A 45,560-nucleotide genomic window follows, 5' to 3' on the forward strand; every position below is an offset into this window, starting at 1 on the left:
GCCGCGCCCGCGACGCAGGCGAGGAACACGGCGCCGGCCGCGGTGACCAGGCCCCGGTAGACGCTGCTGCTGGCCGCGGCGCCGACCGACGCCTCGGGGGCGGGCCCGGACGCGTCCGCGGTGGGCGTCGGGGGAGAGGAGGCTCAGTCGTGGGCGCCGAAGCCGTCCACGCGGCAGACCATGGTCGTCACGAAGGGGCGGAAGCCCTCCCGCTCCAGGAAGCTGATGTCCTCGGACGCGGTGGCCAGCGCGGAGAACTCGATGTCGCGGATGCCCATGGAGGCGAGCTGGCGGCGCACCTCCTCCAGCAGCTTCGACCCGACCCCGCTGGAGTCGTACTCCGGGTCGATCGCGAACGTCTGCACGACCGCGACCCGCGTCCCGCGGTCCCAGCTGCCCTGCGCGCTCTCGCGGATGGTGACCATCGCGTACCCTGCCAGGTCCTCGCCGCTCTCGGCGAGGATCGCCATGGTGTCGGGGTCCGACAGCCAGGCCAGGTACTGGGCGCGGCGGCGCCGCCAGGACTCGTCCAGGCTCGTGGCGCTGATGATGTCCGACAGGTGCGAGGCGCTCAGGGTGTGCTGCTGGTGGAGGGCGCCCCACAGGTCCGCGAGCTCCTCCACCTCGTGCGCGCCCAGGTAGCGGAAGCTGAGGAGACCGACGTCGGTCGTACGAGGTTTGGTCATCAGCGAAGTTTGCATGTTCTTCTCACCCGTTCCCACCAGCATTGGGTGCTGATCCCCCGGGGTCCCCAAGGTGGAGACCCATGGTTGAGCTGTGCTCCGACTGTACGTGCCGGTATCGACCCGAGCGGGCGTGACACGAAAAAAAGAGATGCACGAGATCGCACTATGAGAATTAGTTCGATTCTTTCCTTGGTAAACCCAGGATTCGCCCGGTGTTGGGCCACGCTTCGGCAGTGTGCACGGAATCACCTTCCGAGCTGGGGCAACGGGACGGAAACCACACGGAAACCTGTTCGTACTGTCATAAGTTGGATCGCATGATCGACGTTCGGCGGTTGCAGCTCCTCCAGGCACTCGAACACCACCGCACGGTGGCGGCGACGGCGGAGGCGCTCAACGTCACCCCGTCGGCGGTCTCCCAGCAGCTCGCCGTCCTGGCCAAGGAGGCCGGGGTCCCCCTCGTCGAACGCCAGGGCCGCCGCTTCCTGCTCACCGGCGCCGCGCGGGTGCTGCTCCGGCGCGCGCACGTCATCTTCGCGGAGATGGAGCGGGCCACCGCCGACCTCGCCGAGTACGCGCAGGGCGACCGCGGCGTCATCCGCGTCGGCTCCTTCTCCACGGGGATCAGCGACCTCGTGGCCCCGGCCCTCGCGCGCCTGCGCACCAGCCACCCGGAGTGGTCCTTCGAGGTCGTCCAGGCCGAGCCCGAGGAGAGCGCCGAGATGGTGCGCTCCGGGCGACTGGACGTGGCCCTGACCATGTCCACCCGGCACCTGCCCGCCTCGGGCGACCCCGACTTCCGGGTCGACCCCGTCATGGTGGAACTGCTCGACGCGATCCTGCCGTACCAGCACCCGCTGGCCGCCCGCACCAGCCTCCACCTGGCCGAGGACCTGTCCGACCAGGACTGGATCATGTCCGCGCCCGGCACGGCCTGGCACGAGTGCGTGTCCGGCGCGGCCAACCAGGCGGGCTTCCAGCCGCGCGTGGTGCACACCGTCGACGACTTCAGCGCCGTCTTCTCCCTGGTGCAGGCCGGCCTGGGCATCGCCCTGATGCCGCGGCTGGCCTGGACGGGGCTGCACGCGCCGCAGATCGTCGTGCGGGGCGTGCGCGAGACGGCGCGCCGGCACATCGTCGCCCTGTCCCGGGCCGGCTCGTCCCCCGAGCCCCTGCTCACCGCCGTCCGGGAGGCCGCCAGCAAGGTCCCGGTGCCGTCCGTGGGCCCCTTCGCCATCGCGGGCTGACCGGGGCGCTGCCCCGGGCGCCCCGGGCTCAGGCGGGCAGCGGCGGGACGTCGTCCAGGACCTCCCCGGCCGCCTCGTGCAGGTACCGCGCCACCAGCTGGATCGGCCGCCACGCCCACCCGCCGGTGCGGCCGGCCAGGAAGACCTCCCTGACCCCGCCCAGCTCTCCCAGGGGCGCGTGCGCCACGCCGCGGCGGGTCACCGCAGCCAGGCGCGGGACCACGCCGATGCCCAGCCCCGCCGCGACCAGCTCCTCGAACAGCTCCAGCGTGTCGACGCGGTGCGCGATGCGCGGCGTGAAGCCGGCGTCGGCGCACATCCGCTGCACCAGCGCCTCCTCGTCCCCCCGGTAGGGGCTGGCGATCCACGACGCCCCGGACAGCTCCCGCAGCCGCCGCCGGGTCAGGGTCCGGCTGTCCGCGCCCTCGGACGGCTGGGACAGGAGCAGCTCCTCGCCGCCGATCGGGCGCACCGTCAGGGTTCCCGGGAAATCCCGGGGGAGAAGGCTGTACTGGTAAACGACCCCCAGGTCGGCGCCCCCGGTCTGGAGGAGGGTGAGCGCCTGCTCCGACTCGTGCTCGGTCAGCTGGACCTCGATGCCCGGGTGGTCCTGCCGCAGGCGCCGCAGGGCGGGAAGCACCACGGGCGCGGCGCTCGTGTACATCACCAGGTCGACGCGGCCGACGGGTTCGCCCTCGCCCTCGAACTCGGCCCGGGCCGCCTCCACCCGCGCCAGGATGTCCACCGCGTGCTCCGCGAGCCGCCGCCCCGCCGGCGTGAGGCGCACGCGGCGGCCGTCGGGCGCCAGGAGGGGGACGCCGGCCTCCTTCTCCAGGACGGCGAAGTGTTTGGAGACCGCCGACGTGCTCATGCCTGTGACCTCGGACACTGCGGCCATCGTGCCCAGGCGCTCCAGTTCCACGAGCAGACCCAACCGGGTGAAATCCATCCACCGAAACTACACGGTCCATCAACCATCGGTCCGTGGACAGAAACGAACCTCTCGGATCCAATGGTCGGGTGATCCCCTCATTCGTGTCCTCGCTGCGCCGTGCCCGCTTCCAGGTCCCGGCGCCGGTCATGCTGCTCATCGGCATGTTCACCCTGCACACCGGCAGCGCCCTGGCCGTCACCGCGTTCGCGCACGCCAGTCCCGCCACCGTCACCTGGCTCAGGCTGACGTGGGCGGCGGTCCTGCTGCTGGCCCTCGGCGGTCGCTCCCTGTGGCGCGCCGTGCGCGCGGCGACGCCGCGCGAACTGGGGGCCGTGGTGATCCTGGGCACGGCGAGCGCGGGGATGATGCTGTTCTACTCCGAGGCGACGGCGCGGATCGAGCTCGGCGCCGCCACCTCGATCGAGTTCCTCGGCACCCTCGTCGTGGCCGTGGCCGCCATGCGCCGCCGGCGCGAACTCGTGTGGATCGCCGCGGCCGTGCTCGGCGTCCTCTGCCTCACCCGGCCCTGGCGGGGGGACCTCGACCTGGCCGGGGTCGGCTTCGCCCTGGCGGGAGCGGTCTGCGTGGTCGCCTACATCGTGCTGACCCAGAGGGTGGGCGCAGGCTTCGGGGCCGTCCACGGCCTGGCGCTGGCCATGACGGTGGGATCGCTGGTCAGCGCACCCTTCGGGGCGCCCGCCGTCTTCGCCGCCCCGGACGTGGACCTGATCCTGTTCACGCTGGTGATCGCGCTGCTCTTCCCGATGGTGCCGTTCCTGCTGGAGATGGTCGCGCTCCAGCGGATGGGCCGGACCGCCTACAGCACCTTCTCCAGCCTGGAGCCCGCGGTCAGCCTGGTGATGGGCCTGGTCGTCATCGGCCAGGCGCCCGTGGCCGTGCAGGTCGTGGGCATGGCGCTGGTGGTGGTCGCCGGAGTGGGTGCGGCCCGGGGAGACCGGAGCGACCGGCCCGCCGTGCCGGGCCCGGAGGCCGTGCGCCGGAGCCGGGCGGGTGAGGGCGTCCCCGGGCCGTCGGCGGGGCCTCCCGCCGAGGGCCGGGACGTGCCCGTGCTCCCGGCCGGTCGCGGGACCCCGGAGGCGGAGCAGGCGGAGGCGCCCGGGTCCCGCGAGTCCGACCGGGCCGCCTGAACCCCGGGAACGCCGTAGGGCCACCGCCCGTCCGGGCGGCGGCCCCCTGGGCCTGCCGTGCTCACCGATGGCCGCCGGTCCGCTCCTCCCGGAGTGCGAAGACGTCTCCGGCGCGGAAGAACCGCACACCGCGCGGGTTCCTCGCGCAGACGAGGTGTCCGCGGTCCGACCAGCGCCTGACCGTGGAGACCCCGACCCCCAGGGCCAGGGCGGCCTCCCCGGTGAACAGGTAGAAGTCGGGCCCGGTGGCGAGGATCTCCTCCAGGTCGTACCGGTGGTTCACCGCCGGCTGCGGGGCAGCGAACGCCGTGGCTTCTTTGTTCGACTTGCGTGCTTGTTCCATGCCTTCAAAGTGGCCTCTGCCGGTCAGGTTGCTCCACTGATCGACGAGTTTCGGGATACGCCGGACACACGGATGGAAGGCGTTGCACAATGATTCCTGTGAAGCCCCCTCACTTCCCCGATGTGCTCCGCCGCCACCTCCAGCTCAGCGGGATGACGCAGGCCGTGCTGTCCTCGCACTCGCGTGTCTCTCAGGCGTCCTTGTCCCGGTACCTCTCCGGAAAGACGAATCCGACGCGGGGGGCGGTGGACGCCCTGGATCAAGCCCTGGAGGCGAACGGCGCCGTCCTTGCGGCATGGAAGGAGGAGGTCAGGGATGACCTCCCTCCGTTCTTGAGGGACGGCAACCATTTGGAGGGAGCGGCGACCCGAATCGACCTGGTTTCCACCGTGGTCGTTCCCGGGTTGCTCTGGTGTCCGGCGTACGCGGAACTGATCTACCGTGCGGGCAGAAAGGTCAAGGACATCGAACGGCTCGCCCGGATCCGCTCGGAACGGTTGAGTCAGTTGTCCGCTGATGTCTGCGCGGTGTTTCCGACCATGGCCTTGACCGGTGTTCCCACTGCGGTTCGCGCAGATCAGATCGATCACCTGTTGTCGTTGCCGGAACACGTAAGGATCCACCTTCTTCCAGAAGGAACGCTTCTGCTCGGAATTCCTGGACCTTTCGCCCTTTTTCGGTTGGGAGACGGGCGGGAGGTGGCCATGTCCGATCACTTGGACGGCGATGCCGTCTACGGGGACGCCATTCTTCCCAGGGTGCGCGAGCTCGTCCGTGACGCCTACGCACTAGCATTGCCTCCTATGGCCAGCACGGAGAAGCTTCGGGGGTTGATGCCGTGACCGGCGACCAGTGGATCAAGTCGTCCTACAGCGGTGCATCCTCCAACTGTGTGGAGGCTCGTCTCTCCGGGATCGGGGCGGACGTCCGCGACACGCAGAACCGCGATGCGGGAACCCTCTCCTTCCCCTCCGACGAGTGGCGCGCGCTGCTGGCGGCCGAGGCCCGGTAGCCGCGGCCGCTACCCAGACGCCGTGTCCACCCGGTCGCCGGCCCGACCGACCGTCCGACCGGGCGGGAGTAAACGGTGGGTCCCATGGGAGGGAGCTCTCCGCGTTCGGAAACTGTGATCCGCAACACTTCTGAGGTGGGAAAGCGGTGGGATTCAGGCGGAAACCGGCGGGCGTCACGACGCCGTAGGGGGCCTGAGCAGGACATACCGTCACGTAGTGTATGGGAACCGGTCCTGAGCTGGGATTTCCCCTCGCGTATCGGACAGTCCGAATGCACTAGCTTGGTGCGATCATGGCCGCGAAATCTGATCTCGAACTCCTGCGCGCCCACGAACCCGTGCTCATGTGCACGAAGGGGGAACTCTTCTTCCCCACCGACGTGGACGCCTACGTACGCAACTGCAGCCTGTGGATCGAGGAGCCCGGCGGACGCGAACGCGTCCTGGTCCCCGCGGGTGAGCTGACTCTCGACCGTCTGTCCCAGGCCGAGGAGGAGTGGCCCGAGCGCCACAAGCACCTCCGCTTCGTCCAGGAGGAGACCCTGCGCGAGGAGGCCCGGCGCTACAAGGGCGTCGCCCGCTCGGTCATCCCCAAGAGCGGCCGCCTCGCCGCCGTCGGCGTCCTGGGCCGGGTCCTCGACATCCTCATGAAGCTCTCCCTGCTCATCCGGGGCGCCGTCCCCGGCGGCGTCACCTTCGCGGCGGTGACCCGGTACCGGGAGCGCGTCGACAACGGCGGCGCCACCTACTACGGCCGGGTGAGCCGCGAGGGCGGCTACATCATCCTCCAGTACTGGTTCTTCTACGCGATGAACGACTGGCGGACCATCTACGGCGGGGTCAACGACCACGAGGCCGACTGGGAGCGCGTCACCGTCTACGCCGTCGAGAACCCCGACGGCACCACGCGCCCCGTCTGGGTCGGCGCCTCCTCGCACGAGTACCACGGCGACGACCTGAGGCGCAGCTGGAACGACCCCGACCTGCACCGGGACGGCGACCACCCGATGGTCTACGTCGGCGCGGGATCGCACTCCCACCAGATGCTCCCCGGCGACTACCTCATCCAGGTGGACCCCTCCTTCCTGCGCGGCATCATCCGCGTCTGGCAGTGGATCGCGCACCGCGTCTTCCGCGCGGACAGCGCGATCAACCGCCACGGCATCGGCGTCCCCTTCGTCGACTACGCGCGCGGCGACGGCGAACGCCTCGGCCCCGGCGGCGACCGCGAGTGGTACGCCGTCCTGATCGACGACGACACCCCCTGGCTGAAGGGCTTCCGCGGCCTGTGGGGGCGCGACACCCGCGACTTCTTCGACGGGGAGCGCGCGCCCAGCGGCCCCCGCTACGAGCGCGACGGCACCATCCGCCGCTCGTGGGCGGACCCGCTGGCCTGGGTCGGCCTCCAGAAGGTGGCGCCTACCGAGGCCGCCGCCCGCGCCGAGCTCCGCTCCCACGTGGGCGTCCTGGACGAGCGCCTGCGCGAGATGGACGCCGACGTCCTGCGCCGCCGCCACGAGCTGCGCCAGCTCGACTCCGCCCGCATGGCCCTGTCCCGGGAGGCGCACTCCCGGCCGCGCGCCCGCGAGTACACCGAGCAGATCGAGGCCCTGGAGGAGGAGCTGGCCCAGGTCTACGAGAAGCGCGTGCTGACCGCGGACGAACGGGACACCCACCTCCGGGCCCTGGCCTCCGAGACGCCCCTGGTGCCCACGCCGACCGGGCACCTCAAGGCCCCGCACCTGCCGTACTCCTCCGGACAGCAGCGCACCACCCGCTTCCTGCACCTGTGGGTGGCCCTGAGCACCCCGCTCCTGCTGGTGTCCCTGGCCCTGCCCATGTTCCTGCTGGACGGGCAGTTCACGCTCTACGCGATGCTCGGGGTCGTGGTGGCCTTCGCCGCCGTCGACTCGGTCGCCCGCCGCAAGTTCATCCAGTACCTCACCGGTCTGGCGATCGCGGCCTTCGTGATCGGGATCGCCGTCGGGATCGTGGCCGCGTTCATCGCCGACTGGCGGATCGCGATCGCCGTCCCCATCGCGGTCATCGTGGTGCTCCTGCTCGTGGTCAACATCCGCGAACTCCTGCGCCGCTGACCCTCCCGTCCCCGCGGCCCCCCGCCGCGGGGGCGGGGCGCGGGTAGGTCGATGATCCACCGCCGTCGCCGTGCTGCGCTCCCCTCAGGGCGACTGTTCGACGTAGGTATCGCCGGCGAACCAGCGCAGGGCGGCCCGCAGCCGTTCGAGCCTCCCCTCACCGTGTCCACCGATGTGCTTGGCCTGGTACACGGAGACACCTCCCTGGACGTGCCTCCCGCGCAGGCCGAGGCCGGCCTCGGCCGGCCAGAGGACGATATCGGCTCTGGGCCCGTCGCCGATCACGCTGACCTGATCGATGTCCTCCCACCCGACCTTCTTCGCCTTGCCGTTGTCCGATGCAAGGGTCACACCCCGGGAGTCCAGGGTGAGGAGGACGTCGGGGGGAGTTCGAAGCCACGTGGCGATGCCGAGCCCCAGTCCGGCCGCTGCGGTCGGGAGAAGGACCCACGCGAGCGGCGGTGGCCATCCCGGCCTGTCGAACTGCCCGGTCAACTCGAGGGGCACCATCACGAGCAGCGCGACGATGCACGCCCCCATGAATGCCACTCCCAGGCCGGATGTGACCGCGTCCCATCCCCTCCGGCCGTGGAAGGACACGTGCTGGACAGGTTCGGGCACGGGTCCGCGCCCGTGGAAGACGTCGAAGAGCATCCTGGAGGTGGTTCCGATCCGCAAGTCGACCCGGCGCACGGCGCTCTCGTGACCGGCTGCCCGCACCTGGACCGAGTGCTGCCCCGCGGCCAGGGAGAAGCGGGCGCTTCCGCTCGGCGCGACCGAGCCCAGGACGGAGCCGTCTGCCAGGACCTCCAACGGCCCGGGACCCAGGTTCCCGATCACCAGGCCGCCCTTGTCCGGTTGTCCACCGCCCGGATCGGACCGGGACGGGAGGCGCCGCACCTGAGATCCGGCCAGGTCGGTCTCCGGATCCCTCGTCGTCGCGGCCAGGGTCGCAGCCGTGCCCGTGTGCCGGGTGATGATCTCGGTGAGGCCCTGGGGCAGCCATTCACCGCCGGTGCGGGGCCGGGCCGACGGCGTCTCCCCGGCCAGGGCACTCAGTACCTTCTCCAAGCCGGGGCGGGCCGAGGGGGACTTGGCCAGGCAGGAGGCCACCAACCCGCCCAGGGGGCCGTGAAGGCGGGACAGGTCCGGCTCCTCGTGCACGATGCGGTAGAGCACCGCGTGAACAGGCCCGGATCCGAAGGGATTGCGGCCGGTGGCGGCGAAGGCCAGTACGCAGCCCAGGGCGAACACGTCGCTGGGCGGGGCGACCTCGCTACCTCCGGCCTGTTCGGGAGACATGTACCCGACGGTGCCGATCACCGGCTGGGCCGCTGTGTAGGTGAGCGAATCCGTGGCACGGGCGATGCCGAAGTCGATCAGCCTCGGTCCGTCCCCCGCCAGGAGGACGTTGCCGGGTTTGAGGTCGCGGTGCACCAGCCTTTGGGCGTGGACCGCCATCAGCCCTTCGGCCAGGCCCGCACCGAGTACCGCCACCGACTCGGGCGGGAGCGGTCCGTGCTGGTCGACGGCCTGCTGCAGGGAGGGGCCGGCGATGTAGGCGGTAACCATCCAGGGCGGGTCGGCCCCGGTGTCGGCGTCCACGATGTGGGCGGTGTAGAACCCGCCCACCTTCCGGGCGGCCCGCACCTCGTCGGCGAAGCGGCGTCGGAAGTCCGGGTCCTGGGCCAGTTCGGGGCGCACGACCTTCACGGCGACCAGGCGGCTGCCCGGGGAACGTCCCAGGAACACCTGGCCCATGCCGCCGCCTCCGAGGCGTCCATGGATCCGGTAGGGGCCGATGCGGGTGGGATCACCGTGGTGGAGGGGGATGGCCATGGCACCGCTTCCTGGAGGGGGTAGGGCTGGACAGGAGCAGATGATTCCAAGGAAACCTCCTCGGCGACACCTCCTTGCCGGAACCGGCCACCAGCTGGGGAGAGTGTGCAGGCTCCTCCCGTGTCGGGACGGCCGCCCCGCCCCTCCGAGAGGCACACCGCCGGGCCCCCGGGAGAGGGCCGGGCGGCCGACCCGGGGTGAGCCGCGGTTGGCGCCGGGGCCCCGCGCGGGGACGATGGGGGTATGAGCGACGCGTTGTTCGGCTCCCCGCCGGTGGAGGTGGCCCCCGGCGCCGTGCACCTGCCCGGATGGCTGGACGGGGACGCCCAGGCCGACCTGGTCCGCCGCTGCCGCGACTGGGCCCGAGGCCCCGCCGGGATGCGCCGGCACCCGATGCCCCGCGGAGGGGTGATGAGCGTTCAGATGGTCGGGCTCGGATGGCACTGGCAGCCCTACTCCTACTCCCGCACCCTCCCCGACGGCACCCCCGTCCAGCCCTTCCCGGCGGTCCTCGCCGACCTGGCCGCCCGCGCGGTCGGGGCCGCCTACGGCGCCCCGCCCGGGCCCGGCGCCGACCCCTACGACGTGGCGCTGGTCAACTTCTACGACGCCGACGCCCGCATGGGCATGCACCAGGACAGGGACGAGCTCTCCCGCGAACCCGTCGTCTCCCTCAGCCTCGGCGACACCTGCGTCTTCCGCTTCGGCAACACCGAGACCCGCACCCGCCCCTACACCGACGTCGAACTGCGCAGCGGCGACCTCTTCGTCTTCGGCGGCCCCTCCCGCATGGCCTACCACGGCGTTCCGCGCACCCGGCCGGGAACCGCCCCGCCCTCTCTCGGGCTGACCGGACGGCTCAACATCACCGTCCGCGCCTCCGGCCTGGAGGGCTGACCGCTCCCGGTTCGCCCGGGCGTGGCGTGTCGGCGCGCCCCGGCCCCCGCGCCCCGCCAGGATCGGGCACAGTACCCACCGCCCGGGAGGGAAGCCCATGCACGACTCCTCGCCCGAACGCGTGATGGCCCTGGGCCACGAGGCCGCCCGGCTGCCGGCCCGGGACTCGCCCGGGGCCGTCCGCGCCGTCCTCTACCGCGACGGGCGCCGGGAGCGCGAGGCCGACTCCGTCGAGGAGGCCCGCCTGGCCCTCGCCCGCGACAGCGGGCTCATGGCCTGGATCAGCATGGACGAGCCCGACCAGGAGCAGCTCACCGACACCGCCCGGCACTTCTCCCTTCCCAGGCTCGCCCTGGAGGACGCCATCGTCGCCCACCAGCGGCCCAAGGTCGAGACCTACGGCGATGTCCTGTTCGTCGTGCTGCGACCGGCGCACTACGACCGGGAGCGGGAGGCCGTCCGGGTCGGCGAGCTCCACCTCTTCGGGGGCCGCGGCTTCGTCATCACCATCCGCCACCGGGGTCAGGTGGACGTCGAGGCCGTCCGGGGCCGACTGGAGGCCGAGCCTCGGGTCCTCGCCCACGGTTCCCTGGCCGTCGTCCTCGCGGTGCTCGACAGGGTCGTGGACGCCTACGCGCCCGTCGTCTTCGACATCCAGGACGACATCGACGAGGTCGAGACCCAGGTCCTCGACAGCGACCCGGAGGCCTCGCGCCGCACCTACCGGCTCGCCCGCCAGGTCATCGTCCTGCACCGCGCGGTCGACCCGCTCGACGTCGTCATGACCGACCTCATGACGCTCCTGGAGCGCCCCGAGGAGGCCGACCCGGGACCGCCCCACGCCCCCGCCGAGGCCCGGGGTACGCTGCACAACCTCCTCCGCGACGTCGCCGACCACGTCAGCGCCGTGCGCGAGCACGCCGAGGGGTTCCGCCAGATCCTCCAGAACATCATGTCCGTCAACAGCGCCCTCATCGACCAGGCCCAGAACGAGGCCATGAAGAAGGTCTCGTCCTGGGGCGGCATCCTGGTCGTGCCCACCCTCATCGCCTCCGCGTACGGCATGAACATCCCGCCCGGGTCCGGGTTCGAGTGGATGTTCAGCTGGCCTCTGTCCCTCCTTCTGATGGCGCTCTCCAGCCTCACCCTCTACGTTGTGTTCCGACGCAACGGCTGGCTGTGAGGAGGGAACACGGTGCGCGACGGGGAATCCGCCGAACGCGAGGTGATCCGGCTGATGACGGGGGCGTGGGTGTCCAGGGCGGTCGCCACCGCCGTCGAGCTGGGGGTCCTGGACCGCCTCGGCGAGGGCCCCGCCGACACCGGCTCCCTGGCCCAGGGGCTCGGCCTGCACCCGGACCGGCTGGACCGCCTGCTGCGGCTGCTGGCCGCCGTGGGCGTGGTCCGCGAGCGAGACGGTCGCCACGAGCCCACCCGGGTCGGCTCCCACCTGCGCCGGGGCCACCCCTCCGGGATGGCCGAACTCGCCCTGCTCTACGACAGCGACATGTTCGGCGATTCGTGGGAGCACCTGGCCGACGCCGTCCGCACGGGGCGGACTGCCTTCGGCGAGGCCCACGGCACCGACGTCTTCTCGTACCTGGAACGGCACCCCCGGGACGCGGAGCTCTACACCGCGGGCATGGCCGCGGGCGGCCGGTTCTCCACGCGGATCCCCGACGTGTACGACTTCGGCGGGGTGCGCACGGTCGTCGACCTCGGGGGAGGGGACGGCGAGCTCCTCGCCGCGGTCCTGGCCGCCGCCCCCGGCGCGCACGGCGTCCTGGTGGAGCGTCCGGCCGCGCTCGCCGCGGCCCGCGAGCGCCTCGGGGCGTTCGCGGACGCCGGACGGTGCGACCTGGTCGAGGCCGACTTCCGGGAAGGGGTCCCCGAGGGCGCCGACGTCTACCTGCTCAGCCGGGTGCTGCACAACTGGTCCGACGAGGACGCGCGCGGTCTGCTCCGCCACTGCCGCCGGTCCATGGCCCCCGGCGGCAGGGTGCTCGTCGCCGAACGCATCCTGCCCGACGAGGGCCGTCCCTGGCTGTCGCTGGTCCTGGACGTGCACATGATGGTGATGACCCCGGGGGCCGAGCGGACCGAGCGCGGCTACGAGGAACTGCTGTGCTCCGCCGGGCTCACCACGCGCGAGATCCTCGACCTGCCGCTGGAGATGCGGCTCCTCGTCGCCGGCCCCGTCACGCCGCCATGACCATGGGGCGGGCCCTCCGCCCTCGCCCGTCCCGTCACATTCTCCAGGGGAGGTTGAGCCACGGGCTCGCCGGATCACCGGCCAGGACCTTGTGCGCCGCCACCGAGTCCGTGTAGTAGGGGCCGAACGAGCCCTCGTCGAAGGCCATCGCCCGCCCCAGAACGAAGCCCGCCGACATCTCCTGCCACGAGCCGTGGTGGCGCATCGACTGCGCACCCGCCCGCAGGATGTGCCCGTGCGCGGCCCGCTCGTCGGCGTACCCGGCGTTGACGCCCCACCGGGCGAGGTTGACCGCGCGGCCGAAGTCGTAGGCGCGCACGGTCCGCACCGGCACGCCCCTGGGGAGGACCCCGTCCTCGACCATGCGCTCCTCGTACTCCCAGATCCGGGCGGCCTCCAGGACCATCTCCTCGTAGACCCGGTGGGCCGCGCCGCGGGCCCGGCACCAGTGGGCGATCAGGTCCGGCCACACGCCCGCGTCGAAGGGGTGCCCGGGCGCGCGGGCCATCGCCCGGTTGCGCAGGTCCAGCAGGACCGTCACGTCCGAGGCGGGGCGGTGGTCGTCGGTCAGGCGGCGCAGCGCGCCGTCCCACCCGGCGGTGTCGGTGATGCCCCAGGAGTCCCGGAGCTTGGCCCGCTCGTCCTCGGCGTCGCAGCAGGAGCACGACGAGTGGACGGCGTTCCACACCCCGCCCCCCGCCGTCGGCATGTGCGCCCCGGAGGCGAAGGCGTGCGCCAGCGGCCCCTGGAAGAACCCCGCGGGGTCGCTCCGGAGCCTGGCCCGCTTGGAGAACAGTCCCATGGCGCCCCTCCTCAGGGGTTCGGGAGGCGGCGGATCCCCTCCGCCTCGCGTCGGGCCCCGGCGGTGCTCCGCTCCGGGGCGGCGGAGCGCCGGGGGGCCGCCGCCCCGGAGCGGGCGGAGTCCGGTGTCTCCTCCGGCTCCCGGGTCCTGCGGTTGTGCGCGTGATCGGTCCAGCTGCTGCCCATGTCCCGGTTCCTTCCGTCGCGCGCCCGGAGACCGTGGGGCGCGCCGCGAGGTGTGACGCCTCCGTCGGGCCGCGGGTTCCGGATTTCTCCGATCGAGAGGAAGAGGAGTGGAAGGAGTGGTTTCCGTGCACTCCCGGTGTTCGCGGTGTGACGGAGAAGGTCTTGGTGTCAGGGGTCACATCACCTACGATGGGAGCGCTCCCAGAAAGGACTCCCCATGGATGCCCCGACACTGCCCGCACACCTCCAGTTCGGTACCGCCACAGCCGCCTACCAGGTCGAAGGGGGAGTCCACGAGGGCGGGCGCGGACCGTCCATCTGGGACACCTACTGCCGGACCCCCGGACGCGTCGCGCGCGGCGAGACGGGCGACATCGCCTGCGACCACTACCACCGCTACGGCGAGGACGTCGCCCTGCTGGCCGACCTCGGAGTGGACCTCTACCGCTTCTCCGTCGCCTGGCCGCGCGTCCAGCCCACGGGCAAGGGCCGCCCCAACCCCGAGGGCCTCGCCTTCTACGACCGGCTCGTCGACACCGTCCTCGGCGCCGGGATCGAACCCGTCCTCACCCTCTACCACTGGGACCTGCCCCAGGCCCTGGAGGACGAGGGCGGCTGGCGGGTGCGCGACACCGCCCACCGCTTCGCCGAGTACTCCCGCATCGTCGCCGACCGACTCGGCGACCGCGTCAACCGCTGGATCACCCTCAACGAGCCGTTCTGCTCGGCCTTCGTCGGCCACGCCGTCGGTCGGCACGCCCCCGGCACCCGCGAGGGGACCCCCGCGCTCGCCGCGGCCCACCACCTCCTCCTCGCCCACGGCATGGCCGCCGGAGAACTGCGCGCCGCCGCGGCGGGCGAGGTCGGCATCACCCTCAACCCCGACCACCTGCTGCCCGCGTCGGACTCCGACGCCGACCGCGCCGCCGTGGAACGCGCACGCACGCTCCACAACCGCGTGTGGTTCGACCCCATCTTCAAGGGCGCCTACCCCGACAACGAGGACGAGGTCTGGGGAGACATGGCCGACGGCTCGTACCGCGCCGACGGGGACCTGGAGATCATCGCCCAACCCCTGGACTTCCTCGGCGTCAACTACTACCGGCCGATCATGCTCCGCGATGCCCCGCACGCCGAGGCCGATATCTCCGCCCGCACGGCCGTGGACATCCGGACCGAGCAGGTGGACTTCGAGGGGGTACGGCACACCACCATGGGCTGGCCGGTGCTCCCCGACACCTTCGCCGACCTGCTCATCGACCTCGACCGCCGCTACCCGAACCTGCCGCCCATCCTCATCACCGAGAACGGCTCGGCCGAGGACGACCGGCCCGACGAGACCGGGCGCGTCCGCGACACCGGTCGCGTCGACTACCTGCGGGACCACCTGGCGGCCCTGGCGCGGGCCATCGAGGCCGGGGTCGACGTGCGCGGCTACTTCGTGTGGTCGCTGCTGGACAACTTCGAGTGGGCCTACGGCTACGACCGGCGCTTCGGCCTGGTCCGGGTCGACTACGAACGCCTGGAGCGCCACCCCAAGGACAGCTACCACTGGTACCGCGACTTCCTGACCTCCCACCGGGCCCGCAGGGCCGGCGAGGCCGTCCGACAGGGCTCGTAAGGGGCGGCTTCCGCCGCGCCCCGCGGACGGCGGGGCGCGGCGGTGCTCAGGCGTGCTGGCGCGCGACGCCGCCGAACGCCCCCACGACGGCGCCCAGGGCGAACATCGACGCCTCGTCCTCGTCCATGTGGACGATGCCGGCCGGAACGCGCACCCGGTAGGGCTTGGGCTCGGCGGGCAGGATCTCCAGCCCGTCGATGATCCCCTGTCCCTCCAACATCAACAGGGCCTCTTCGACCCTTCCTGTACGGTCACCGCGGGACCATATGGACATGCGTCAACCCTCACTACGGCCGGGGCCGGGTACAACCGAGCGGGAACGGCGCCACTGGGGCAGGGCGGTCCACTGTTTCCCGGGCCGGGTACCCAGCCCTGTCACGCTCCGGGGTCCGTTCCGGTGTGCGCGGGGAGCAATCCCAGTGATACCACCGGCGCGGCGGGGTGGGGGCGGCATCGGAGGCACGGCGCACTGGCCGGAACCGGCCACGCCCTGGGGATGTGGCCGGATCCCTGGTCCGGCGTGCGGCGGCACCGGTCGGCGGGGACGGTCAGCACTTCCCCCCGCGCGTACCGGTGGGTCGCCGCCCGGACGGGGTGGGGGAGGAGGCCGGGACCGGGTCGCCGCACGGGCTCGGGGGAGGCGGCGCGCCGCCGGGGTGGGCATCATGGCTCCTCGGGGTCGTTCCGGGCGAGCCTAGGGACGCTTCCGCCGACCCGCCCGGCGAACGCCGAAACCGGTCACCAATGCCCGGAAAGTCCTGCGCCACAGGCGTTCCGGACCCGGCGTCACCGCCTGTGGCTCCGCGCGGGAACGCTCGACGACGGACGCCCGGGGGTCAGGGGGCGGCCGGGCCGAAGGCCCTGAGGGTCGCGTCGACGAGTGCGTCGGCGTACGCGGGGGTCAGTGGGCCGCCGCGGTGCAGCCACCGCTGGAAGAGGGGGGCGTAGAGCACCTCCAGGACCAGGTCGAGGTCGGCGTCGGGATCGAGCTGGCCGGCCTCCTGGGCGCTGCGCAGACGCGCCTTCTTCGCCTCGTCCAGCGGCCGGGCCAGTTTCTCGCGGTACTCGGCCGCCAGCGCGGCGTCGTTGGCGATCTCGGTGTTGAGGGCGCGGAGCAGCCTGTCGAAGGACGGGTCGGCGAACTCCTCCGCCGTGGCCCGCATGACGAGCTTGAGGTCGGACTCCAGGTCGCCCGTGTCCGGCAGAGCGACGGACTGCCCGTCCGCGTCCTCGCTCAGGGCCAGGACGGCGGCGAAGACGACCGCGCTCCTGGACGGCCACCGCCGGTAGATCGTCTGCTTCCCGACGCCGGCGCGGGCGGCGATGGCCTCGACCGTGACCTTCTCGTAGGCCTGCTCCGCCACCAGGGAGCGGGCGGCCGAGAGGATCGCCTGCCGGGACCGTTCCTTGCGCCGGGAGTGGTCCGGCCCCTTCGCGTTGGACATGCGCCCAGCCTATCCGCAAAAGAAACGAGACGGCCCGTATTGCTAGGTTGGGTGGAGTGTCCTACACTCACAGGAAACGAGACGGACCGTTTCCTTTGTGAGAAAGAGGTGTCATGGCGGACGCACGAGTCTGGCTCATCACCGGGGCATCCCGCGGCCTGGGAAGAGCCTTCGCCGAGGCCGCACTGGCAGGCGGCGACCGGGTGGTGGCCGCCGCCCGCAACGTCGGGCCCCTGGAGGAGTTGGCCGGGAAGTACCCCGACCGCCTGGTCCCGCTCGCGTTGGACGTCGCCGACCGCCGAGGCGTGTTCGAGGGGGTGGAGCGGGCGGCAGCCGCGTTCGGCGGGCTGGACGTGGTCGTCAACAACGCCGGCGCCATGCTCTACGGCATGGTGGAGGAGGCCACGGAGGAGCAGATCCGGGCGCACATGGACGTGAACTTCTTCGGCGCCGTGTGGGTGGCCCAGGCGGTCCTGCCGCACCTGCGTGCCCGGGGCGGGGGACGGCTCCTGCAGGTCACCTCGATGGGCAGCGGCGGCGGCATGGCCACCGTGGGCCTCTACGGCGCGGGCAAGGCCGCCCTGGACTCGGTCAGCGAGGCGCTGGCGATGGAGGTCGAGGGGTTCGGCGTCAAGGTCACCGTCGTGCAGATGGGCGGCTACGAGACCGGCCTGTTCACCGCCGGCACCACGGCCACGGAACCCTTGGCGCGGTACCAACCCCTGCGCGCCGAGATGGAGGCGATGTGGGGCGACGCCGTCGCTCCGGAGCCGGACACCGCCGCTCCGACCCTCATGGAGCTGGTCGCACTGCCGGACCCGCCCCGGCGGCTCATCGTCGGCAGCCAGTCCTTCGACCACGTCCTGGAGATGGACCGGGCGCGAACGGAACTGTACCGGTCCTGGGAGCACCTCAGCCGGACGGCCCCGGGCTGACCGCGTCCCGCCTCGCCCCTGGAGGGCCATCACACGGCGGTCGGGCGGTCGGGGCCGTCCCCGCGTGCGCGGGGGGCAGACCGGTGTCCCGCCTGGTTCTTCGGAGCCCTGGCACGTATCGGCTGCGGCGGAGCCGGTGCCGCGCCGGGGGTCAGACGATGATCTCCCGGCAGACGTCGACGAAGGCCTGCACCCGCCGCACCGGTCTGCGGTCGGCAGGCTCGATGACCTCGATCCCGAGCCCCCCGGACTCGATGTCGAGCTCCCTGGTCACATAGGGCAGGTCCTCGTAACTGCGTTCGAGCGCGGTGCGCTGGGTGAGCAGAGCGCAGCCCAGCCCCCGGGCCACCAGGGCGCGGACCATCTCGAAGCTCGCGGTACGGAAGCGCACGTTCGGGACCAGGCCGGCCTTGGCGAACAGGCCGAGGAAGTAGTCGCCGGCGGGCGGCAGGTCGAACAGGATCAGCGGTTCCGAGGCCAGGGCGGCAAGGCTCAGCGGGCCCTCCGTGTCCCAAGCCCTGTCCGCGGGGACGAGCGCGTAGGGCGGGTCCGACCGGAGCGACTGCGCTGTCACCCCGCTCATGGCGCGCACGGAGTCGAGCTCGTAGTGGTAGGTGATCGCGAGGTCGATCCGGGTGTTGAGCAGGTCGTCCAACAGCGTCCCGTGTGCCGCCTCGACGAAGGAGAGCCGCACCTGCGGGTGCCGCCGCGAGAACTCGGCGATCACCTTCGGCAGGAGGATCGGCGCGATCGTCGCGTAGCAGCCGACGGTGAGGTCCCCCTCGACCTCCTCCCGCTCCCGGCTGGCCGTCTCCCGGAGCTGTTCGAGGTTGGCCCGCACGTTGTCGGCCACGGCCAGGGCGCGCTGCCCCGGCGCCGTGAGGAGCATCCCCTTCGGAGAACGGACGAAGAGGGTGACCCCCAGCGCCGACTCCAGGTCGGTCAACGCCGTCGACACCGTCGACTGCGACACGAACAGTTCCCGCGCCGCCGCCGTCACCGAGCCGAGCCTGGCGATGGCCCTCAGGTACTCCAGCTGCCGCAGGCTCACGTCACCCACCGGTTCGCCCCTCCCGTCGGAGCCATCGGTTTTTCCGAAGGCGTTCTTTGGATCTATGTGTTTTACAGATCCTAGCTTCCGCCTGGATAGTGGTGACCCATGACACAGGCAGGTCGGATGCCGACAGCACCGGGGGCTCTACCGCGCCCCCGCAAGGCGCTCGACTCCACACTCCCGCGAACGAGCGACCTCCTGATCATTCACCAGAGCGTTCCGGCGCGCTGGGGGCCACCGGCGCCTCCGGGGCTTCGGCGCGTGCGAGGACACGATCCCAGGAGGAGAAATGACGAGTGAGATCTCCGAGCAGGTAGACAAGAAGGACCTGCGGCGGAGTGTGTTCGCCGGAGCGGTGGGCGTCTTCGTCCACTGGTTCGACTGGGCCGTCTACGCGTACCTGGCCACCACCATGGCGCAGGTGTTCTTCCCCGAACAGGACGGCACCGCCGGCCTGCTGTCGGTCTTCGCGGTCTTCGCCGTGGCGTTCTTCGTGCGTCCGCTCGGCTCGGTGCTCTTCGGCCACCTCGGTGACCGGTTCGGCCGCAAGACCACACTGTCGATCGTCATCATCTCCATGGCGGCGGGCACGCTCATGCTCGGGCTGCTGCCCAGCTACGAGTCCGTCGGCATCCTCGCGCCGATCCTGCTCGTGGTCGCCCGCATCATCCAGGGGCTCGCCGCGGGCGGGGAGTTCGGCTCCGCCGCGGCCTTCCTCGCGGAGTTCTCGCCGCCCAAGCGCCGTGGATTCGGGTGCTCGTGGATCGAGTTCGGCTCGGTCGGCGGGTTCCTGTGCGCGTCGATCGCCGTCTGGGCCCTGCACGCGGCCTTCCCCGCGGAGGTCGTCCTCGACTGGGCCTGGCGGATCCCCTTCCTGCTGACGGTGCCCATGGCCGCGGTCGGCCTCTACATCCGCCTGCGTATCGAGGACACGCCCGAGTACCGCGCCCTCGAGGACATGAACAACGTCCCCAGCCAGCCGGTCGTCGAGGTGTTCCGCTCCAACGGCAGGCAGTTCCTCCAGACGGTCGGCATCGAGACCTTCATGAACTCGACCTTCTACATCGTCCTCGTGTACCTGATCACCTACCAGGAGGAGATCGTCGGGGTGCCCGCCGACCGGGCGGCCCTGCTCTCCGCGGCGGCCTCGGTCGTCGCCATGGGGATCATCCCGCTGTCGGGCAGGATGTCCGACCGCGTGGGCCGCAAGCCGGTGCTCTACACCGCCGCCGCCCTGCTGATCGTCGCCGCCGTGCCGTTGTTCCTGCTGATGCAGGTGAACACGTCCTGGGCGGCGTTCGCCGCGACCTTCGGCCTGGCCGCGATCCTGGCGATCATCCTGGGCACACACGCGTCCACGGTGGCGGAGCTCTTCCCGACACGGACCCGGCAGAGCGGCCTGTCGATGGCCTACAGCGTCGCGGGGGCCTTCTTCGCCGGAACCCTGCCGTACCTGATGACCTGGCTGATCTCGCTCACCGGAAGCACCATGGTCCCGGCGTTCACCATGATCGTGATCGGCGTCATCGGCGCGGTCACACTGCGCACCATGCCCGAGACCAGCGGTTCCGACCTGCTGCACGAGAGCGACCGGGCACCGCGCTGAGCAGTACGCGGGCCGGGGGCCGTCCGTGTGCGCTCCGCGCCCGGCCGGCGCCCCGGTCCGCCCGCCCGAGAACAGATCCATCCGCCCGGCGGACGGGCCCGTGGAGCGGCCCGGCCCGGCGGACTCCGCGGACACCGCCCCGGTGCGCCGGCCGGGTCCACGGAGAAAGCACGCAGAGCGCGTCCGCCGCCGCGGAACCACACGCGTTGACCGAGCCCTGGAGGTTTCGCATGTCAGTCCAAGAGATCGAGGTCGTCGTCGTCGGAGGGGGGCAGGCCGGGATCGCGGTGAGTGAGCACCTCAACGAACGCAAGGTGCCGCACGTCGTCCTGGAGAGGAACCGCGTCGCCGAGCGCTGGCGCTCGGAGCGGTGGGACTCGCTGGTCACGAACGGGCCCGTCTGGCACGACCGCTTCCCCGGGCTGGAGTTCACCGGCCTCGGCCCGGAGGACTTCGCCTCCAAGGAGCAGGTGGCCGACTACCTGGCCGCCTACGCGGAGAAGATCGGTGCGCCGATCCGCTGCGGTGTCGAGGTGACGTCCGTGCGCAGGCACACCGGCCGCAGGGGATTCCGGGTCCGGACCTCGGACGGGGACTTCGACGCCCGCTACGTGGTGGCCGCCACCGGTCCCTTCCAGCGCCCGGCCGTCCCGCCGATCATCCCCGAGGAGGCGGGCCTGGTCCAGATCCACTCCAGCGCCTACCGCAACCCCGCCCAACTGCCCGAGGGCGCCGTGCTCGTGGTCGGATCGGGCTCCTCGGGGGTCCAGATCGCCGACGAGCTCCGTGCCGCCGGCCGACGGGTCCACCTCTCCGTCGGACCGCACGACCGCCCCCCGCGCAGGTACCGCGGACACGACTTCGTCTGGTGGCTGGGCGTGCTCGGCAAGTGGGAGGCGTCCTCCCCTCCGCAGGGCGCCGAACACGTCACGATCGCGGTCAGCGGCGCGCACGGCGGCCGCACCGTGGACTTCCGGACGCTGGCCGACCGCGGCATCACCCTGGTCGGCCGGACCGAGTCCTTCGACGCCGGGACCCTCCGCTTCGCGCCCGACCTGCGGGACAACATCGCGCGGGGCGACGCCAACTACCTGTCCCTGCTGGACGAGGCCGACGCCTACGTCGAGCGCAACGGCCTCGACCTCCCAGAGGAGCCGGAGGCCAGGATCCTGGGCGAGGACCCGGAGTCGGTGACCGACCCCGTCCTCGAACTCGACCTCGCCGCCGCCGGGATCACGTCCGTCCTGTGGGCCACCGGTTTCACCGCCGACTACGGCTGGCTGCAGGTGGACGCCTTCGACGCGGACGGCAGACCCAGGCACCAGCGCGGGGTCTCCTCCGAGCCCGGTGTGTACTTCATGGGGCTTCCGTGGCAGTCCCGCCGCGGCTCCAGCTTCCTCTGGGGGGCCTGGCACGACGCGAAGTACGTCGCCGACCAGATCTCGATCCAGCGCGGCTACATGGAACACAACGACTCGAACCCGCGCCCGTCCCACGTCCGAGCCCGCATCCAGGAGTGACCACACCATGACCACGCACAAGCGCATCCGCCCGTTCAACACCAAGGACACCTACCCCGAGCAGAACCTCGACAACGACCTGTGCCAGGCGGTGGTGGCCGGCGGCGTCGTCTACCTGCGCGGCCAGATCGGCCAGGACCTGGACACCCGGGAATCCGTGGGCATCGGCGACGTCCGCGCGCAGACCGAGAAGGCCATGGCCAACATCGACCTGCTCCTCAAGGAGGCCGGGAGCGACCTCCGGGACATCGTCAAGGTGACGATCTACCTCGTCGACCCGCGCTACCGCGAGGAGGTCTACCGCGAGATCGGGCGCTGGCTCAAGGGCGTCCACCCGGTCTCCACCGGCATCGTCGTCCAGGCCCTGGCCCGTCCGGAGTGGCTCGTGGAGATCGACGCGACGGCCGTGATCTCGGGAGGCGGGGAATGACCTTCTCCATCGCCGCCCACCAGGACGGCCGGTTCGGCATCGCCGCCGCCTCGTCCTCCCCCGCGGTCGCGGCACGGGTCGTGCACCTGCGCGACTCCGTCGGCGCCGTCGCCTCGCAGAACATCACCGACCCGCGGCTGGGAGCGGCGCTGCTGGACGGGCTCGCCGCGGGCGCGGGTCCCCGGGAAGCGCTCGACTCCGTCGTCGACGGCGAGCCGGACATCGACTACCGGCAGCTCACCGTGGTGGACGCCTCCGGGGCGGCGGCGACCTACAGCGGCGCGCTCACCCTCGGCGTCCACGGGGAGGCCACCGGACCGCACTGCGCGGCCGCGGGGAACATGCTCTCCCGACCCGGCGTCCCCGAGGCCATGTGCGAGGCCTTCGGCTCCGCCGGGGGAGAGCTGGAGGAGCGTCTCCTCGCCGCGCTCGCGGCCGGGCTGGCCGCCGGCGGCGAGGCGGGACCGGTGTACTCCGCGGGTCTGTCCACCGTGTCCGCGAACGGCTGGCGCGACACGGACCTGCGCGTCGACTGGCAGGAGGACCCGATCGAGGCGCTGCGGGGGCTGCTCGGGGTCTGGCTCCCGCAGCGCGACGACTACGTCCGGCGCGGCCTGGAACCGGCGGCCTCGCCCGGATACGGGGTGCCCGGCGATGACCGTTGAACCCGGCGGGCAGCCCGGCGCCACGGAGCACCTGGAACGCCTGATCACCTACTCCGAGACCCTGCACGCCCACCCGGAGACCGCCTGGGAGGAGCACCGCGCGGCACGGTGGACGGCGGAGCTGCTCGAGGAGTTCGGTTTCGACGTCGAGACCGCCTACCTCGGCTTCCCCACCGCGGTGCGCGCCACCTACGGGACCGGCCGGCGCCGGGTCGGCTTCGTCGTCGAGTACGACGCGCTGCCGGGCCTGGGCCACGCCTGCGGGCACAACCTCATCGCCGCGATGTCGGCGGGCGCCGCGATCGCGCTCCGGGCGTGGGCGGACCCGCTCGACCTGCGCATCGACGTGATCGCCGCCCCGGCCGAGGAGGGCGGCGGGGGCAAGATCGAACTGCTCGACGCCGGAGCCTTCCGGGATCTGGACCTGGCGCTGATGGCCCACCCGGGCCCGGTCGACGCCCCGCGGGCCGAGCCCTACGCCGTCGCCCACGACCACGTCCGCTTCACCGGCCGGTCCGCCCACGCGGCCGCCTACCCGCACGAGGGCCGCAACGCCAACGACGCCTTCGTGATCGCCCAGGTGGCCCTCGGCCTGCTGCGCCAGCAGCTCCCGCCGGGCACCCGCGTCCACGGGATCCAGACGGTGGGCGGCCAGGCGCCCAACGCCATCCCCGGGACCACCGAGGGCCGCTGGTACACCAGGGCCGAGAGCCTGGCCCAGCTGGAGCCGCTGCGCCGCCGGGTGGAGCAGTGCTTCGAGGCGGGAGCGCTGGCCACGGACACCGCGGTGGAGTTCACACCGGAGTCCCGGCCCTACTCCGAGTTCCGCACGGACGAGCGCGCCCTGGAGATCTACACGCGTCACGCCCTCGCCATCGGGCGCAGGCTCGACGCGCCCGTGGAACACCGGACGATGAACCGCGCCTCGACCGACATGGGCAACGTCTCCCAGCACGTGCCCGCCATCCACCCCTACATCGGACTGGACTGCTTCCCGGTGAGCAACCACCAGCCGGAGTTCGCCGCCGTCTGCGTGGGGGAGGCGGCCAACCGGGTCATCAGGGACGGCGCCACGCTGCTCGCGCGTACGGCGCACGAGTACTTCGCGCGGGAACCCGGCCCCGCCGACGCCGGCCCGGCGGGGAGCGCGCCCGTCGCCGGACGACGGCCGGGAGGAGGGCCGGCATGAGCGCGGACGTCCCCGTGGAGAGGACGGAGGCCGACTCGCTCGGTGAGGTGTCGGTCCCGGCGGACGCGCTCTGGGGGATCAACACCGCACGCGCCAGGGCGAACTTCCCCGTCACCGGCCGCCCCTGCGGCGAACTGCGCGACCTCGTCTGGGCCTACGGGGCGGTCAAGCTCGCCGCCTGCCGCGCCAATGCCCGGCAGGGGCTGCTGGACCCCGCCCAGGAGCAGGCGATCGCCGAGGCCTGCCACGAGCTCATGCGGGGCGACCTCGACGGGGAGCTCCTCGTCGACCGGGTCCAGGGCGGGGCGGGGACCAGCACCAACATGAACGTGAACGAGGTGGTGGCCAACCGGGCACTGCAGATCCTCGGCCTCGCGCCGGGGACCCGCGCGGTGATCGACCCGCTCGATCACGTCAACCGCAGCCAGAGCACCAACGACACCTATCCCACCGCGGTCAGGATCGCGGTCCACCGCGGCATCGAGCGGCTCGTGCCCGCGCTCCTCCGGCTCGCCGCCGAGTTCGAGGCACGTTCGGCGGACTTCCGCGGCATCGTCAAGATCGGTCGCACACAGCTGCAGGACGCCGTGCCGATGACCCTGGGGCAGGAGTTCGCCGCCTTCGCGGAAACGATCCGGGAGGACGCAGCCCGACTGGAGGAGTTCCTGCCCCACCTTCGTGAGGTCAACCTCGGCGCCACGGCGATCGGGACCGGCATCACCGCCCCCGTCGGATACCGGCGGAGCGTGGTGGCCGAGCTCAGCGAGGTCACGGGGTATCCGCTGACCTCGGCGAACAACCTGATCGAGGCGACCTCCGACACCGGTGTGTTCGTCTCGGCCTCCGGGCTCCTGAAGCGCTGCGCGCTGAAGCTGTCGAAGATCTGCAACGATCTCAGGCTCCTCGCCTCCGGTCCGCAGGCAGGGCTGCGGGAGATCGTGCTCCCGGCCGTGCAGGCGGGATCGTCGATCATGCCGGGAAAGGTCAACCCGGTCATCCCGGAGACCGTGAACCAGGTGGCGTTCCTCGTCGTGGGGGCGGACACGACCGTGACCATGGCGGCCGAGGCCGGGCAGCTGCAGCTCAACGCCTTCGGGCCGGTCATCGCCTCCTCCCTCCTGGACTCGGCGGACCTCCTGACGAACGCCGCCGACCTGTTGACCGGGCGTTGCGTGAGCGGTATCCGCGCCGACGGCGAGGCCGTCTCCGCGCGGACCAGGGGAAGCCTCGCCGTCGCGACCGGACTGGTGCCGCTCCTCGGGTATGCGCCCACGGCGGCTCTCGTGAAGGAGGCGCTGAACGGGCCCCGCGCACTGGCCGAACTGGTCCTGGAACGGGGCCTGCTCGACGAGGAGCAGCTCGATGCCGTGATCGCGCCGGAGAAGCTGACCGGTGAGGGCACCGTCGTCCTCTAGCCACCCGCACGGCCGTGCCCGCGGTCACGCCTCAGGGGCGGCTCCGACGGTTCCGGCGTCGAAGCCGCCCCGTTCCACGGTCCTGGGCCGCGGTCGCGGCAGGGTCCTGCCCGGCCGGGGCCTCCTCCTGGAAGGCCGTTGCGGTCCGTCCGCCCGGGGCGCCGGCCGACGCCCTCCTGGAGCACCCGGGCCAGCACCCGGACGTGCGTGACATCGCCGCGGCCGCGCGGATCGGAGTGTCCCGCCTGCTACGTCGGCCCAAGGCTGACGGAAGTGACGCAAGAGGGGGTCGAGGAGGATTGCCACAGGATTTAGAACCCACATGAGGTGAGCTCCAAGCCGCCTCGACCGCGCCCAGCGATCCATCCGCTGGGCGCGTTCCCTCTGGCCAGCTTCGGACACGGACAACCGGGTGGGGTCATCGTGGCCCCGTGGGCGCCCAGGGTCACCCTTTCCGGCGCGATGATGGCATGCCTGGTGGTGGACGCCGACGCGAGGCGGGCGCAGGGGCGGTTCGTCGGCGGCGCCGATTTCATGAGCTTGCGCGACCAGCGAACCCGGCGAGGCGCTCCACCCGACCTCGACGCGGTCGCCGAGCGGACGTGGATCCTGGCGGGCGACGCACGCAACGTGGTGTTGGGCGGTGCCGGACCTCAGCTGGCGCTGATGAACCCCGGCATCGCCATGGGTTTCCAGCCCTTGCCCGGTCGAGGGCCGAGCTGTGTGTGGCTCTCGACCACGGACGGTCCCTCGTGGGCACGGCTGCACGTCGACGGCCGGATGGAGCAGGGCGGTCCGCGTCGGCTCGGCGAGCAGATCATCACCAGCCACGAATGGTGGCGGGCCCAGGGCAGCCCCGACCTCACCGAATACGGGCTGACCGTCACGACGGCGGGCGAGCACCGGGTATGGCTGCGCACCCCTTCCGGGCCGGGTTGGATCCAGAGCCCCGCCCAGGCATGAGCATCCTCCCCGCCCGCGCCCCGGCCGGGGTCGGTTCTACCCGCTTTCCTTACCGGGAGGGATGAGGGAGACGGCCGACGTACGCCCTGCCGGTCCTGATGCCTGACAAGGCAGCTCTCACTCCTGGTCGTCCCGTCCGTCCCGGGTAGGGAGTCCTCCTCGATCTCCCGCTTGCCTTCCACCCAGGACGCACGGGACGCGTCGACCGCATGCCGGCGCTTGGAAAGGTGTTTCCGGCTGCCTGTGGTGTTGTACCGGGCGTACGACTACACTTGAATCAAAGAAGAATTGAGTGATTCAGGCTGGTGGGGTGGTGGTCATGACAACGACAGGTATCGGTGAGAGGATCGAACGCGCACTCGCGGCGGCCCACCTGAGTCAGCGTGCCCTCGCCGACTCCACAGGTATCTCGCAGTCCACTCTTTCCCGGATCATCTCCGGTGACCGGGAGGCGAAGATGCCCGAGCTTGTGGCGATCGCATGGGAGACCGGGCACACGGTCGCCCGACTCACCGGAACCGGTGCGGTCACCGAGCGCGTGCAGTGCGCGGCCCGCGCCACCAACGGCTCCGACATGGGCGGTATGCGTCAGACCCTTCTGGACTTTCTGGAACTGGACGCCTACCTGGACGACCAGGCCATCCCCGCCACGGTCTGAAAGGGGATCGAACGACTGTGAGCGCCGAAGCCGAAGGCCGTGTCGCCGCCGAACGCTTCCGCAGGGAGCAACACCTGGGTGTGCAGCCGTTGGGCGACCTCGCGGCGATCATCGAGCAGTCCACAGGCATCGACGTGGCTGTGCTCGACGCCGAACAGGATCAGCACGGCATGATGATGCGGGACCCGCTACGCGATGCCGTGTTCATCGGGGTCGCGTGCACCCGCCGTCCGATGCGTCAGCGCAGCACGCTCGCCCATGAGCTCGGCCACGTCCTGTTCGAAGACGCGACGGACAGTGCGGCGGTCACTTGGAGTGACCGTTCTCCTGAAGAGGTCCGAGCCGACGCCTTCGCCCGACACCTGCTCATCCCGATCGACGGCCTGCGTGAATTCCTCGGAGAGCGTGGGCCGCTGACCCAGGCCGTTCTCTCCGAGGTCGTCCAGCGTTTCCTGGTCTCACCGCCGATCGCTGCGATCGCGCTGTGCCAGGCGGGGTACATCGATGCCACCGTCAAACAGGAGTGGTTGCCGCTCACCACGCCGCGGCTGGCCACGCGGTTCGGCTGGAGTGACCAGTACCGTGCCCTGCAGGAGGAATCCGACCGGCGCAGGCCACCGCAACGGTTGCTCGCCCGAGCCATCAGCGCCTACTCCGAAGGCGTGTTGTCCGTACAGGCCATCGCCACTCTTCGCGGCATCACCCGCCAGGAGGCCGAGGCGGAGCTGCGGGAAGCGGGTGTGGTTCCGGGCGAACGACGGGTCGCGTGGGCCGACCCCGCCGAGCTACCGGATGCGGACGTGGACCTCGCGGCACTGGACGAGGCTCTCGACATGCCTGCCCACGATGCTGAAACCCCTGACGTGACAGCGAGAGAGAACGGATGAACCACCGGCCGATCATCGATGCCGGTCCCGGCCTGAACTTCCTCTCGATCAACCAGGAGCGTCTCCTCATCCGTGTCCTGGGCAAGCTCAGTGCCCCGGAAACCGTGCAGAGCGAAGTGCTCAGCAAGTCCCGGCAGGATGAGCGCTTTCGCGCTGCCGCAGGCATCTGGCGGAAACTGACCCCCAACTGGATGCAGATCCTGTCAGATGACCAGACCCCCGAACTCGCGGCCGTCGTCCAGCGCATCACTCACCAGCCCATGGCCGAACGGCTGAGGCGTCCCAAGGACCTGGGCGAGCTCATGGTCATCGCGCACGCGGTGGTCGGCGCCGAAGCCGGCAGGGAGGTGACAGTGCTCATCGACGACGGTGAAGGGGCACGGACCGCCACGTCCGAGATCAACCGCCTTCAGCGGCTTCGGAGCAGTGGACGCGCGGTGGGGTCGATCACCCTGATCAGCACGCTGACCGTCCTGGAACGGGCGGCGCAGAAGCAGTACGTCGCGGACAGAGCCGAGATGCGCCGTCTCTACGGGAAGCTGCGCGAGCTTGATGACGGGATACCGCCCATCGAGACGACCGCACTCCTGTCGCCCACCCTCTGGCTCTGACGCCCACCTTCGCTGCAAGAGCGCGGCGCCTTGCTTCAACAGGGTGGGGGCGAAGGCCCGGACGCCGGCCCGCCCGCTCCGCCGACCCACCGTCCCGACCAGATCCCGGGCCTCCGGGAGGACCGGTGACGGCCGTCCGCCCGGGGCAGGGGCTGTCTCCCCCTGCCCCGGGCGGACGGAGCGGGCCGGCGGCCGCGGGCCCGTGGCGGCCCTGCGGCGTGCCGGCCCGGGACGGTCAGCCGTGGGCCCCGGCCTTCGGCCTGTCGGGGGAACCGGGGGCGTCGCCGCCCTCGGCGATGCCGCTCAGCACCTCGGAGGCGGCGAGTTCGTCGCGCGCGGCGAGCCGGTCGAAACCGGTGACCGGGGGGTAGACGTAGCGGCCCAGGGTCGCGATGAGGATCGCGCCGAGGACGAGGATGCCCATCAGGACGGGGATGACGGGGTCGTAGGAGCCCAGCAGGTCGTAGCCCAGCCCGAGGAGCAGCGGCCCGAAGGCGGTGCCCAGGAGGAACGCGGCCTGGACCACGCCCAGGATCCGGCCGAAGTAGCGCGTGCCCAGGTAGCGGCTGATGAGCAGGGCGAGCAGATCGCCCTCGATGCCGAAGGCGACGCCGATGAAGGCGACCGCGACGGCGGCGCTGCCGAACGGCGGGTACAGGAAGAACATGCCCGCGATGGGGGCGATCATCACGATCGGGCCGATGATCGTTCCGGGCACGCGGTCGACGATGAAGCCGCCGGCCACGCGTCCCACCAGCGAGGCGAGGCCGAAGACGACCAGCAGGGTGGCCGCCTGCTCGGCGCTCAGCCCGCGGTCGGTCATCATCGGCACGAGGTGGACCTGGAGGCCGTAGACGACGACTCCGACCAGGCCCAGCCCGACAGCGATGCCCCAGAACTGCCGGGTGCGGAACGCCTCGCGGACCGTCAGGCCGGGGAGCTGGAGGCTGACGTCGCGGCCCTGCACCTGCGTCTCCTGGACGAGCCGTCCGCGGACGTGCCGTTCCGCGCGGGCGCGCACGAACAGGGTGACCATCGTGACCGACACCAGGACCGAGATCAGCGCCATCACGCCGTACGTCATCCGCCATCCGACGTTCTCGATGAGCGCTCCGGCCAGCAGCGGGGCCAGGGCCGAGCCCAGCCCGATGATGCCCGTCACCACGCCGACGGCGAGGGCGCGGTTGTTGTCGAACCAGCTCACCACCGCCCTGGTGGCGGGTACCGCCGTTCCGGCCCCGAAGAACCCCACGAAGAAGCACGGGACGAAGTAGACCCACTCGACCGGCGGCACCAGCCCGACCAGCGCCATCGAGGCCGCGAACAGCACGAACCCCGGCACGAGGATGTAGCGCGCGGCGAAGCGGTCCACGAGCTGCGCGACGATGATCAGGCCGATCGCCATTCCGACCGCCGCGACCGAGAACGCCCCGGTCACGGTCGTGCGGCTGAAGCCGGTCTCCTCGACGATCGGCAGCACGAACAGGCCGATGGTGGCCAGGTACATCTGGGGGCCGACGGCGTTGGAGGTGCCACCGCCGATCACCACCCACCAGGGGCTTCTCGGTCTCGTTGCGCGGGGGGTGACAGTGCTCATGCGGACTCCGTGGGTAGTGGGGCGGTCGTGCGAACGGCGGTCAGGCGGCGAGGAAGGAGACCTCGGCCAGTTCCTCGGAGACCTGCCAGACGCGCGCCGCCTCCTCCGCGCTGCGCAGCGGCGGGTACAGCCGCTGCTCGGAGGGCGGGCCGCCCAGCCTTCCGAAGCCGCTGGGGCTGTAGAGCGCACCCGGCTTGGAACCGGGGTCGGTCGCGGCCATCAGCGCGGGCAGCTTCGCCGACTCGAGGGTGCCCAGCAGGATCCCGCGGGCCGACAGGGCCCGGATCCGGCGGATGTGCGGGGTGTCCTCGCTGCGGCCGAGCTCGGGGCGGGCGGCCAGGAGGCTCGTGGGGGCCACCCCGGGGTGGGAGAGGTTGCTGGTGATGCCCCACCCGTGAGCCTTGCTGCGGCGGTCCAGTTCGAGGCCGAACAGCCCGAACGCGATCTTGGACTGGCCGTACGCGCGCATCCCGTCGTAGGAGTGGTCCCAGTTGATGTCCTCCCAGTTGATGGAGCCACGGCGCGCGGCGACACTGATCTGCGAGGTCACCCGTGCCCGCCCGGCGCGCAGCAGCGGCAGGAGCCGGCCGACCAGGGCGAAGTGGCCGAGGTAGTTGGTGCCGAACTGCAGCTCGAACCCGTCGACCGTGGTCTGGTGGTTCGGGGGCCGCATCACGCCGGCGTTGTTGATGAGGATGTGGATCGGCCGGCCCTCTTCGCGGAGCGTGTCGCCCAGGGCGGCGACCGAGGCCAGCGAGGAGAGGTCGAGGCTGCGGGTCGACACCCGCGCGCCCGGGTGGGTGCGGCGGATCCTCTCGACCGCCTTCTCCCCCTTGGCGGGGTTGCGGACGGGCATGAGGACCTCCGCGCCGGCCGCGGCCAGCCGCTCGGCCATTCCCAGGCCCATGCCGTCGCTCGCGCCGGTCACGACCGCCAGCTTCCCGGTCAGGTCGGGCACGGTGATGTCGATGTTTCGACGTGGCATTGCTCTGCTCCTCGGATAGTCGATCTTTCACGCCGGTCGGGGGCGTGGAAGGCGTCCGGGTGTTCCCCTCCGCCGGGGGCAGGGGCGGGTAGGGGTCACCGGACCGCGCCGACCGGGAACGGGAGGGACCGGTCACCGACCCGTCCCGCTTCCGTTCCCGGTTCGCAAGAGCGATCCTCGGTCCTCGGCGGGGGAGTAACCACGGCCTCCCGATCCCAGGCTCGCGGGTCCACCCCTCGGGGCGGCGGCCGGAAGGGGGGATCGGCGGTCCGTGGCTACACTCGCGCGCGGACGGTAGACACAGAGCATGACCTTGGAAGGAATGCTGTGATCGATCGCACCGGGCTGGCGGAGTTCCTCCGCAACCGCAGGGGGGCGCTGCAACCCGAGGACGTCGGGCTCCCGCGCGGGCAGCGCCGCAGGACCATGGGCCTGCGACGCGAGGAGGTCGCGTCGCTGTGCCACATGTCGACCGACTACTACTCCCGGCTGGAACGGGAGCGCGGGCCGCAGCCCTCGCTCCAGATGCTCGCCTCGATCGCCCAGGGGCTGCACCTGTCGCTGGAGGAGAGGGACCACCTGTTCCGCCTCGCCGGACACAACCCGCCCGCACGCGGCGGGGTCGGAGACCACGTCGGCCCCGGCCTGCTGCGGATCCTCGACCGCCTGGACGACACCCCCGCGGAGATCGTCACCGAACTCGGCGAGACCCTCAGGCAGACCCCGATGGGCGTCGCCCTCACCGGCGACACGACCGGGTACACCGGGCCCGCGCGCAGCTCCGGGTACCGGTGGTTCACCGACCCCTCCGTGCGGGACTTCTACGCCCCCGAGGAGCATCCGTTCCTCACCCGCATGTACGCCTCGGGCCTGCGCCAGATCCTCACCCTGCGGGGCCCCGACTCACGGGCCGCGCACCTGGCCGAACTGCTCCTCGACCGGAGCGAGGAGTTCCGACGGGTGTGGGGCGACCACGAGATCGGTGTGCGCCCCCACGACGTCAAGCACTTCGTCCACCCCGAGGTGGGCCCCCTGACGCTGAACTGCCAGAGGCTGCTCGACCCGGGCCAGGCGCACTCGCTGCTCGTCTACACCGCCGACCCCGGGAGCGAGAGCCACGAGAAACTGCGCCTGCTCTCCGTCATCGGGGCCCAGTCGCTCCACTGAGGCCCCGACCGTCTCTGTCTCCGGCCGCTGCCGGGGTCCGGGGCCGCTCGCACGACGGTTCCGGTCCTGCCGGGCCCGCAGCGACGGGCCGCCGGGCCCCGGCGCACGCCGGCGGCGCTTCGGCCCGGCCGCCGGGGCCCTCCCGGGACGCTGGCCGCCGGTGCCGCCCGCGGGAAGGCCCTCATCCGATGCGGTCGGCCATGAGCTCGCCGACCATGATCACCGTGAGGTTGGTGTTGGCCCGGGGGACGGACGGGAGGATCGACGCGTCGACCACGCGCAGGCCTTCGACCCCCAGGACGCGGCCCTGCGGATCGACCACGGAGGTCGGGGCGTCGGGGGCGCCCATCCGGCAGGTCCCGACGGCGTGCTGGGCGTCGGCGGCCGTGGACAGCAGGTGGTCGTCGAGCCGGACGTCGTCGTCGAGGGCCCGGAACAGGTCCCGGTTGAGGCGCTCGACCGGCTCCGAGGCGATGCGCGCGACCTCGTCGCCGCGCGCCAGTTCCACCAGCTCCCGGATGCCCGAACGCAGGCGCGCGAGGTCCCGCGCGTCGGCGAGCATCCGCTCGTCCACGCGCGGGTGCACCGAGGGGTCGAGGGAGGTGAGGGCCAGGGACCCGCGGCTGTGGCACTGGTTGAGGACGACCCCGAACGCGCCCGCGCCGTGGGGCAGTGCGGCCCCGGCCATCGACAGGATGTCCTGGTTGAGCGCCACGTACATCAGGTCGTGGGCCCGGGCCGCCGGGTCGTCGGAGGTGAAGCGCACGCAGACGTTGGTGTGCCGGTGGTCGGGGGAGGGCAGGGCGGCCTCCGCGGAGAGCGGGATCGTCACGCCGACCATCGGGTGGTCCTGGAGGCCTTCGCCCACCGGCAGGTCCTGGCGCACCGCGAGTCCCAGGTCCCGCAGCTGACGCGCGGGCCCGATCCCCGACCGCAGGAGGATGGCGGGCGAGTGGATCGTCCCCGCGCTGAGGACGACGAGGTCGGCGTGCTCGCGCGCACGGACCCCGCCCGTGACCGCCTCCACGCCCATGGCGCGGTCGCCGTCGAAGAGCACCCGGTCGACCGTCGAGTCACCGCGGATGGTGAGGTTCCTCCGGCCGCGGGCGGGCTCCAGGTAGGCGTCGTTGGTGCAGACCCGTCGCCCTCCGCGGGAGTTGACGGGGTAGGGCGAGACGCCGCTCGCCCCGGGCGCGTTCACGTCGGCGCTCCAGACGTGGCCGGCCGCGAGGGAGGCCGCGCTCAGGGCGGCGTCGACCGAGCCCCAGTCCTCCTCGGGCGTGCGGTACACCGGGATCGGTCCGCCGCGGCCGTGGTAGGGCTCGTCGCCGAACCGCTCGTCGTCCTCCAGCCTGACGAAAAAGGGCAGCACGTCCCGGGGGGACCATCCGTCGCACCCCTGGCCGGCCCAGTCCTCGAAGTCGTCCATGGGCGGACGGATCGCGATCTGGCCGTTGACCGCGGAACTGCCGCCGACACCCCGCCCTCTCAGGAACGGGGTCGCCGGCTGTCTCTCGGTCCGGGCGGCGTTCAGGCCCGACCACACCAGCTCTGCGCCGGCCACCGGGTCGAGCAGCGCGGGGACCGGGTTCGGCGATCGCCACACCTCGGGCATCCGGTCCGACGCGTAGTCGGGTCCGGCTTCGAGGAGCAGCACCCGCCTCCCCCGGGCGGACAGCCGGTCGGCGAGGACGGCACCGGCCGAACCGGCGCCGACCACGATGACGTCCCAGTCGTTCACGCTCATATCGAACCTCCTGGTGTGAGGGGGCGCCGGTCCCGGGGCGCGCCGGGCGGTCGGGGACGGCCGCCGTTCCGTGGACCGCCGCAGCCGTTCACGGCGCGCCTCCGACACGCGGGTCCCGGCCGCGGGGGATGTCCGCGGCGACCGATGAGAGGGTCCACGGTTCCTCCCGACACGCGGGTTCCGCGCCCGATCGCGGATGGGAACCAGTGAAGACCATGCCGTTGCGGCACACTCAACCCCGGACGCGTGCCATGTGACCGAGGACACGCCTGTGTCAGGAGCGGCCGGGTGTCCCGAGGGTCGGCCGCCGCGGGCCTCGGGCAGCGGGCGCCCGCGCGGGAGGGGCGCCGGTCATCGCCCGCCCCGACCGGGGACGCCCGCCCCCGCCGGCGCTCCGGGGGCGGCGGTTCGGCGGCACCGCCCGAAGCCTCCCCACAGGCGGGGCCGGGTGCCGGCGCCGGGGCCCGGAGCGGCCGGGCCCCGACGGTGCGGTCTGTCCTCCCGGTACCGGGAGGACCGGGCGGGGGCGCCCGTAGGACCGGAACGGGGCGGTCAGTTCCCGGGGAAGGCGATCTTGATCAACTCCTCCCGGGGCGGTCCGTACTCGCGGAAGACCCCCTCGAACACCGAGCAGGTCATGAGCGCGGGGGTGCGGATGCCCCGCATGGTCATGCACAGGTGCTCGCCGCGGCCGATGACGGCGACGTCGTCCGTCTCCGTCACCTTGGCGATGTCCTCGGCGATGTCGCGTACCAGGCGTTCCTGGACCTGGAGGCGGTGCGCGTGGCGGTGGGCGATCCGGGCGAACTTGGACAGCCCGAGCACGTGGTCCCCGGGCTTGTACGCGATGGTCAGGACGCACGAGAACGGCAGGAGGTGGTGTTCGCACAGCGACCACACGGTGATGTCCGAGATCATGACGATCTGCCCGTCCGTGCGCAGCGGGAAGTGCGTCTCGACCCGGCCGGCCTGATAGTTGCTGAACTCCCGCCACCACCGGGCGAACCGCCGCGGGGTGTCCTCCAGTCCGCTCCGGTCGGGGTCCTCGCCGATCTCGACGAGGAGTTGCCGTGCCACGCTCTCCAGCGGATCGCGCACGGTGGACTCCTGAGGAAGGTCTGCCAGCGTCATACGCCTCTCCGATCGCCCCACAACGTGATGTGCAGTCTGGTGGTCAGGTTCCAACCGCGTGCCAGGACGGGGTCCCGGATCTGGGCGAGGGACTGGTCCAGGGCGGCCTGGGTCCGTCCCTCGGGCATCACCCAGACCGAGCCGATGCCGTACCGCTCGACGACCGCCCCGACCTCGGCGAGGTCGGCCTCGGTGCGGCACACGAACTTGAACGCGGTCCCCGGTACCGCGGCCAGGGCCTCCAGGGCCCGTCCGACGATGCGCTTGCGCAGCGGGTCCCCCGAGTGGGCCAGCTTCGGCGACACGTTGAACCGCGCCAGCTCCGCCAGCCGGGCGTCCGGGGCGATCGTCCCGTTGGTCTCGATCTCGACGTCGTGCCCCGAGTCGCGCAGGTCCCGCACCAGCGGGTAGAGCCTGGTCTGCTGGTTCAGCGGTTCGCCGCCGGAGACGACGATCAGCGGAACCCCGTAGGCGACCAGGCGGTCGCGGACCTGCGTGTAGGGGATCTTCTTCAGTTCCTTCTTGGGGTCGTAGGCGATTCCTGTATCGCCCTTCCCGGTCCAGTCCCAGGTGTAGGGAGTGTCGCACCAGCTGCAGGACAGGTTGCACCCGCCCAGCCTGACGAAGGCGCAACGACGTCCCAGTGAAGGCCCTTCCCCCTGGAGGGTCTAGTGGGGCCGAAGATCTCGTTCACCACGAGATTCGGCGTGTCCATGGCCTCACCCCCTTCCGTGTTCGAGCGAGAAGCCGTGCTCATGGCCTGTACACCGCCCATGTCCTGACCGTCCCCGGGGCGCGTGCCGCGCCCGGTTCCGGATAGCGGGACGCCCACCGTCCGGACACCCGGCGGCGCGGGTCCCGCGCCGTGGGGCCGGGGGTGACGGCGTCGTTCGGATACCGGTGGTCCAGTTCCTGGCCCGCCCGGCGGGAGAACTCCAGGAGGCCGCCGCGGTCCCGTGCGGCCCCCGCGCCCGGTGCTTCCGCGCCGGCCGGGAGGGCCGGTCCCACGGCGTGGTCACGGCCGCGGGGGCGGGCGCGCGTCTGGTCCGGTCCCGGGCCGCCGGGTCGGCGGCCCGCCGGGGACGCGCGCCGTGTCGAGAAACCGAAGGGCATGGATGAACCTCCCTGACTCCGAGGATGGGCGCGACGCTCCCCAAGCGCATCACGGTCACCACCGAGAGATCTGCGGAGCGCCGACGAAGGATGGTCCGCGGCCGGCTCCGGCGTCCCCGTGGGCCGGTCCGCCCCGGGACCCGGGCGGGGAGCCCCCGGGCCCGCGCCCCTCCGCTTCCGGGCCGGGCGGGCCGAGGGCGTCCCGCGGACACGCGTCGGGGCCGTGGCACGGCGTGCCACGGCCCCGGACGCGCGGTCTCGCGCGGATCAGGCCCGGATCGGCCCGAGCGGGCCGGTCAGGAGGCCCCGGGCGGCGTCGCGGAGGGGAGGGGCTGGACGCCCGTCCCGGCGGCGGACCGCTCCGTGCGGGGGGGCGGTCAGGGCGCGGCGAAGCGCGCGTCGCCGTCCAGGTACTCGGTGGGGTCGGTGAGGCCCGCCTCCCGGAACGCCTCGGCCCGTTCGTAGCAGGTTCCGCACGTCCCGCAGTGGATGTCGCCCCCCTTGTAGCAGGACCAGCTGAGCCCCAGTGGCGCGCCGAGGCGCACGCCGTGCCGGGCGATGTCGGCCTTGGACCACGTCATGAAGGGGGTCTCGACGCGCGGTGCGGTGAACCCCTCGTTGGCGACCGCCACCAGGTTGCGCAGCGCGTCGACGAAGGCCGGGCGGCAGTCCGGGTACACGAAGTGGTCGCCGGCGTGCATCCCGAGCGCCACCGTGTCGGCCCGGCGGGCCACGGCCATCGACACGGCGAGGTTGGCGAGCACGGCGTTGCGGTTCGGGACGACCGTGGCGCGCATGGCCTCCTCCGCGTAGTGCCCGTCGGGGACGGTCACCCGGTCGTCGGTGAGGGCCGAACCCGTGAGCAGCGACCCCAGCCCCGACAGGTCCAGCACGTGGTGTTCCGCACCGTAGTGGCGGGCGATCTCCCGGGCCGAGTCGATCTCCTTCCGGTGCCGTTGCCCGTAGTCGACCGTGAGGGCCACCAACCTGAACCGCAGCGCCGCGAAGTGCGCCAGCAGTGTCGTGGAGTCCATCCCCCCGGACAACACCACGACCGCGGTGAAGGGGTCGCGCGCGGCATCGTCGTGGAACGCGTCCTGTGCTTCCATCGGCATCTCCATCCCCATGGGGCGGCTCGGCGCCGGGGCGGCGCCCGGGCCCCGGCGGCTGTCATGTGGTCACAGTGTCGTGCGGGCGCGACCGGGGCACATCACGGCCCGCGACCGAAATGTTCTCGCGCGGTACCGAAGTGGCGCCGGACCCGGTCAGGGGCCGCCGACCAGGATCTCCCACGTCCCGGGACCGCCGAGGACCTTGCCGAACTCGCCCCGGCCGGAGATGCCGAGCTTGCGGTAGGCGCTCGACAGGTGCAGCTCCACGGTGCGGCGGGTGATGTGCCGGTTGCCGGCGATCGTCTTGTTGGCCTGGCCCAGGAGCGCGTCGATCAGGATCTCCCGTTCGCGCGGCGTCAGGGCGAGGATGCCCCGCACCGATACGTCCTGCGGGGCGCGCCCCTCCAGGGCCACCAGCTGGAGGCGTACGCGGTCGGCGAGGTCGCGCGCCCCCCGGTCGACGGCCAGCCCCGCCGACCGGCTCAGCGCGGCCACCGCCTCCTTGTGCCGGCCCAGCCGCGCCAGCACCGTCCCCAGTTCGGCGGTGGTCCTCGCCGTCTCGAGGTCGTGCCCGGTCCCCTGGAGCAGGTCGACCGCCGAGTGCAGCAGCTCCAGCGCCGCGGGGCCCCCGGAGAGCGAGCCCCACACGCGCAGTGCCCGCGCGCGCTCCTGCGGCGAGCCGGTCCCCTCGGCGAACTCCAGCTGCCTGCGGGCGACCCGCAGCGCCTCGTCGCGTGCCCCCGTCTTGGACAGGAGCACGGCCCCCTCGCTCCGCCAGCAGAGCGTCCCCGGCCCCGCGGCCCCCGCCTCCTCGCGGCGGCGGACGATCCCCAGCAGCTCCTCGGCGCCCTCGGTCAGCTCACCGGCCCTAACGCGCAGCCTCGCCCGGGCGAGCGGGACGTCGGCGTCGTACCAGGCGGGCGGCACGTGGCCCTCGTGGTGGTGGCGGCGCAGCAGGGCCTCCGCCCCGGCGGGGTCGCCCAGGTCGAGCTGGACGTTGGCCAGCAGGCCGACGAGGCGGGTCCGGAACCTGCCGTAGCCGTGGCCCGCGTGGGTCGGCAGGTCCGACAGCCGCTCGGTGAGCACGTGCCGTGCCGCCTGGAGGTCGCCCGCGGCGTAGTGCCCGGCGGCCTCGGCGAGCTCGACCTCCGCACGCACCCAGCGGGGGAGGCGGTCCAGGTCCTCGACGAGCGCGCGCCGGCGCGCGAACGCCTCGGCCTGGTGGCCGCAGCCGACGAGCACCGACAGCGCGGCGGGGAGCGCCGCCGGGTGCAGCAGGAGGTCGTCCAGGTCGTGGTCCAGGGCCTCGCGCGCCTCGGCGAGCGCGACCGCGGGCGCCCCGTCCAGCTGGTGGGAGGACAGCGCCCCCATGGCCGTGGCGGCGGGAGGGCGCGCCGCGCCGCCGGCGCCGCGGGCGCCCTCCGCGGGGGCCGTCGGCACGGGCGCCATGGACCGGCCGTAGGCCAGGAAGGACCGCGGCCAGTCCTCGCGCTCCGTGCCGGCGACCACGTCCCGCACCGCGTCCAGGACGGCGCGCTCGTCGTCGCGGCGGTCGTCCTCGCACAGCGTCGCGCCGATCAGGCCGAGCAGCCGGCGGCGGACCGACGCGTCGGCGGTGCGGCCGAGTATCTCCACCGCGGCGCGCAGCCCCGTCCTCCGGTCGAGCGCGATCCGGGCGGACGCGAGTTCGGGCGCGACGCGGGCCCAGGCGTCCTCGGTCCCGGCCTGGGCGGCGTACTCCAGGTAGCGGACCCGGTCCCGGGCGGAGGTGTCGGGGGCCCGGGCGGCCGTGATCATGGCGGTCGCCGACCAGGGGGTGTCCAGGGGGACCGTCGACGCCGCCAGGTGCCGGGCCGGCCGCTGCCCGGCGTCGCGGCGCCGGTGCAGGAAGGTGGCGGCGGCCAGGTGGGCGGCGTTGCAGCTCATCACGGTCATCGAGCCGAGCAGCGCGGTGCCCAGCAGCGGGTGGCGGAGCGCCACCGCGTGGTCGTCGGTGACGAGGCGCATCCGCACCAGGAGGTCGAGTGTGGCCAGCGTGTCCTCGAGGGGGGTGCCGCTGAGGCGCGCCACGAGCGCCGGGTCGGCCTCGCCGGAGGTGGACGCCACGACGATCGCCTCGGCCACCCGCCGGGCCCGGTGGTCGACGCGGTTGGCCCGTCCGACGACCGCCTCGGCGACGGAGGGGATCACGGCCTCGCGCAGCGCGGCCGCCGTGCGTGGAGGGACCGCCTGGGCCCGTATCCACTCGCCCACGGCGCCGACCATGAACGGGTTGCCGGCGGTGATCCGGTGGCACGTGTCGACCAGGCCGGCGTCGGGGCGGCGGCCGAGCCGCTCGTGCAGCAGCGCGCCGGTCTCCCGCACGGACAGGCCGGTCAGGGTGGCGGTGCGGGCGCCGAGCAGCAGGTCCGCTAGCTCGGAGGGCGCCACGGGGGGCTCGCCGCTCCTGGTCGAGGCGACGAGGGTCACCGGCAGGTGCGCGACGTCCCGCAGGGCGTCCCGGAGCCGGACGAGCGAGGCCGGGCCCGCCAGGTCGACGTCGTCCAGCGCGATCAGCAGGGGGGCGTCCCGGGTCAGCGACTCCACCAGTTCCCGGAACCCGGCCGGTACGCCGTCCGCGGCGGGTTCCCGCGCGGGCGCGCCACCCGGGTCGACGCGGGCCCGCGGGCGCGCGGCGGCGTCCTCCGGCCCCTGCGGCTCCGCGGGGCCGTGGTCGGCGGCCAGCCGGAGCAGGTCGTCCGCGAGCGCGGCGACCAGCCGGTTCGCGTGCCGGGAGCACGCGATGAACGCCGCGCGGCCGTCGTGGCCCGGTGCGGGACGGCACACCGAGGCGAGAAGACTGGTCCGTCCCACCTTGGGCTCCCCCGTGACCACGTGGGAGGTGAGCCCCGTGCGCCTGCTGTGGTGGTGGGCCGACCGCAGTCTCGCGACCAGCTCGGCCCTGCCCGCGATCTCACCGTGCCGTGTCGGCGTGTCCAGCATCGTCGTCCTCGTGATCGGAGAAACCGAACCGATGGAGCCCCCGTCGGGGCCGTGGTCCGGGGCGGACGGAGGCGTCCGTGCCGCCCCGGCACGGCTGTCGGGGGTCAGGAACCGGGACGGGCGACCAGGACCGCGCCCTGGTCGCCGATCCCGTGGGGGCGGGCGGCGAAGTGGCGCTCCAGGGCCGGTTCCAGGGCGGCCCTGACCTCGTCGGCCCCGGGGTGGAGCTGGTACCAGAAGTCGGTCAGCACGGTCGCCGCCGCCGCGGCGCGCTTCGCCGGCTCCTCCTCGGCGAAGCGGACCGAGGCCTCCGTGCGGTGCAGCGAGAACTCCCCGAAGCCCCGTTCGGCGAGGAGGCGGGCGGCCGTCGCCAGCAGGTAGCCGTGGTGGTCGCGGAGGTCGCCGGAGACCGGGGCGCAGACGTCGTTGAACAGCCCCAGGACCTCGCTGTCGGCTCCGCCGACGATCAGCACGATCTTCGCCTCCGGGGCGCCCGGGTCGCAGACCCGGACCATCTCCGTGACGGCCTTCTCGACGTCGTCGACGAAGGGGAGGACCCACGCGCCGTAGACGGCGTCGAAGGAGGCGTCGGGGAAGGGGAGGTCCTCGGCGGTTCCCGCGAAGACGCTCACCCCGGCCTCGGCGGCCTCGTCCCGCATCGACTCCACCAGTTGCGCGTGCGGCTCGACGGTGGTGCAGTGCCCGATCCGGGCGGCGACGGCGCGGGAGAGCTCCCCGATGCCGCCGCCGACGTCGAGCACGTGACGGTTGGCGGCCATGAGGCTCTGGACGAGGGAGAGCTCCTCACCGCGTTCGAGCCTGGTCGCGAACCCCACCCATCCGTCGCCGGTCACCCTCCGCGGGCCGCGGAACCGGGCGGGCAGCAGGTCGCGGGGCCCCAGCGCGGGGTGCTCCAGGACCTGGGCGAGGGTGAGCCGTGTGCCCCCGGGTTCTCGGGGGGTGCTGCCGTGTGCCGGTGCATCCGCTCGTGCTTCGGTCATGCTCTGCGCACCTCTCTTAGCCGTGGGGGAGGGGGCCGTGTCCGGGGAAGTGCGGCCCTCTCCGCGGTCCCGTGTCGCCTGCGGCGCCGACCGCGGGCGGGAGCCCCGTCCTCGAACGTCCCGGAACGGACCGTGCCGCCGTGGTTCGCCGGTCCCGGCGCCGACCGCATGGGGAGGTATCCCCGTGAGGTGGAGGGGAAAACCGCGGGGTGGTGGAATTCCCCGTCCGGTTTTCCCGCTCCCGACCCGGAGTCCGCCGGAAAGGGATTTCCCCCGGTGGCAATGGCGGTCGGGAGATGTGTTTCCCGAGCGTGCGCGCGGAGGGTCGGAAACCGGGGTCGGCGCGGCCTCGCGCCGACCCCGCACGGGAGCCCGTGTGGCAAGGACTGTCGCAGGTGGCGCCTGGGGTGATGGCCCTGTTTGAGGCGGTCCGGGGGTCCCCTTTCCGGCTTCGCCGGAATTCCCTTGTGCGGGAATCCCGGAGCGGACCCGCCTGTCGAACGGGGGACTCCGGTAAGCGGTGCGGTCCCCCGAAAGAGCGAAAATTTCGGGCTGCCCGTTGTTTTTCCCGGGGCCGCCTCAAGAGCAAATCGGTCTTCTTGTGTATATTGCCGGTCGAATTAAGCGGTGCATGGCAAGAAGGAAACCCGCGGGGGGTCAGTCCCGCTCGCCCATGAGGGAGATCTGCTCGCTGACCGCCCGGAAGCCCTGTTCGAGGGCGCGCAGGTCCTCCATGCTCAGGCCCATGAGGATGTCCCTGCGGAACGGGCGTGCCACGGCCAGGCGCCGTACGACCGAGGTGCCGAGGGGTGTGGCGTGGACGCGGCGGACACGGTGGTCGTGGGGATCGGTCGAACGCGTGGCGACGCCCTGGCCCACGAGCCGGTCGAGAAGGCCGGACATCGACGCCATGGAGACGCCGAACGAGGCGGACAGGCTTCTCCCCGTCGCCCCCTCCTCGGTGGTGACCAGGATCATCAGCACTTTGAGCTGTTGGATCGTGAGGTCCATCGAGAGCAGGTTCTGGAGGAGGGCGGTCAGTACGGCCTCCTCCATGGATCCGTTCAGGGTCTGGATCTCGTTCACGATGCGTTCGCGTTCGTGTTCGCCCTGTTCAGTCACCTCTCGTGGCATACCGCCATGATAGATCGCCGCGCGCGGGCCACCCCCCGACTCCAATACTTAGGACGATGCTAACCTTTTTGAGCACGGTTCACAGACACCTCCGTCGCAGCGCGTGACGAACGCCCCGATCCCCCGCGGAGCCCCGTCGGGCGGCGCCGCCGCCCCCGAGAGGACCTCCGGCCCCGCGCCCGCCGCCCCGCTGCGACACGTCGGCAACGAAGTGAGGACGGCACATGACCACAGCCTCCGGCGCGACCTCGAACATCGACGACCAGATCGAAGAGGTGGACCTCGAAGCGCTACGGGCCAGATACGCCCGGGAGCGCGACCGCCGCATCCGCCCCGACGGAGCGAGCCAGTACCGCACGGCCGCCGGCGAGTTCGGCTACTACGCGAAGGACCCGTACACCCCGCGGACCGAGCGGGAGGCGCTGACGGACACCGTGGAGGTGCTCGTCATCGGCGGCGGGTTCGGCGGGCTCACCACCGGGGCGCGGCTGCGGCAGGCGGGCGTCGAGTCCCTCCGGATGATGGACGAGGCGGGCGACTTCGGCGGGACCTGGTACTGGAACCGCTACCCGGGCATCCACTGCGACATCGAGTCGTACTCCTACATGCCCCTGCTGGAGGAGGTCGGCTACGTGCCCAAGTGGCGCTACGCCCCCGGGGAGGAGATCCGGCAGCACGCGGTGGCGATCGCCGAGACCTTCGGCCTGTACCGCGACGCGCTGTTCCACACGCGGGTCACCGGCCTGGAGTGGGACGAGCAGGCGGACGAGTGGGTGGTCGAGACCGACCGCGGCGACCGCATGCGCGCCCGGTTCGTCATCACCTCCTCGGGCACGCTCACCCAGCCGAAGCTGCCCGGCATCCCCGGCATCGAGACCTTCCGGGGCCACACCTTCCACACGAGCCGGTGGGACTACGGCTACACGGGCGGCGACCAGGAGGGCGGGCTCGACGGCCTCGCGGACAAGAGGGTCGCGGTCGTGGGCACCGGGGCCACGGGCGTCCAGGTCATCCCGCACCTGGGCCGCGACGCGCAGCACCTGTACGTGTTCCAGAGGACCCCCTCCTCGGTGGACGTGCGCGACAACCGGCCCACCGACCCGGAGTGGGCGGCGTCCCTGCGCCCGGGCTGGCAGCGCGAGCGCATGGAGAACTTCCTCGCGATCGTCTCCGGCGAACAGGTCGGGACCGACCTGACCCGGGACGGCTGGACGTCGACGGCGCGGCTCCAGCGCAAGATGATCACCGGCGCGCTGGACACCAACCTCCCCCCGGAGGAGCGCGAGAGGATCGACGAACTCGTCGACGCGCGGAAGATGAACCAGATCCGGGCCCGCGTGGACGAGGTCGTCGACGACCCGGCCACGGCCGAACTGCTCAAGCCCTGGTACCGCTACATGTGCAAGCGGCCCTGCTTCAGCGACCACTACCTCCAGACCTTCAACCGGCCCGACGTCACCCTCGTCGACACCGCCGACCACGGCGGCATCACGCGCATGACCGAGGACTCGATCGTCGTCGGGGACACCGAGTACCCCGTCGACTGCGTCGTCTTCGCCACCGGGTTCGACGTGGGCCGCTCCGGGGTCATGTCCGGCACGCTGCCGGTGCGCGGGCGCGGCGGTCGGGGACTGCTGGAGTCGTGGAGCCGCGGGCCCAGCACGCTGCACGGCTTCTACAGCAACGGGTTCCCCAACCTCTTCCACCTGGGGGCACTGCAGAACGCGAACTCCGTGAACTTCGCGCACATCCTGCTGGAGCAGGCCGAGCACATCGCCGCCGTCGTCGCCGAGGCCCGCAAGAGCGGCGTTCCCGTGGTCGAGCCCTCGCAGGAGGCGGCCGACGAGTGGGGCCGGACCGTACGGGAGACGGCGCACGACAACTCCGCGTTCCAGGCCGAGTGCACGCCCGGCTACTACAACCGCGAGGGGGCCGGCGTCCACGGCGGTTCCTCCTACAGCCCCGGCCCCGTCGCCTTCCACCGGCTGCTCGGCGACTGGCGCAGGAGCAGCATCGGCGACGTCCTGGGCGCGAAGCCGTGACCCGTCCGCCCCGACCGAAGGAAAACCGTATGGAACCGCACCGCCGCACCACGCGACGCACGGTGATCGCCCGCGCGCTTCCGGCACTCGTCCTCGCGGTCGCGGCTACGGGCTGCGCCGACGCCGCCGCCAACAGCACGGACGGCGAGGGGGACCGGACGGCCGAGCTGCTCGTCCAGGTCACCTCCGTCCACGAGGAGACGGGGATGACCCTCCTGGAGGGGCCGACCTTCGCCCCCGACGGAGGCCTCCTGGTCGTCGACGTCACCGCACCCGCCGGGGAGCCCAAGGTGCTCAGGGTGGACACCGGCTCCGCCGAGGTGGAACCGGTCTTCACGCACGGGGACGGCGCGTACACGTCGGCCCAGTTCAGCCCGCTCGACGACCGGCTGTACCTGACGGACTTCGCCGGGGGGAGGATCGACAGCATCACCCCGGAGGGGGAGGACCACACCACGTTCTTCTCCGGGGACGTCGACGGGACGCCCATGCAGCCGGACGACCTGGCCTTCGACGAGGCGGGGAACATGTACGTCAGCGACTCGACCGGGTTCGGCGATCCGGCCTGGGAGCCCCGGGGCCGGGTCGTCAGGATCGACGGGGAGACGGCCGAGGCGACCGTCCTGGCGGACGAGCTCCCGGCGCCGAACGGCATCTCGTTCAGGGAGGACTTCGGGGGCCTCTGGGTCGGCCAGTACGCCGCGAACCGCGTCGACCACTACGAGCTCGACGAGGACGGGACCTCGGTGGTGACCTCCCACGCCGCCATCCACTTCGACGGCGGCACGAGCCGGATCGACTCCATCGCCGTCGACGCCGAGGGCAACCTCTACCAGGCGGTCCACGGTCAGCCGAGCATCTTCGTGTACAGCTCGACGGGTGAGCACCTGGCGACGGTGAGCGTGCCGTCCGACGACGCCGGGGGCCTGGAGTCGGCGACCAACGTCGCCATCGCGCCGGGCACGACCGACGCGTACATGACCGTGAGCGGGGAGGACGGCGGGTTCGTCTACTCGTTCGAGGCCCTGGGAGAGGGGATCCGCCAGTCCAACGGGGGCTGACCACGGCAGGGGCGGGCAACCGCCCCGCCGACTCCGGGGGGGGCGGGGCCGGCCCGGGGCGCGGCCGCCCCCCCCACCCCGGGGGGCG

The 45,560-nt window shown here is 72.4% G+C and carries 41 protein-coding genes; 23 read left to right on the forward strand and 18 right to left on the reverse strand.

Annotation, left to right across the window (positions count from 1 at the left end; all coding sequences use genetic code 11):
* Positions 1-143: 143 nt before the first annotated feature.
* Positions 144-686: a GNAT family N-acetyltransferase gene (locus ABZ234_RS26335; protein WP_267949456.1), complete on the reverse strand. Its 543-nt coding sequence runs from the start codon at positions 684-686 to the stop codon at positions 144-146.
* A gap of 317 nt (positions 687-1,003) precedes the next feature.
* Here ABZ234_RS26335 and ABZ234_RS26340 point away from each other — a divergent pair, with 317 nt between their 5' ends.
* Positions 1,004-1,933: a LysR family transcriptional regulator gene (locus ABZ234_RS26340; RefSeq protein WP_267949457.1), complete on the forward strand. Its 930-nt coding sequence runs from the start codon at positions 1,004-1,006 to the stop codon at positions 1,931-1,933.
* A gap of 28 nt (positions 1,934-1,961) precedes the next feature.
* On the opposite strand, the gene ABZ234_RS26345 is transcribed toward ABZ234_RS26340, so the two are convergent.
* Complete coding sequence (locus ABZ234_RS26345) at positions 1,962-2,882, reverse strand: LysR family transcriptional regulator (RefSeq protein WP_330158001.1); 921 nt, start codon at positions 2,880-2,882, stop codon at positions 1,962-1,964.
* Positions 2,883-2,953: 71 nt separating this feature from the next.
* Here ABZ234_RS26345 and ABZ234_RS26350 point away from each other — a divergent pair, with 71 nt between their 5' ends.
* On the forward strand, positions 2,954-4,015 hold the full coding sequence (locus ABZ234_RS26350) for an EamA family transporter (RefSeq protein ID WP_355013807.1): 1,062 nt from the start codon (positions 2,954-2,956) through the stop codon (positions 4,013-4,015).
* A gap of 61 nt (positions 4,016-4,076) precedes the next feature.
* Here the strand turns inward: ABZ234_RS26350 and ABZ234_RS26355 are convergent, their stop codons facing one another.
* Complete coding sequence (locus ABZ234_RS26355; protein WP_355013808.1) at positions 4,077-4,358, reverse strand: helix-turn-helix domain-containing protein; 282 nt, start codon at positions 4,356-4,358, stop codon at positions 4,077-4,079.
* Between the two features lie 98 nt (positions 4,359-4,456).
* Between ABZ234_RS26355 and ABZ234_RS26360 the strand changes: the two genes are divergently transcribed.
* The 3 genes from ABZ234_RS26360 (at position 4,457) to ABZ234_RS26370 (ending at position 7,466) form a co-directional block, all read left to right on the forward strand.
* On the forward strand, positions 4,457-5,200 hold the full coding sequence (locus ABZ234_RS26360) for a helix-turn-helix transcriptional regulator (RefSeq protein WP_355013809.1): 744 nt from the start codon (positions 4,457-4,459) through the stop codon (positions 5,198-5,200).
* The gene (locus ABZ234_RS26365; RefSeq protein WP_355013810.1) at positions 5,197-5,370 is read left to right on the forward strand and encodes a DUF397 domain-containing protein; all 174 of its coding nucleotides are present in this window, start codon (positions 5,197-5,199) and stop codon (positions 5,368-5,370) included. Before ABZ234_RS26360 ends, ABZ234_RS26365 begins: the two co-directional genes overlap by 4 nt.
* Before the next feature lie 293 nt (positions 5,371-5,663).
* Positions 5,664-7,466, forward strand: coding sequence for a hypothetical protein (locus tag ABZ234_RS26370; RefSeq protein WP_344178652.1), 1,803 nt, complete (start codon positions 5,664-5,666; stop codon positions 7,464-7,466).
* 84 nt (positions 7,467-7,550) lie between these two features.
* On the opposite strand, the gene ABZ234_RS26375 is transcribed toward ABZ234_RS26370, so the two are convergent.
* The gene (locus tag ABZ234_RS26375; protein ID WP_355013811.1) at positions 7,551-9,305 is read right to left on the reverse strand and encodes a serine/threonine-protein kinase; all 1,755 of its coding nucleotides are present in this window, start codon (positions 9,303-9,305) and stop codon (positions 7,551-7,553) included.
* Positions 9,306-9,548: 243 nt separating this feature from the next.
* Here ABZ234_RS26375 and ABZ234_RS26380 point away from each other — a divergent pair, with 243 nt between their 5' ends.
* The 3 genes from ABZ234_RS26380 to ABZ234_RS26390 all read left to right on the forward strand — a co-directional run bounded on the left by ABZ234_RS26380 (position 9,549) and on the right by ABZ234_RS26390 (position 12,414).
* The gene (locus ABZ234_RS26380; protein WP_355013812.1) at positions 9,549-10,202 is read left to right on the forward strand and encodes an alpha-ketoglutarate-dependent dioxygenase AlkB; all 654 of its coding nucleotides are present in this window, start codon (positions 9,549-9,551) and stop codon (positions 10,200-10,202) included.
* A 97-nt stretch (positions 10,203-10,299) separates the two neighbouring features.
* A complete protein-coding gene (locus ABZ234_RS26385; RefSeq protein ID WP_355013813.1) occupies positions 10,300-11,385 on the forward strand; it encodes a magnesium and cobalt transport protein CorA in 1,086 nt (361 codons plus the stop codon).
* Positions 11,386-11,439: 54 nt separating this feature from the next.
* Entirely contained in the window at positions 11,440-12,414 is a 975-nt protein-coding gene (locus ABZ234_RS26390; protein ID WP_355013836.1) for a methyltransferase, read from the forward strand.
* A gap of 34 nt (positions 12,415-12,448) precedes the next feature.
* Here ABZ234_RS26390 and ABZ234_RS26395 read toward each other — a convergent pair whose 3' ends face one another.
* Both ABZ234_RS26395 and ABZ234_RS26400 read right to left on the reverse strand, forming a co-directional pair.
* Positions 12,449-13,216 (reverse strand): DUF1266 domain-containing protein, encoded by a 768-nt coding sequence (locus tag ABZ234_RS26395; protein ID WP_267949466.1) that lies wholly within the window; start codon positions 13,214-13,216, stop codon positions 12,449-12,451.
* Positions 13,217-13,227: 11 nt separating this feature from the next.
* On the reverse strand, positions 13,228-13,401 hold the full coding sequence (locus ABZ234_RS26400) for a hypothetical protein (protein WP_355013814.1): 174 nt from the start codon (positions 13,399-13,401) through the stop codon (positions 13,228-13,230).
* Between the two features lie 217 nt (positions 13,402-13,618).
* Between ABZ234_RS26400 and ABZ234_RS26405 the strand changes: the two genes are divergently transcribed.
* Entirely contained in the window at positions 13,619-15,022 is a 1,404-nt protein-coding gene (locus ABZ234_RS26405; protein WP_355013815.1) for a GH1 family beta-glucosidase, read from the forward strand.
* 46 nt (positions 15,023-15,068) lie between these two features.
* Here ABZ234_RS26405 and ABZ234_RS26410 read toward each other — a convergent pair whose 3' ends face one another.
* Positions 15,069-15,242, reverse strand: a complete 174-nt coding sequence (locus tag ABZ234_RS26410; RefSeq protein ID WP_267949469.1) for a hypothetical protein — start codon at positions 15,240-15,242, stop codon at positions 15,069-15,071.
* A 616-nt stretch (positions 15,243-15,858) separates the two neighbouring features.
* A complete protein-coding gene (locus ABZ234_RS26415) occupies positions 15,859-16,467 on the reverse strand; it encodes a TetR/AcrR family transcriptional regulator (protein ID WP_355013816.1) in 609 nt (202 codons plus the stop codon).
* Between the two features lie 113 nt (positions 16,468-16,580).
* On the opposite strand from ABZ234_RS26415, the gene ABZ234_RS26420 reads away from it, so the two are divergent.
* A complete protein-coding gene (locus ABZ234_RS26420; protein ID WP_355013817.1) occupies positions 16,581-17,402 on the forward strand; it encodes an SDR family NAD(P)-dependent oxidoreductase in 822 nt (273 codons plus the stop codon).
* A 151-nt stretch (positions 17,403-17,553) separates the two neighbouring features.
* Here ABZ234_RS26420 and ABZ234_RS26425 read toward each other — a convergent pair whose 3' ends face one another.
* Positions 17,554-18,462, reverse strand: a complete 909-nt coding sequence (locus tag ABZ234_RS26425; RefSeq protein ID WP_355013818.1) for a LysR family transcriptional regulator — start codon at positions 18,460-18,462, stop codon at positions 17,554-17,556.
* Between the two features lie 283 nt (positions 18,463-18,745).
* Here ABZ234_RS26425 and ABZ234_RS26430 point away from each other — a divergent pair, with 283 nt between their 5' ends.
* From ABZ234_RS26430 to ABZ234_RS26475, 10 genes are all read left to right on the forward strand, one after another.
* Positions 18,746-20,062 carry an MFS transporter gene (locus ABZ234_RS26430; protein WP_267949473.1) on the forward strand — a complete coding sequence of 439 codons (1,317 nt, stop codon included), beginning with the start codon at positions 18,746-18,748 and terminating at the stop codon, positions 20,060-20,062.
* Between the two features lie 230 nt (positions 20,063-20,292).
* Positions 20,293-21,582 carry an NAD(P)/FAD-dependent oxidoreductase gene (locus ABZ234_RS26435; RefSeq protein WP_355013819.1) on the forward strand — a complete coding sequence of 430 codons (1,290 nt, stop codon included), beginning with the start codon at positions 20,293-20,295 and terminating at the stop codon, positions 21,580-21,582.
* A gap of 7 nt (positions 21,583-21,589) precedes the next feature.
* Complete coding sequence (locus ABZ234_RS26440; protein WP_267949475.1) at positions 21,590-22,012, forward strand: RidA family protein; 423 nt, start codon at positions 21,590-21,592, stop codon at positions 22,010-22,012.
* Positions 22,009-22,677, forward strand: coding sequence for a DUF1028 domain-containing protein (locus ABZ234_RS26445; RefSeq protein WP_355013820.1), 669 nt, complete (start codon positions 22,009-22,011; stop codon positions 22,675-22,677). The genes ABZ234_RS26440 and ABZ234_RS26445 overlap by 4 nt, the downstream gene beginning before the upstream one ends.
* A complete protein-coding gene (locus ABZ234_RS26450; protein ID WP_355013821.1) occupies positions 22,667-23,866 on the forward strand; it encodes a M20 family metallopeptidase in 1,200 nt (399 codons plus the stop codon). Before ABZ234_RS26445 ends, ABZ234_RS26450 begins: the two co-directional genes overlap by 11 nt.
* Positions 23,863-25,281, forward strand: a complete 1,419-nt coding sequence (locus ABZ234_RS26455; protein WP_355013822.1) for an aspartate ammonia-lyase — start codon at positions 23,863-23,865, stop codon at positions 25,279-25,281. Before ABZ234_RS26450 ends, ABZ234_RS26455 begins: the two co-directional genes overlap by 4 nt.
* 462 nt (positions 25,282-25,743) lie before the next feature.
* Positions 25,744-26,244, forward strand: a complete 501-nt coding sequence (locus tag ABZ234_RS26460) for a hypothetical protein (protein ID WP_355013823.1) — start codon at positions 25,744-25,746, stop codon at positions 26,242-26,244.
* 319 nt (positions 26,245-26,563) lie between these two features.
* On the forward strand, positions 26,564-26,902 hold the full coding sequence (locus ABZ234_RS26465; RefSeq protein ID WP_355013824.1) for a helix-turn-helix transcriptional regulator: 339 nt from the start codon (positions 26,564-26,566) through the stop codon (positions 26,900-26,902).
* 17 nt (positions 26,903-26,919) lie between these two features.
* Positions 26,920-27,789, forward strand: coding sequence for an ImmA/IrrE family metallo-endopeptidase (locus ABZ234_RS26470; protein ID WP_355013825.1), 870 nt, complete (start codon positions 26,920-26,922; stop codon positions 27,787-27,789).
* Positions 27,786-28,400 (forward strand): hypothetical protein, encoded by a 615-nt coding sequence (locus tag ABZ234_RS26475; RefSeq protein WP_355013826.1) that lies wholly within the window; start codon positions 27,786-27,788, stop codon positions 28,398-28,400. Before ABZ234_RS26470 ends, ABZ234_RS26475 begins: the two co-directional genes overlap by 4 nt.
* A 235-nt stretch (positions 28,401-28,635) precedes the next feature.
* On the opposite strand, the gene ABZ234_RS26480 is transcribed toward ABZ234_RS26475, so the two are convergent.
* Together ABZ234_RS26480 and ABZ234_RS26485 are read right to left on the reverse strand one after the other, a co-directional pair.
* The gene (locus tag ABZ234_RS26480; RefSeq protein ID WP_355013827.1) at positions 28,636-29,997 is read right to left on the reverse strand and encodes an MFS transporter; all 1,362 of its coding nucleotides are present in this window, start codon (positions 29,995-29,997) and stop codon (positions 28,636-28,638) included.
* Positions 29,998-30,037: 40 nt separating this feature from the next.
* Complete coding sequence (locus ABZ234_RS26485) at positions 30,038-30,982, reverse strand: SDR family oxidoreductase (RefSeq protein ID WP_355013828.1); 945 nt, start codon at positions 30,980-30,982, stop codon at positions 30,038-30,040.
* 327 nt (positions 30,983-31,309) lie between these two features.
* Here ABZ234_RS26485 and ABZ234_RS26490 point away from each other — a divergent pair, with 327 nt between their 5' ends.
* Positions 31,310-32,149 carry a helix-turn-helix transcriptional regulator gene (locus ABZ234_RS26490; protein WP_355013829.1) on the forward strand — a complete coding sequence of 280 codons (840 nt, stop codon included), beginning with the start codon at positions 31,310-31,312 and terminating at the stop codon, positions 32,147-32,149.
* A 181-nt stretch (positions 32,150-32,330) separates the two neighbouring features.
* On the opposite strand, the gene ABZ234_RS26495 is transcribed toward ABZ234_RS26490, so the two are convergent.
* From ABZ234_RS26495 to ABZ234_RS26525, 7 genes are all read right to left on the reverse strand, one after another.
* Positions 32,331-33,896, reverse strand: a complete 1,566-nt coding sequence (locus ABZ234_RS26495) for a GMC family oxidoreductase N-terminal domain-containing protein (protein WP_355013830.1) — start codon at positions 33,894-33,896, stop codon at positions 32,331-32,333.
* A gap of 552 nt (positions 33,897-34,448) precedes the next feature.
* Entirely contained in the window at positions 34,449-35,027 is a 579-nt protein-coding gene (folE, locus tag ABZ234_RS26500; protein WP_330158019.1) for a GTP cyclohydrolase I FolE, read from the reverse strand.
* Positions 35,024-35,671 (reverse strand): 7-carboxy-7-deazaguanine synthase QueE, encoded by a 648-nt coding sequence (locus ABZ234_RS26505; protein ID WP_355013837.1) that lies wholly within the window; start codon positions 35,669-35,671, stop codon positions 35,024-35,026. Before ABZ234_RS26505 ends, folE begins: the two co-directional genes overlap by 4 nt.
* 846 nt (positions 35,672-36,517) lie before the next feature.
* Entirely contained in the window at positions 36,518-37,249 is a 732-nt protein-coding gene (gene queC / locus ABZ234_RS26510) for a 7-cyano-7-deazaguanine synthase QueC (protein ID WP_267949485.1), read from the reverse strand.
* A gap of 156 nt (positions 37,250-37,405) precedes the next feature.
* Positions 37,406-40,234 carry an AAA family ATPase gene (locus ABZ234_RS26515; protein ID WP_355013831.1) on the reverse strand — a complete coding sequence of 943 codons (2,829 nt, stop codon included), beginning with the start codon at positions 40,232-40,234 and terminating at the stop codon, positions 37,406-37,408.
* Positions 40,235-40,338: 104 nt separating this feature from the next.
* Positions 40,339-41,235, reverse strand: a complete 897-nt coding sequence (locus ABZ234_RS26520) for a class I SAM-dependent methyltransferase (protein WP_355013832.1) — start codon at positions 41,233-41,235, stop codon at positions 40,339-40,341.
* A 657-nt stretch (positions 41,236-41,892) separates the two neighbouring features.
* Positions 41,893-42,369, reverse strand: a complete 477-nt coding sequence (locus ABZ234_RS26525) for a MarR family transcriptional regulator (protein ID WP_355013833.1) — start codon at positions 42,367-42,369, stop codon at positions 41,893-41,895.
* Between the two features lie 224 nt (positions 42,370-42,593).
* Between ABZ234_RS26525 and ABZ234_RS26530 the strand changes: the two genes are divergently transcribed.
* Together ABZ234_RS26530 and ABZ234_RS26535 are read left to right on the forward strand one after the other, a co-directional pair.
* Complete coding sequence (locus tag ABZ234_RS26530) at positions 42,594-44,411, forward strand: NAD(P)/FAD-dependent oxidoreductase (protein WP_355013834.1); 1,818 nt, start codon at positions 42,594-42,596, stop codon at positions 44,409-44,411.
* Between the two features lie 29 nt (positions 44,412-44,440).
* A complete protein-coding gene (locus ABZ234_RS26535; RefSeq protein ID WP_355013835.1) occupies positions 44,441-45,472 on the forward strand; it encodes an SMP-30/gluconolactonase/LRE family protein in 1,032 nt (343 codons plus the stop codon).
* Positions 45,473-45,560 lie beyond the last annotated feature (88 nt).

Source organism: Nocardiopsis sp. NPDC006198 (assembly GCF_040613895.1).
Taxonomy (GTDB): domain Bacteria; phylum Actinomycetota; class Actinomycetes; order Streptosporangiales; family Streptosporangiaceae; genus Nocardiopsis; species Nocardiopsis tropica.

Coding starts and splice junctions, on each gene's coding strand:
- ABZ234_RS26450 (WP_355013821.1), top strand. CDS start 22,667: ATGACCGTTGAACCCGGCGGGCAGCCCGGCGCCACGGAGCACCTGGAA.
- queC (WP_267949485.1), bottom strand. CDS start 37,249: ATGGAAGCACAGGACGCGTTCCACGACGATGCCGCGCGCGACCCCTTC.
- ABZ234_RS26460 (WP_355013823.1), top strand. CDS start 25,744: ATGATGGCATGCCTGGTGGTGGACGCCGACGCGAGGCGGGCGCAGGGG.
- ABZ234_RS26475 (WP_355013826.1), top strand. CDS start 27,786: ATGAACCACCGGCCGATCATCGATGCCGGTCCCGGCCTGAACTTCCTC.
- ABZ234_RS26380 (WP_355013812.1), top strand. CDS start 9,549: ATGAGCGACGCGTTGTTCGGCTCCCCGCCGGTGGAGGTGGCCCCCGGC.
- ABZ234_RS26390 (WP_355013836.1), top strand. CDS start 11,440: ATGACGGGGGCGTGGGTGTCCAGGGCGGTCGCCACCGCCGTCGAGCTG.
- ABZ234_RS26420 (WP_355013817.1), top strand. CDS start 16,581: ATGGCGGACGCACGAGTCTGGCTCATCACCGGGGCATCCCGCGGCCTG.
- ABZ234_RS26535 (WP_355013835.1), top strand. CDS start 44,441: ATGGAACCGCACCGCCGCACCACGCGACGCACGGTGATCGCCCGCGCG.
- ABZ234_RS26335 (WP_267949456.1), bottom strand. CDS start 686: ATGACCAAACCTCGTACGACCGACGTCGGTCTCCTCAGCTTCCGCTAC.
- ABZ234_RS26405 (WP_355013815.1), top strand. CDS start 13,619: ATGGATGCCCCGACACTGCCCGCACACCTCCAGTTCGGTACCGCCACA.
- ABZ234_RS26415 (WP_355013816.1), bottom strand. CDS start 16,467: ATGTCCAACGCGAAGGGGCCGGACCACTCCCGGCGCAAGGAACGGTCC.
- ABZ234_RS26340 (WP_267949457.1), top strand. CDS start 1,004: ATGATCGACGTTCGGCGGTTGCAGCTCCTCCAGGCACTCGAACACCAC.
- ABZ234_RS26485 (WP_355013828.1), bottom strand. CDS start 30,982: ATGCCACGTCGAAACATCGACATCACCGTGCCCGACCTGACCGGGAAG.
- ABZ234_RS26465 (WP_355013824.1), top strand. CDS start 26,564: ATGACAACGACAGGTATCGGTGAGAGGATCGAACGCGCACTCGCGGCG.
- ABZ234_RS26525 (WP_355013833.1), bottom strand. CDS start 42,369: ATGCCACGAGAGGTGACTGAACAGGGCGAACACGAACGCGAACGCATC.
- ABZ234_RS26530 (WP_355013834.1), top strand. CDS start 42,594: ATGACCACAGCCTCCGGCGCGACCTCGAACATCGACGACCAGATCGAA.
- ABZ234_RS26395 (WP_267949466.1), bottom strand. CDS start 13,216: ATGGGACTGTTCTCCAAGCGGGCCAGGCTCCGGAGCGACCCCGCGGGG.
- ABZ234_RS26375 (WP_355013811.1), bottom strand. CDS start 9,305: ATGGCCATCCCCCTCCACCACGGTGATCCCACCCGCATCGGCCCCTAC.
- ABZ234_RS26385 (WP_355013813.1), top strand. CDS start 10,300: ATGCACGACTCCTCGCCCGAACGCGTGATGGCCCTGGGCCACGAGGCC.
- ABZ234_RS26430 (WP_267949473.1), top strand. CDS start 18,746: ATGACGAGTGAGATCTCCGAGCAGGTAGACAAGAAGGACCTGCGGCGG.
- ABZ234_RS26435 (WP_355013819.1), top strand. CDS start 20,293: ATGTCAGTCCAAGAGATCGAGGTCGTCGTCGTCGGAGGGGGGCAGGCC.
- ABZ234_RS26400 (WP_355013814.1), bottom strand. CDS start 13,401: ATGGGCAGCAGCTGGACCGATCACGCGCACAACCGCAGGACCCGGGAG.
- ABZ234_RS26370 (WP_344178652.1), top strand. CDS start 5,664: ATGGCCGCGAAATCTGATCTCGAACTCCTGCGCGCCCACGAACCCGTG.
- ABZ234_RS26345 (WP_330158001.1), bottom strand. CDS start 2,882: ATGGATTTCACCCGGTTGGGTCTGCTCGTGGAACTGGAGCGCCTGGGC.
- ABZ234_RS26515 (WP_355013831.1), bottom strand. CDS start 40,234: ATGCTGGACACGCCGACACGGCACGGTGAGATCGCGGGCAGGGCCGAG.
- ABZ234_RS26445 (WP_355013820.1), top strand. CDS start 22,009: ATGACCTTCTCCATCGCCGCCCACCAGGACGGCCGGTTCGGCATCGCC.
- ABZ234_RS26455 (WP_355013822.1), top strand. CDS start 23,863: ATGAGCGCGGACGTCCCCGTGGAGAGGACGGAGGCCGACTCGCTCGGT.
- ABZ234_RS26480 (WP_355013827.1), bottom strand. CDS start 29,997: ATGAGCACTGTCACCCCCCGCGCAACGAGACCGAGAAGCCCCTGGTGG.
- ABZ234_RS26355 (WP_355013808.1), bottom strand. CDS start 4,358: ATGGAACAAGCACGCAAGTCGAACAAAGAAGCCACGGCGTTCGCTGCC.
- ABZ234_RS26495 (WP_355013830.1), bottom strand. CDS start 33,896: ATGAGCGTGAACGACTGGGACGTCATCGTGGTCGGCGCCGGTTCGGCC.
- ABZ234_RS26440 (WP_267949475.1), top strand. CDS start 21,590: ATGACCACGCACAAGCGCATCCGCCCGTTCAACACCAAGGACACCTAC.
- ABZ234_RS26410 (WP_267949469.1), bottom strand. CDS start 15,242: ATGTTGGAGGGACAGGGGATCATCGACGGGCTGGAGATCCTGCCCGCC.
- ABZ234_RS26520 (WP_355013832.1), bottom strand. CDS start 41,235: ATGACCGAAGCACGAGCGGATGCACCGGCACACGGCAGCACCCCCCGA.
- folE (WP_330158019.1), bottom strand. CDS start 35,027: ATGACGCTGGCAGACCTTCCTCAGGAGTCCACCGTGCGCGATCCGCTG.